The organism is Corynebacterium sp. KPL2825 (assembly GCF_037908445.1).
In the GTDB taxonomy this organism is placed as follows: Bacteria; Actinomycetota; Actinomycetes; order Mycobacteriales; family Mycobacteriaceae; genus Corynebacterium; species Corynebacterium kefirresidentii.
Genome location: NZ_JBBMGI010000001.1, coordinates 223,772 through 280,917, shown reverse-complemented (window position 1 = coordinate 280,917; position 57,146 = coordinate 223,772). Strand labels below are relative to the sequence as shown.

General features: G+C 58.9%; 54 protein-coding genes (2 of these 54 running past the window's edge). 19 read left to right on the top strand and 35 right to left on the bottom strand.

Annotation, left to right across the window (positions count from 1 at the left end; translation table 11 throughout):
• The 8 genes from WMQ00_RS01410 to WMQ00_RS01375 all read right to left on the bottom strand — a co-directional run.
• Window positions 1–1,959, bottom strand: the 5' portion of a protein-coding gene (locus tag WMQ00_RS01410) for an ATP-dependent DNA helicase UvrD2 (RefSeq protein ID WP_284835985.1). It extends 99 nt beyond the left edge of the window; only the first 1,959 of its 2,058 coding nucleotides appear in the window; the start codon lies at window positions 1,957–1,959; its stop codon lies beyond the left edge, outside the window.
• The gene (locus WMQ00_RS01405; RefSeq protein WP_023020801.1) at window positions 1,952–2,683 is read right to left on the bottom strand and encodes an NAD(+) diphosphatase; all 732 of its coding nucleotides are present in this window, start codon (window positions 2,681–2,683) and stop codon (window positions 1,952–1,954) included. Before WMQ00_RS01405 ends, WMQ00_RS01410 begins: the two co-directional genes overlap by 8 nt.
• Window positions 2,684–3,778 carry a potassium channel family protein gene (locus tag WMQ00_RS01400; RefSeq protein WP_034655803.1) on the bottom strand — a complete coding sequence of 365 codons (1,095 nt, stop codon included), beginning with the start codon at window positions 3,776–3,778 and terminating at the stop codon, window positions 2,684–2,686.
• 93 nt (window positions 3,779–3,871) lie between these two features.
• Complete coding sequence (locus tag WMQ00_RS01395) at window positions 3,872–7,051, bottom strand: ATP-dependent helicase (protein ID WP_316330655.1); 3,180 nt, start codon at window positions 7,049–7,051, stop codon at window positions 3,872–3,874.
• Entirely contained in the window at window positions 7,044–10,151 is a 3,108-nt protein-coding gene (locus WMQ00_RS01390; RefSeq protein ID WP_340440599.1) for an ATP-dependent helicase, read from the bottom strand. The genes WMQ00_RS01395 and WMQ00_RS01390 overlap by 8 nt, the downstream gene beginning before the upstream one ends.
• Window positions 10,152–10,183: 32 nt before the next feature.
• Window positions 10,184–10,969, bottom strand: a complete 786-nt coding sequence (locus tag WMQ00_RS01385; RefSeq protein WP_200288048.1) for a hypothetical protein — start codon at window positions 10,967–10,969, stop codon at window positions 10,184–10,186.
• 9 nt (window positions 10,970–10,978) lie between these two features.
• The gene (locus WMQ00_RS01380; RefSeq protein WP_200288050.1) at window positions 10,979–11,917 is read right to left on the bottom strand and encodes a DUF3152 domain-containing protein; all 939 of its coding nucleotides are present in this window, start codon (window positions 11,915–11,917) and stop codon (window positions 10,979–10,981) included.
• 61 nt (window positions 11,918–11,978) lie between these two features.
• Window positions 11,979–12,203 (bottom strand): DUF3107 domain-containing protein, encoded by a 225-nt coding sequence (locus WMQ00_RS01375; RefSeq protein WP_023020795.1) that lies wholly within the window; start codon window positions 12,201–12,203, stop codon window positions 11,979–11,981.
• A 71-nt stretch (window positions 12,204–12,274) separates the two neighbouring features.
• Between WMQ00_RS01375 and WMQ00_RS01370 the strand changes: the two genes are divergently transcribed.
• Together WMQ00_RS01370 and WMQ00_RS01365 are read left to right on the top strand one after the other, a co-directional pair.
• Window positions 12,275–13,600, top strand: coding sequence for a DEAD/DEAH box helicase (locus WMQ00_RS01370; protein WP_023020794.1), 1,326 nt, complete (start codon window positions 12,275–12,277; stop codon window positions 13,598–13,600).
• Window positions 13,597–14,835 (top strand): Rv3212 family protein, encoded by a 1,239-nt coding sequence (locus WMQ00_RS01365; RefSeq protein ID WP_200288054.1) that lies wholly within the window; start codon window positions 13,597–13,599, stop codon window positions 14,833–14,835. Before WMQ00_RS01370 ends, WMQ00_RS01365 begins: the two co-directional genes overlap by 4 nt.
• A gap of 75 nt (window positions 14,836–14,910) precedes the next feature.
• On the opposite strand, the gene WMQ00_RS01360 is transcribed toward WMQ00_RS01365, so the two are convergent.
• Complete coding sequence (locus tag WMQ00_RS01360; RefSeq protein ID WP_023020792.1) at window positions 14,911–15,399, bottom strand: hypothetical protein; 489 nt, start codon at window positions 15,397–15,399, stop codon at window positions 14,911–14,913.
• A gap of 495 nt (window positions 15,400–15,894) precedes the next feature.
• Between WMQ00_RS01360 and WMQ00_RS01355 the strand changes: the two genes are divergently transcribed.
• Both WMQ00_RS01355 and WMQ00_RS11995 read left to right on the top strand, forming a co-directional pair.
• Window positions 15,895–16,155, top strand: a complete 261-nt coding sequence (locus WMQ00_RS01355) for a WhiB family transcriptional regulator (RefSeq protein ID WP_005322377.1) — start codon at window positions 15,895–15,897, stop codon at window positions 16,153–16,155.
• Between the two features lie 83 nt (window positions 16,156–16,238).
• A complete protein-coding gene (locus WMQ00_RS11995; protein WP_100067784.1) occupies window positions 16,239–16,313 on the top strand; it encodes a 50S ribosomal protein bL37 in 75 nt (24 codons plus the stop codon).
• A 107-nt stretch (window positions 16,314–16,420) separates the two neighbouring features.
• On the opposite strand, the gene WMQ00_RS01350 is transcribed toward WMQ00_RS11995, so the two are convergent.
• Together WMQ00_RS01350 and WMQ00_RS01345 are read right to left on the bottom strand one after the other, a co-directional pair.
• Complete coding sequence (locus WMQ00_RS01350) at window positions 16,421–16,693, bottom strand: mycothiol system anti-sigma-R factor (protein WP_023020791.1); 273 nt, start codon at window positions 16,691–16,693, stop codon at window positions 16,421–16,423.
• Window positions 16,693–17,304, bottom strand: coding sequence for a sigma-70 family RNA polymerase sigma factor (locus WMQ00_RS01345; RefSeq protein WP_023020790.1), 612 nt, complete (start codon window positions 17,302–17,304; stop codon window positions 16,693–16,695). The genes WMQ00_RS01350 and WMQ00_RS01345 overlap by 1 nt, the downstream gene beginning before the upstream one ends.
• A gap of 28 nt (window positions 17,305–17,332) precedes the next feature.
• On the opposite strand from WMQ00_RS01345, the gene ybaK reads away from it, so the two are divergent.
• Window positions 17,333–17,836, top strand: coding sequence for a Cys-tRNA(Pro) deacylase (gene ybaK, locus WMQ00_RS01340; protein ID WP_023020789.1), 504 nt, complete (start codon window positions 17,333–17,335; stop codon window positions 17,834–17,836).
• On the opposite strand, the gene WMQ00_RS01335 is transcribed toward ybaK, so the two are convergent.
• Entirely contained in the window at window positions 17,822–18,469 is a 648-nt protein-coding gene (locus WMQ00_RS01335; protein ID WP_023020788.1) for an SOS response-associated peptidase, read from the bottom strand. The two genes, ybaK and WMQ00_RS01335, sit on opposite strands and share 15 nt — an antisense overlap.
• Between WMQ00_RS01335 and aroA the strand changes: the two genes are divergently transcribed.
• Window positions 18,468–19,769: a 3-phosphoshikimate 1-carboxyvinyltransferase gene (aroA, locus tag WMQ00_RS01330; RefSeq protein ID WP_239208513.1), complete on the top strand. Its 1,302-nt coding sequence runs from the start codon at window positions 18,468–18,470 to the stop codon at window positions 19,767–19,769. The genes WMQ00_RS01335 and aroA overlap by 2 nt on opposite strands.
• Window positions 19,762–20,787: a ribosome small subunit-dependent GTPase A gene (gene rsgA, locus WMQ00_RS01325; protein WP_023020786.1), complete on the top strand. Its 1,026-nt coding sequence runs from the start codon at window positions 19,762–19,764 to the stop codon at window positions 20,785–20,787. The genes aroA and rsgA overlap by 8 nt, the downstream gene beginning before the upstream one ends.
• Here the strand turns inward: rsgA and WMQ00_RS01320 are convergent.
• The 12 genes from WMQ00_RS01320 to WMQ00_RS01265 form a co-directional block, all read right to left on the bottom strand.
• Window positions 20,784–21,035 (bottom strand): hypothetical protein, encoded by a 252-nt coding sequence (locus WMQ00_RS01320; protein ID WP_023020785.1) that lies wholly within the window; start codon window positions 21,033–21,035, stop codon window positions 20,784–20,786. The genes rsgA and WMQ00_RS01320 overlap by 4 nt on opposite strands.
• Window positions 21,036–21,051: 16 nt before the next feature.
• Entirely contained in the window at window positions 21,052–21,567 is a 516-nt protein-coding gene (locus tag WMQ00_RS01315) for a DUF6912 family protein (protein WP_023020784.1), read from the bottom strand.
• A complete protein-coding gene (locus WMQ00_RS01310) occupies window positions 21,567–21,977 on the bottom strand; it encodes an HAD-IA family hydrolase (protein ID WP_023020783.1) in 411 nt (136 codons plus the stop codon). The genes WMQ00_RS01315 and WMQ00_RS01310 overlap by 1 nt, the downstream gene beginning before the upstream one ends.
• Window positions 21,978–22,562: 585 nt before the next feature.
• The gene (locus WMQ00_RS01305; RefSeq protein ID WP_200288058.1) at window positions 22,563–23,381 is read right to left on the bottom strand and encodes a hypothetical protein; all 819 of its coding nucleotides are present in this window, start codon (window positions 23,379–23,381) and stop codon (window positions 22,563–22,565) included.
• 140 nt (window positions 23,382–23,521) lie between these two features.
• Window positions 23,522–26,107, bottom strand: a complete 2,586-nt coding sequence (gene secA / locus WMQ00_RS01300) for a preprotein translocase subunit SecA (protein ID WP_316349448.1) — start codon at window positions 26,105–26,107, stop codon at window positions 23,522–23,524.
• 247 nt (window positions 26,108–26,354) lie between these two features.
• Window positions 26,355–26,999 carry a ribosome hibernation-promoting factor, HPF/YfiA family gene (gene hpf / locus WMQ00_RS01295; protein WP_023020779.1) on the bottom strand — a complete coding sequence of 215 codons (645 nt, stop codon included), beginning with the start codon at window positions 26,997–26,999 and terminating at the stop codon, window positions 26,355–26,357.
• A gap of 145 nt (window positions 27,000–27,144) precedes the next feature.
• A complete protein-coding gene (locus tag WMQ00_RS01290) occupies window positions 27,145–27,633 on the bottom strand; it encodes a ComF family protein (protein ID WP_232212580.1) in 489 nt (162 codons plus the stop codon).
• A 177-nt stretch (window positions 27,634–27,810) separates the two neighbouring features.
• Entirely contained in the window at window positions 27,811–29,544 is a 1,734-nt protein-coding gene (gene lpqB, locus WMQ00_RS01285) for an MtrAB system accessory lipoprotein LpqB (RefSeq protein WP_239205930.1), read from the bottom strand.
• Between the two features lie 2 nt (window positions 29,545–29,546).
• Window positions 29,547–31,337 carry an MtrAB system histidine kinase MtrB gene (gene mtrB, locus WMQ00_RS01280; protein ID WP_200288071.1) on the bottom strand — a complete coding sequence of 597 codons (1,791 nt, stop codon included), beginning with the start codon at window positions 31,335–31,337 and terminating at the stop codon, window positions 29,547–29,549.
• Between the two features lie 68 nt (window positions 31,338–31,405).
• Window positions 31,406–32,098, bottom strand: a complete 693-nt coding sequence (gene mtrA, locus WMQ00_RS01275) for an MtrAB system response regulator MtrA (protein WP_023027822.1) — start codon at window positions 32,096–32,098, stop codon at window positions 31,406–31,408.
• Window positions 32,099–32,101: 3 nt separating this feature from the next.
• Window positions 32,102–32,716 (bottom strand): dTMP kinase, encoded by a 615-nt coding sequence (locus WMQ00_RS01270; protein WP_023020774.1) that lies wholly within the window; start codon window positions 32,714–32,716, stop codon window positions 32,102–32,104.
• Window positions 32,717–32,783: 67 nt separating this feature from the next.
• Window positions 32,784–33,137, bottom strand: a complete 354-nt coding sequence (locus WMQ00_RS01265; RefSeq protein WP_023020773.1) for a DUF4259 domain-containing protein — start codon at window positions 33,135–33,137, stop codon at window positions 32,784–32,786.
• Window positions 33,138–33,385: 248 nt separating this feature from the next.
• Here WMQ00_RS01265 and WMQ00_RS01260 point away from each other — a divergent pair, with 248 nt between their 5' ends.
• Entirely contained in the window at window positions 33,386–34,183 is a 798-nt protein-coding gene (locus WMQ00_RS01260; RefSeq protein WP_200288073.1) for a hypothetical protein, read from the top strand.
• A 253-nt stretch (window positions 34,184–34,436) separates the two neighbouring features.
• On the opposite strand, the gene manA is transcribed toward WMQ00_RS01260, so the two are convergent.
• Both manA and WMQ00_RS01250 read right to left on the bottom strand, forming a co-directional pair.
• Window positions 34,437–35,666, bottom strand: coding sequence for a mannose-6-phosphate isomerase, class I (manA, locus tag WMQ00_RS01255; protein WP_200288075.1), 1,230 nt, complete (start codon window positions 35,664–35,666; stop codon window positions 34,437–34,439).
• Window positions 35,667–35,672: 6 nt separating this feature from the next.
• Entirely contained in the window at window positions 35,673–36,695 is a 1,023-nt protein-coding gene (locus WMQ00_RS01250) for an exopolyphosphatase (RefSeq protein WP_200288077.1), read from the bottom strand.
• Between the two features lie 41 nt (window positions 36,696–36,736).
• Between WMQ00_RS01250 and cobA the strand changes: the two genes are divergently transcribed.
• Window positions 36,737–37,474: a uroporphyrinogen-III C-methyltransferase gene (gene cobA, locus WMQ00_RS01245; protein WP_023020769.1), complete on the top strand. Its 738-nt coding sequence runs from the start codon at window positions 36,737–36,739 to the stop codon at window positions 37,472–37,474.
• Window positions 37,475–37,585: 111 nt separating this feature from the next.
• Here the strand turns inward: cobA and WMQ00_RS01240 are convergent, their stop codons facing one another.
• The 4 genes from WMQ00_RS01240 to WMQ00_RS01225 are packed head-to-tail and all read right to left on the bottom strand — an operon-like array spanning window position 37,586 to window position 41,249.
• A complete protein-coding gene (locus WMQ00_RS01240; RefSeq protein WP_023020768.1) occupies window positions 37,586–38,635 on the bottom strand; it encodes a sulfite exporter TauE/SafE family protein in 1,050 nt (349 codons plus the stop codon).
• Entirely contained in the window at window positions 38,629–39,315 is a 687-nt protein-coding gene (locus WMQ00_RS01235; RefSeq protein WP_200288079.1) for a sirohydrochlorin chelatase, read from the bottom strand. The genes WMQ00_RS01240 and WMQ00_RS01235 overlap by 7 nt, the downstream gene beginning before the upstream one ends.
• A gap of 9 nt (window positions 39,316–39,324) precedes the next feature.
• Window positions 39,325–39,576 (bottom strand): hypothetical protein, encoded by a 252-nt coding sequence (locus tag WMQ00_RS01230; protein ID WP_200288081.1) that lies wholly within the window; start codon window positions 39,574–39,576, stop codon window positions 39,325–39,327.
• Complete coding sequence (locus WMQ00_RS01225) at window positions 39,573–41,249, bottom strand: nitrite/sulfite reductase (protein ID WP_200288083.1); 1,677 nt, start codon at window positions 41,247–41,249, stop codon at window positions 39,573–39,575. The genes WMQ00_RS01230 and WMQ00_RS01225 overlap by 4 nt, the downstream gene beginning before the upstream one ends.
• Window positions 41,250–41,501: 252 nt before the next feature.
• Here WMQ00_RS01225 and WMQ00_RS01220 point away from each other — a divergent pair, with 252 nt between their 5' ends.
• Complete coding sequence (locus tag WMQ00_RS01220; RefSeq protein ID WP_340440593.1) at window positions 41,502–42,857, top strand: FAD-dependent oxidoreductase; 1,356 nt, start codon at window positions 41,502–41,504, stop codon at window positions 42,855–42,857.
• Here the strand turns inward: WMQ00_RS01220 and WMQ00_RS01215 are convergent.
• Both WMQ00_RS01215 and WMQ00_RS01210 read right to left on the bottom strand, forming a co-directional pair.
• Window positions 42,854–44,221 carry a phosphomannomutase/phosphoglucomutase gene (locus WMQ00_RS01215; protein WP_200288085.1) on the bottom strand — a complete coding sequence of 456 codons (1,368 nt, stop codon included), beginning with the start codon at window positions 44,219–44,221 and terminating at the stop codon, window positions 42,854–42,856. The two genes, WMQ00_RS01220 and WMQ00_RS01215, sit on opposite strands and share 4 nt — an antisense overlap.
• Window positions 44,222–44,275: 54 nt before the next feature.
• A complete protein-coding gene (locus WMQ00_RS01210; protein WP_023020762.1) occupies window positions 44,276–44,743 on the bottom strand; it encodes a DUF3499 domain-containing protein in 468 nt (155 codons plus the stop codon).
• A gap of 95 nt (window positions 44,744–44,838) precedes the next feature.
• Between WMQ00_RS01210 and WMQ00_RS01205 the strand changes: the two genes are divergently transcribed.
• Window positions 44,839–45,309, top strand: coding sequence for a metallopeptidase family protein (locus WMQ00_RS01205; protein WP_023020761.1), 471 nt, complete (start codon window positions 44,839–44,841; stop codon window positions 45,307–45,309).
• A gap of 80 nt (window positions 45,310–45,389) precedes the next feature.
• On the opposite strand, the gene WMQ00_RS01200 is transcribed toward WMQ00_RS01205, so the two are convergent.
• From WMQ00_RS01200 to WMQ00_RS01190, 3 genes are all read right to left on the bottom strand, one after another.
• Complete coding sequence (locus WMQ00_RS01200; protein WP_005528147.1) at window positions 45,390–45,638, bottom strand: WhiB family transcriptional regulator; 249 nt, start codon at window positions 45,636–45,638, stop codon at window positions 45,390–45,392.
• A 567-nt stretch (window positions 45,639–46,205) separates the two neighbouring features.
• The gene (locus WMQ00_RS01195; RefSeq protein WP_023020760.1) at window positions 46,206–47,300 is read right to left on the bottom strand and encodes a sugar phosphate nucleotidyltransferase; all 1,095 of its coding nucleotides are present in this window, start codon (window positions 47,298–47,300) and stop codon (window positions 46,206–46,208) included.
• Between the two features lie 100 nt (window positions 47,301–47,400).
• Complete coding sequence (locus WMQ00_RS01190) at window positions 47,401–48,300, bottom strand: glycosyltransferase family 2 protein (protein ID WP_023020759.1); 900 nt, start codon at window positions 48,298–48,300, stop codon at window positions 47,401–47,403.
• Window positions 48,301–48,424: 124 nt separating this feature from the next.
• Between WMQ00_RS01190 and WMQ00_RS01185 the strand changes: the two genes are divergently transcribed.
• The 8 genes from WMQ00_RS01185 to WMQ00_RS01150 all read left to right on the top strand — a co-directional run.
• A complete protein-coding gene (locus tag WMQ00_RS01185) occupies window positions 48,425–50,056 on the top strand; it encodes an LCP family protein (protein WP_340440592.1) in 1,632 nt (543 codons plus the stop codon).
• A gap of 25 nt (window positions 50,057–50,081) precedes the next feature.
• Window positions 50,082–50,747, top strand: a complete 666-nt coding sequence (locus WMQ00_RS01180) for a TIGR03089 family protein (protein WP_200288089.1) — start codon at window positions 50,082–50,084, stop codon at window positions 50,745–50,747.
• Window positions 50,748–50,790: 43 nt separating this feature from the next.
• Window positions 50,791–51,528, top strand: a complete 738-nt coding sequence (locus tag WMQ00_RS01175; RefSeq protein WP_049359436.1) for a sulfite exporter TauE/SafE family protein — start codon at window positions 50,791–50,793, stop codon at window positions 51,526–51,528.
• Between the two features lie 501 nt (window positions 51,529–52,029).
• Window positions 52,030–53,421 carry a hypothetical protein gene (locus tag WMQ00_RS01170; protein ID WP_200288091.1) on the top strand — a complete coding sequence of 464 codons (1,392 nt, stop codon included), beginning with the start codon at window positions 52,030–52,032 and terminating at the stop codon, window positions 53,419–53,421.
• A 215-nt stretch (window positions 53,422–53,636) separates the two neighbouring features.
• The gene (locus tag WMQ00_RS01165) at window positions 53,637–54,278 is read left to right on the top strand and encodes an ABC transporter permease (protein WP_200288093.1); all 642 of its coding nucleotides are present in this window, start codon (window positions 53,637–53,639) and stop codon (window positions 54,276–54,278) included.
• Window positions 54,275–55,477 carry an ABC transporter ATP-binding protein gene (locus WMQ00_RS01160; RefSeq protein ID WP_200288102.1) on the top strand — a complete coding sequence of 401 codons (1,203 nt, stop codon included), beginning with the start codon at window positions 54,275–54,277 and terminating at the stop codon, window positions 55,475–55,477. The genes WMQ00_RS01165 and WMQ00_RS01160 overlap by 4 nt, the downstream gene beginning before the upstream one ends.
• Window positions 55,464–56,216: an ABC transporter permease gene (locus WMQ00_RS01155; RefSeq protein WP_200288104.1), complete on the top strand. Its 753-nt coding sequence runs from the start codon at window positions 55,464–55,466 to the stop codon at window positions 56,214–56,216. Before WMQ00_RS01160 ends, WMQ00_RS01155 begins: the two co-directional genes overlap by 14 nt.
• Window positions 56,213–57,146 carry the 5' portion of a glycine betaine ABC transporter substrate-binding protein gene (locus WMQ00_RS01150; protein WP_200288106.1) on the top strand. It continues 23 nt past the right edge of the window, so 934 of the gene's 957 nt are visible here — the first part of the coding sequence; the start codon lies at window positions 56,213–56,215; its stop codon lies beyond the right edge, outside the window. The genes WMQ00_RS01155 and WMQ00_RS01150 overlap by 4 nt, the downstream gene beginning before the upstream one ends.

Genomic DNA, 57,146 nt, shown 5'->3' with positions numbered 1-57,146 from the left:
GGCAGGAAGCTCCTCCGACATGGACTGCAGGGTGGCATCGGAAAAAATAACATAGGCCGGCACCTTTTCCTCGCGCGCAACCTGGGAACGCCACGAGCGCAAGGCAGAAAAGACCTCTTCATCTCCGCCTCCCTCGCAGTCTTCGTGGCGGCCGATAACCTTTTCGGCCGGTGTTCCCAGCAGACCTGAACATACGCGGCAGCGTTTCGGGCGGCGCGAGCGAGTCCCCTTGCCAGAGGCGTCTTCGGCCGCCGGTACGATTCCATCGAGGAAGCGGGTACGCTCGCGCGAGGCTCGCGAACCAGTGGTCTTCGCCAACGCCCACGACAGTGCGAGGTGCGCGCGGGCGCGGGTAATGCCGACATAGAACAAACGACGTTCTTCCTCAATCTGCTCATCGCCCGCCTTGATAGCGTGGTTGATAGGCATGAGCTTTTCTGTCAGCCCCACGAGAAACACCGCATCCCATTCCAAGCCCTTGGCAGCGTGCACAGTAGCTAGCGTGACGCCTTCCATAGCTGGGGCCTGTTTATCGGTGGAGCGCCGGCGCAGTTCCCCCAACACCCCGTTGAGATCTATGCCAGGAGCCGATTCCACAATCTTCTCGATGAGCCCTACCAATGCGTTGAGGGATTGCCAGCGCTCGCGGGCCTGCGCGCCCTGCGGCTCGGTGGCGCTTAGCCCCAACTCGACAAAGGCTGCGCGAGCAATTGCCACCGGATCATCCGGCAAGTCCTCACGACGGGTCGCGGCGATGAGAACGCGAATGGCCTCTAGGATCTCCGGGCGGCGGAAGAAGCCCTCGCCGCCACGGACTTGGTAGACCACTCCGGCGTCAGCAAGCGCCTGCTCAAACTGCTCCGATTGAGCGTTAATGCGGTAGAGGATGGCAATCTCAGAGGCCGGCACGCCCTGATCCAGCAGTGTGAGAACCTGGCCGGCAACCTCCTGGGCCTCAGTCTCTTCAGACTCATAGGCCTTAAAGGTGGGCTCCGGACCAGGCTCGCGCATGCCCTGCAGCTCCAAGCGTGTGCCAGCTGCACGCCCTGTGGCCTTGCCAATGACCCGATTGGCCAAGTCCGTTACCTGCGGCGTCGAGCGGTAGTCACGCTGCAACTTGACCACGGTGCCATCCGGGTACGTGCGGGAGAAATTGAGCAGGTAGTCCGGGGAGGCGCCGTTGAAGGAATAGATGGTCTGATTTGCATCACCCACCACGGTGAGATCGTCACGCTCGCCCAACCAGGCATTGAGCACCCGCTGCTGCAGCGGGGTTACGTCCTGATACTCGTCTACCACAAAGGTGCGATACTGCTCCCGGAAGGTTTCTGCAATTGCCGGCACATTTTCAATGGCACCCGCGATGTGCATGAGCAGGTCATCGAAATCCAGGTGCATCATGTCCGGTGTGGCCTTGGACTGTTCGTAGCGGCGAAAGGCCTCTGCCACCTTGGCGGGATCAGCCGGAGCGCTGCGGTCCGTAGTGGCGATCACAGACTCATAATCCTCGGCGCTCACCAGCGCGGACTTAGCCCACTCGATCTCCGCTAGGACGTCACGGATCATATCCTTGGAATTATCCAACCCCACCGAACGCACCGCGCGAGCGACCAGCGGGAATTTATTATCCAGCAACTGCCACGGAAGGTCCCCCGCTACCTGGGGCCAGAAATACTTCAGCTGGCGACGCGCCGCGGCGTGGAAGGTCTGCGCTTGTACGCCGGCCACACCCATTGTGCGCAGACGATCGCGCATCTCTCCGGCTGCCCGCGCCGTGAAGGTCACCGCGAGCACGCGTTGCGGGCTCACAAACCCTTGGTCTACCAGGTTGGCGATGCGATAGGTAATAGTGCGGGTCTTGCCCGTACCCGCGCCAGCCAAGATGCACACGGGCCCGCGCGGTGCCGTGGCCGCGCGCAGCTGATCTTCATCCAGCAGGGACAAATCCGGCTTAGTCACCGTGATACCACTCCATAATCATCGTGTGTGCAATTGAACCCGGACGAGGAAGCGAAAGCCCAGACAGCTCGGAGCGCTCCACCCACCGGATCTCTTCCAGTTCCCCATCAGTATGGCAGGTGGGGTGGACATCAGCCGTTTGTGCACAAAAGCCCAGCATAAGCGAGCCGCTCGGTGGCCACGCCTGCGAGCCCCAATAACGAATATGGTCCACCCTACGCCCGGTTTCTTCGAGCGCTTCGCGTGCAAAGGCTGCCTCCGCAGTCTCGCCGGGTTCAACGTAACCAGCGATCAAAGAGAATAAGCTATTGCGGCGGCGATTACGCGCCAGCAAAATCCGGTCTGTACCGCTGAGGCGAATGAGCCCAATGACGGCGGGATCCAAGCGCGGGAAGACCAGCCGTTTCTCGTCGTGCGGATCGCGCCCAACGATTCCCGGCGCCGGGTAGTCCAGCTGGCGTCCGGTCCGCGGATCAAAGCGCTGTTCGCGTCGGTTGCGGATAAGCGCGATGGCTTGCAGGATAACCGGCTGGTCTGCAAAGAAGGTTGCACTTTCTAAACGGCCTAACTTCCCGGCGCTATCCTCCGAGACCAAGCATGCCTGCAAGGTGCCTAGGTCCACCACGACCTGCTTGCCGACGCCCCCGGGAACCTCTTTCACCAGCACAGGCTCCCCCACCGCCGTAACCGGTACGAGGCCACTAGGAGTTACTGGGAGGAACATTTAGTCCTCGTCATCATCGTCCATGACCTCAATGGGCTGTTCCATCTCGTGCTTGATATACAGCAATCGGTCTCCCGGCTTCAACGCGGAGGCGTCCGCGGTATCCACTCGGTGCAGCTCATTATTGCGCAGGACAGCAAGCACGATATCTGCCAGGTGGCGTGGGTTAGAACCAACCTCAAACTCGCGCACGGCACGCTCTGCCACGGAGAAGCCCTCATTAGGTGAAAGCAGGTCTTCCATCATCTCCACCACCGTCGGGGTCACGGTAGCTAGGCCCAGTAGTCGGCCGGCAGTCTCAGCGGAGGTGACCACGGAATCGGCACCAGATTGCAGCAGCAGGTGACGGTTCTCAGACTCGCGAACCGACGCCACAATCTTGGCCTTGGGTGCAAGCTCTCGCACGGAAAGGCAGCACAGCACCGCTGTATCGTCCGTAGATGGGGTTACAACAATAGAGCTTGCGTGCTCTACCCCAGCGATCTTCAATACGTCTTGCTTTGTGCCGGAGCCAAAAATGGTGACTAGGCCGTGGTGCTCTGCGTGAGCTAGGGAGGCACGGTTGGTATCAATGACCACGATCTGGGAGGACGGAACATCATCGGCCAGCAGCGCGGCCACCGCTCCGGCGCCCTTGGTGCCATACCCGATAACGACGGTGTGGTTACGCAATTGCTTTCTCCAGTTCTGGATTTGGAAAGTACGTCGGGCCTTATCCGTTAGCACGGACAAGGTCGCGCCAACCAATAAAACAAGGAAGATCAGGCGGGCAGGTGTAATAAGCGTTAAGTTAATGAACCTGGCCTGCGGGGACACAGGAACGATATCGCCGTAGCCCACTGTAGTTAGCGACACCGCAGCATAGTAGGCGGAATCCAAAAGCGACATGTCCTCGCTATATCCACCGCCGTCCAAATAGACCACGACTGTCACGAAGACAACAATGCCTAAAGCCCACAGCACACGCTTGCCCAACTGACGCCACGGGCTGGAATTTTCATCCCTCGGCACCGTAATGACGTCAATGAGCGCGTGGTCCGGCTGCGAGGACAGCTCAACCTGCGGCAAGAAGCGACTCTTAAAGTGCGACTTCATAGCTCGCGCACGATTTTTGCCCACTAGCCCCGCCTTTTCTGGTCTCGAATGATTGCTCAAGAGATTGCGTGCTTACGCAACCGCTCACATACCTTAGCCCTTTTGGTGCTCAACTGACGATTCAAGGAGTTTCTTTAGCTCTTCCCCACGTGGAAGGCGGGCTGGCTCAAAGGTATAACCATCGTGCACATAGTAGAAAGCAGCGCGAATCTTCTCTCCGCCATGGATACGCCGCCATGCCTCTGCATAAACCGCAAGCTGTATCTTGGCGGCGTCCATAGCCTCCCCTTGGGGTGGGCGGCCTGTCTTCCAGTCCACCACCATCCACGTGCCGTCGTCCAAGCGGAATACCGCGTCCATGCGCCCGCGCACCACGGCCTCACCGATGGTGATTTCAAAGGGCGCTTCTACGTATTCCGGTTGACGTTGTGCCCACTCCGAGCTCAAGAAAGCTTTTTTCAGCTTTTCCAAGTCATAGTCCGCCGCCTCATCAGTACCCGGCAGCTCTTCCTCGCTCAATAGTGCAGGGCTGCCAAAGCGGTCCTCCAACCACGCGTGGAAGGCGGTACCGCGCTTGGCATAAGCATTCGGCTTAAACGGCACTGGACGGCGTTGCCTGCGTGCGAACTGGAGTGGATCTGCCCGCAGCGCAACCATGTCAGAAGCAGTCAGCTCGCTGGGTAGCTCAACGTCTACCACCGGCTGTTGCAGAGCCCTGTATTCTTCAATAAGAGCGCCAGCTTCCTGCTCCCACAACTCAAAGGTTTCACCGTGGCTGAGGTCTGGAAGTTCTTCCATTGCCTCAAGCACCGCATCGGCACCGGCAACTGCCTCAGGGTTAGCCTTCAGCGCTGGGAACTGTGCGCTCTCACCAAAGTCCTCCTCGGACGGTTCATCTGGCACGGACCATTCCACCACGTACTGCGGGAATTGCTCTTTCAGGCGCTCTAGGTATTCATAGGGCGCCTTCTTGCTCTTCCCAGAAGCGTTATTGGTTCCCGAGCCAGTAACGGTCAGCGTGGATTCGGTACGGGTCAATGCAACATAAAAAAGGCGCGCAGATTCTTCCGCCTTTAGGGCACTATCTGCTTTCTTAAATTCTTCGCAGGCGTTTTGGAACTGCGAGCGCTTTTCGGCATCCTCTGGGACCTCAATATAGTCGTCCTCCCCCGGGACCTTGTCGATCCTGCTAAGGAAGGTCTCCGCTTGCGCGTTATAGCTAGAAGAATCAGCATGCACCACGCAGACATGCTCCCATTCCAGGCCCTTGGCCTTATGCGCAGTCATAATTTGCACACGGTCCGTTGCGGCAGGCACCTCACCCATGTCCAAACCGTCTTCCTTTTCGAGTGCAAGCGCAAAATAGTCCAAGAGTGCGTACAAGGAATCACCGTGGAAGCTAGCGACGATATCGGCAAATTTATCCAGGTGCGTCGCTCCCCCCGCGCTTCCGCGCGCCAAGACTTCGGTACGGATATTAAACAATGCCTCAATATCAGCGAAGATGTCCACCAGCGGCTTGGATAGCGAATAGGTGCGCAAGTGCCGCAGTTTGGCAGATACCTCTTCCATGCGGGCAAGGCCCTGTGGGGTATAGCGGTTCCTCTCCCCCAAGTCAGCCAGGGCGTCGGCAAGGCCAACGCGCTGATCCGGTTCTTCTGCGGTGACATCTTCCAACTGCGCTCGCAGGTAATCTTCCGGGTCCATTCCTGGTTCCCAACGCAAGCGCTCCTCCCTTGCTCCGGCGAGGTTTCGTTGACGCGAAGCGAGGGCTTGAATATCGCTAATCCCCAAACCGCACATAGGGCCAGCCAGTACCCGCACTGCTGCAGACAGATCTTCTGGGCGTACGAGCATCGTGGCAATCGCCACGAGATCCTGGATTTCTGGCTGCCACAACAAACCACCGAGACCGATGATTTCATTGGGTACGCCCGCCTTGTCTAAGGCCGCAGCGATTGGCGCGGACTGCCTATTTTTCCGCACCAAAACCGCTGCGCTGAAGGTGTCTCCCTCGCGTTTGTCCCACTGCTTTTTCAAATGCTCGGCGATAAATTCGCGCTCGCGATTTTCGCTTTCAAAGTAGGCCAGCTGGATTTCACCCTCGCCTTTATGTGGGGCGGCAGAAAGTTCATCCACGGGACGCTCAACGCCTTCAAATACCCTCTCCGCCACTGAGTTAGCCAAATCCAGCGCACCCGAAGGGTTGCGCCACGAGGTGGTCAATTGGTCCTTCGGAGCAGGTGTGCCCGGCGCGACTAGAAAATCCTCCACGAAGGCGGTGAGGTTTTCAGAGGTCGCGCCGCGCCAGCCGTAGATGGCCTGCATTGGATCGCCTACAGCCGTAACCGACAATTCATCTTTTTCGCCGCCGAAAAGGCTTCGAAGTAGAACGCGCTGGGCATAGGAGGTGTCTTGGTACTCATCCAACATGACAACCTTGTAGCGCTGGGATTGTTGCCTGCCCACAACAGGATAATCACGCGCTACTCGGGCGGCGACAGACATTTGCTCGCCAAAGGTGATGACTTGTCGCTCAGATTGTTCCTTTTTCAGGGCCTCCAGCAGCGGTACGTACTGCACGCGGCGTTCCTGTGTCTGGATATAGCCCAGCAGCTTTTGAGAGTATTCGGGGCCATTCTTCTTCGATTTGTCAAGGTTATCGATATCTGCGCGAAAATCGCGCGCATGCTCAGCGATATGGCTCGTGTCTTTGAGACCGTTATCAATATCCTGGCTGAGGCTCAGCAGGGTCTCGGTGATTGTGGCTAGGGTGCGATCGTCTTCTAGTTGGCCGGTGTAATTGCGCACCACATCGTAGGCTAAGGAATAGCGCTCGGCCTCAGTAATGATGCGCGCGGTGGGCTCAACCGGAACTAATAGGCCGTATTCACGAACGAGTTCTCCGGCGTAGGAGTCATAGGTGGATACCTTCGGCGCAATGTTTTCTAATGCTTCTGCCACATCGCTGCCTGGTGGGATGAGACCGGAATCGCGCAGTTGAATCAGCTGCTTGCGAATGCGTTGCTCCAGCTGTTGCGCGGCTTTGCGGGTAAAGGTCAGGCCAAGAACCTGTTCAGGTCGCACATAACCATTGGCCACCAAATACACCACGCGCGAGGCCATGGTTTCTGTCTTGCCAGCACCAGCGCCGGCAACCACGAGTTTAGGGCTAAATGGGCCTTCAATGACATGGGCTTGTTCGTCGGTAGGCGGGAAATCCTTGCCCAAGGCCGCAGCGATTTGCTGTGGGGAAAAGTTGCTCTTAGGCATCGGTGGTCATCCTTCCTTCTTCCTGCACGGGGCAGATGGAGCGAATTGGGCATTTGTCGCAGTCTTTATTGGTACGCGCAGTAATGCGCGGACCACGCATTTCCTCCACCAGCGGGGGCAGAAGCGCGGCGAATTCTTCGAGTGCTTCCGGAGATTTATCGCTTTGCCAAATCTCGCCAATCTTCTTAGTGGTTGCGCCTGGGTAAACCAGCACCCCTCCCTGGCGCGGCATTCCTTCACCGTCGTGGACCTGATGGCCGTCGAATGCACCGTGGGCAAGCGCGAGCTGATAGGTCATTAACTGCACATGGTCTTCGGCTTCTTTCTTGGCCGGTTGGTTTTTCCCGGTCTTGAGGTCCACGACCAAGTAGTTTCCTTCTTCATCGCGAAGGAGACGGTCCATATAGCCGCCGATGCGCACGCCTTCACCGACATGTACGCCCACAGGAATTTCCACGCCCACTAGTTCTTGATTGACCTCAGATTGGCGCGCCCATTCGCGGGCGCGGTCCAATAGCGCGGAAAACTCATCGAGTTTGAATCGCAATTGCCACTGCGGGACGTCCTGGATGCGCTCGAAAGCCTCCATCACCAAAAGCTTGGCCTTTTCCGCATCCATACCGCGGCCAATGGCTTCAAAGAAGGCGTGGGCCAACGTACCGCGGAGCAGGTGTTCCTCGGTACTTGGATCCTCAGCCACATTGCCCAGCACAGCCTTGAGCGGACAGTTGAGCAACGCTTCTACCCGGGAGGGCGACAAACTGCCGCTGGTATGCAACGGCAGTTCAGCCGCAACGGAACGCGCCGACCACCACTGCTCCGGGTGGGCGCCGGGGATCTCGGCCGCCGCTAACCGCGCGAGCTGGCGGGCAGCTTGCTTGCGTTCAACCTCACCAGATTCCGGATTGCTAACTACGCGGCGCAGCTGTGCGACAAAGGCCGGTACGGACAACACCGCAACATCGAGTGGATCAATCTCCAGACCATCGCGCAAAGAAACGGGTGCGGGTTCGGGCACATCGAGGCCCAATTCGCGCGGGAGTTGGGCGCGGCGCAGCGCCCGCTTTGCTTGGCGACGCGCAGCTTGACCGGGAACATCGACACCACGTCCGGCGAATTCGTCGATGAACCGAGAAGGCTCGGAGACCGTATCGCCCTCTGGATTCTCCACGGCAGTAATGAGCAAGCGCTTTCGGTGGCGGGTGGTAGCGACGTGGAAGAGACGACGCTCCTCTGCCAAGCGGGAGGCGATGTGGCTGACGGGAGTATCGGGATCAATATCGTGGTCGAGGAGATCGATAAGATCTTCTTGCCCGAAGATGGAGCCAGTCTCTCCTAGCGAAGGCCAGCTGCCTTTCTGGGCGCCGGCCACGATGACGGTATCCCATTCGCGGCCCACTGCACCGTGCGCGGTCAGGATTTCTACGGCCTGCGGAATGGCGGTACGGCGGTCACGCACGCCGGTGGGAAGTTCTTGTTCAGTGATATGGGTCAAAAACGCGCTCAGTGAAGAATCCGGGCGGCGTTCTACGTAGTCTCCAGCAGCGTCAAAAAGCGCCATCATTGCATCTAGGTCGCGGTCGGCCTGCGAGCCCGTTGCACCACCGCGCAAGGCCGAGGCCTGTAGACGGTTGTCCAGGTCGGTAGCACTCCACACAGCCCACAGAATCTCCTCCACCGAAGCGCCGGAAGTGAGCGCTTCCCGGCCGGCACTGAGCACTGCACGAACGCGTTCGAGGATCGAATATTCCCGTTCAGTGAGCTGTCCGTTGAAGTCTGGGAGCTCGCCGTAGAGAAGGCCCCGGAGGCTATCGATGCCCCGAGTGGTGGAATCCCAGCGGCGCAAGCCACGGATCAGTCGGCGCAGGGTGACAGGATCGGCGCCACCCACAGGTCCGGTGAGTAGTTCTTCCAACTCAGAGTTAGATAGTTCCTCCTCCAAGGCGCGCAGCGCAAGCAACACAGCGGAAACCAAACGCTGTTCGGCCAAGACAACGTCGGTGGGATTGATATGTACGGGCACACCGGCGGCTAGGAGGGTGCGGCGCATTTGGCCAATGTCACTAGTAGAGCGCACAATGACAGCGATGTCGCGCCAGGGCACGGCATCTTCCAAGTGGCGGCGGCGCACGGTATTAGCTACGACGTCGCGCAGCCGACCGTCCGAATCCACGATAGAGATGCACGCCGGTGTGGGCCTGCGGTAGGACTCGGTGAGCTCAATGTCATGCTCGGCTGGAAAGTCCTGCAAAAAGCGCGAGCTAGCACCACGAAAGGCAAAGACAGATTGGGCTGTATCTCCACCCACAACTACGAGGTTGGCCTGCGCAGCTAGCCCAAGAATGAGTTTTCCTGCGGTGGGGTCGAGCAGTTGAGCATCATCGACGACAATAGTGTGGAAGGGATGATCGCGCAGTAATTCAGGGCGTTGGAGAACCGCGGTAACCAACTCTGCAGCAGAGTATGAATGGGAACGGGAGAGGAGCTGCACGTGCTCATACTCGCGCAGAAATTCGCCCGCGGCGGACCACATAGGGCGGCCATATTCGTGGCCTAGGCGCTCCAGGTCTCCTGGGCCCAGACCTCGTTCAATGGAGCGCAAAAGGAAATCGCGCAACTGCCGCGCAAAGCCCACATATTCCAGCGCGGGGCGCATCTCTTCTGGCCAGGATCCGTGGCCGTCCTCTGCTTGACCGATAAGTAGCTCCCGAATGACGGCATCTTGTTCCGCACCGGTAATGAGCCGCAACTCTTCCTCGGCCGCCGTGCGCAGTAACGCAAAAGCCAAGGAGTGCACAGACCGCACCATTGAGGTCTGTGCGGCGTAATTCTCGAGGCGTTCAGAAAGTTCGCGGCGCAATCGGGCACCGGATTCCTTCGAGGGCGCAATAACGAGAATGCCGGAGGGATCCGCGCCAGTTTCCTGGGCTCTGTCCAGGGCATGAATGACGGTATCGATAAGGAAGCTCGACACGCCACTGCCTGCCGCACCGGTTACTTTCCAGGAACCGGATTCGGGCAGGTCAACCGGCCAGCTGCGGGCCGTGGCGGACGGGGTACGGGGAACGAGGCGCACTTGCGGGGACGGTGGGAGGACCACTCCCGCACGCGCGGTGGAATGGGGGTCGTAACTCACCGCTCCAGTATGGCAGATGCCCGCGACACCAGATATTGCTCCACCCGTTCAATGTGCGAACGCGTGTTTGAACGCGAAGCAGGATGCAGATCGTTGATATGACGACGATACGACACTGCACGCAAGAGCAGCTCCTGCATGCCCGGCACGTGGCTAAAGCGTTGGCAGATCTCATCATCAACCGCCTGAGCAATAAGCCCGTCGACGATGACTAGGGCGGCGCTCCAACCGGCTGGGCGCGGAAATTCGCTCGGCACAATGTCCACGATTCCCGGCGGGTTGGCGCCGTGATAGACCGTGGTGGTGAGAAGAGCGGTGTGGGCGGGGATAAGAGGGACGTCGGCAAGCAGAGCTGGGCGATAGGCTTCCCCCGTTTCTCCCCACGCGGCGCGCTCCGCGCGAGCAAAGACATCGTCACGCTGCCCGGTGGGAAGTGCCACCTCGGCCATAGCCGTATCAAGGCGCAGCGCCATCTGTGCGGTTTCATCAATGCGCCCCCGGACCTGCCCCGGAATAAACTGCGTGGCCTTCCAGCCAGCGGCCGTATGACGGCCATCGCTAGATAAAAATGGCCGGGAAACTCGGGCGCCTTGCACGCTTAGGCGCTCGCGCGTCTTGGCGGACCATGCAGCAAAAGGACCGGCCTGCGAATAGACCACGTCCCCCACCTTGATGCCGTTATCCCACACCGGGCCTAATTGATCGCCCTGAGCGCGGCGAGTACCGGTAGCACCAGTTTCCGCGTGAAAGGCGCTTAAAACATGCTCTGGGGGAAGCGGCATCCTTAACTCCTATTCGGGTTGGTGGGGATCCTTATTATCCGGGTTGGGGAAAGGCCACGGGTTAGCTGCACAGGTCACGTCCTCATCAGGATAGACCTCGCTGGGCTTGCGATCGTGCAATGCCTTGTTATTGAGATCCAAGGTCTGCTGCATCATGATCGGAGCTAACTTGCCCTGCCCACCACACGGCTGGTGGGCCGCATAGCCAATGGCGTGGCCCAGCTCGTGGTTAATAACGTACTGGCGGTAGTTACCCATATCGCCTTCAAACGGCGTCGCACCGCGCACCCAGCGAGCCTCATTAATAACCGTGGTGGACTCGCCAGTAATGGTGGTATGGCAGGAAGTTTCCGTTTCAATTTTCTCCCCGCACCGCTCCGCGGCGGTACCCAAGGAGGTCAGCTGGATACGGGTATCTGGATCCGCATCAGAGGCCACGTGCTCGAACTCGAAGTCCTTGTGCGCGGTCCAGCCGCGCGGATCAGAAAGGGTGGCCTCCACCATGGCTGCAAAAGAATCATCGCCGCCATACGGTGCGGTATTGAGGCCATCTTCCACCTCGATGGAATAGCGCACCTTCTGCGCGCCACCCTTACCGGCTACGGCGCCGGGCTCGCCCACCTCATGGAAAGTGCCCCTTCCCTGCTTGGTAAACGCCCCACCGGGCGGCATCTCACTAATTTCCCGTTTGACCGCTTCCGCATCAGCCGGATCAGGCCCGATTTTCTCGGCACTCGTCGGGGCAGCTGTGGTAGTTTCTTCCGCCCCTTCTTCAGAGGAGGAAGCGGTGGCGATATCGACAATGAACCAGATGGTCAAGGCGATCATCAAAGGGATAGCCACCACGCGCCACCAGCCATATTGACGCGCAAACCGGACCACCGCATTAGGGTGGTCCGGCGAATGGCCCTGGCTCCGGTGAGCGTGGCGAGTCTCCCTGTCTTCCATGGGGCCTTAGGTTACCCGTTTATTTTTAAAAATCTGAATCAGCAGACCGGTGCGCTCGTCTTTAGGCGCCGGCGAATCCCACGGCGTGCTTCTTCGCAATGCCCACCTCAACGTAGACCACGCGGTCAGTGCGCACGAGGTACTTGCGGCCCTTGTCATCTTCCAGTTCCAAGGTGGAGTTATCCGCCAGGGCGCTATTGATCTTCTGCGTCAGGTCAGCCTGGTCACCTGCAGCGCTAATGACCAGCTCGCGAGCGGTGTCTGCGAAGCCAAACTTGATATCCATGAGGGTTCCTCCTCTAACTAGAGTTTTATTGTCAATGGCCCCACTATAACCATCCCGGCTACTATCAAGGTGTGTCTGACATAAAATCCCAGCCACCGAGCTTCGCGGAACTCGGCGTTGCGGCCGAAATCTGCGATGGACTCGCCACCCGTGGCATCACGCGTACTTTTGCAATCCAGGAATTAACCCTGCCCATCGCTTTGTCCGGTCAGGATTTGATTGGCCAAGCGCGCACCGGCATGGGCAAAACCTACGGCTTTGGCGTGCCGCTTTTGGATCGTGTCTTTGATGATGCCGATATCGAAGAGCTCGATGGCACCCCGCGCGCCCTCGTGGTGGTCCCCACCCGTGAGCTTGCCCAGCAGGTCACCAAAGACCTGCAGGTAGCCGCCGCTGACATACCGGTGCGTTTGGTTTCCATCTACGGAGGCCGGCCCTACGAGGAACAGATCACAAAGCTCAATAAGGGCGCCGATGTCATCATCGGTACACCTGGCCGCCTGATCGATCTCCACGAGCGCGGCAATCTGCAACTAGACCGCGTGGCCATCTTGGTACTCGATGAAGCCGACGAGATGCTAGATTTGGGCTTTTTACCCTCGGTGGAGGCCATCCTGCAGGCTCTGGATGGCAATGCGCACCAGACCATGCTCTTTTCCGCTACGATGCCGGGCGCGATTTTAACGCTGGCCCGCCGTTTTATGGATAAGCCCATCCATATCCGCGCCGAATCGGGCGAGCAGGATTTCACTCATTCCTCCACCCGCAAGGTCACCTTCCAAGCTCACCGCATGGATAAGGTTGCCATCGTCGCGCACGCCCTGCAGGCTGCCGACCGCGGGCGCACCATCATCTTCGCCCGTACCAAGCGAGCGGCCGCCCATTTGGCCGATGATCTCGCCCGGCGCGGCTTCCGCGTGGGAGCCGTCCACGGCGACCTTGGGCAAAAGTCCCGCGAGAAATCCCTGCAGGCCTTCCGCTCCGGCCAGGTAGACATCCTGGTCGCCACCGATATTGCTGCCCGCGGTATCGACGTCGATGATGTCACTCACGTCATCAACTACCAGGTACCAGATGATCCAATGACCTTTGTCCACCGTATTGGTCGCACGGGTCGCGCCGGGCATACCGGTACCGCCATCACCTTGGTGGGCTACGATGAGCTGGGCAAATGGCAAGTCATTAACGATGAGCTGGATTTGGGAGAGCCGGAGCCGCCACAATGGTTTTCTACTTCCCCAGAGCTGGCCCAAGCGCTAGACATCCCCGCGGATGCTGAGGAGACCGTAGGCCCCGAGACCAAGGTTGTAGGCCAGGTTTCAGTCCGCGAGAAATCCCCCACCCGTACCACTGCGCGCCGCGGCAGCTCCCGGCGCCGACGAGGAGGCCGCCGATGACTAAGGCTCCCATTTTGCGTTCCACGCTCTCTGATTGGAAGGCCACCGGCATCATTGCCGTGGTCTGCGCCATCGCGGTAGGCGGTGCAGCCGTCACTGCCAATATCAATCAGGCACATTTGAGCCAGGCGGCCGTTCCTGGGGAAAAGGATGCACCCGCACTTTCCACAGTTCCGACTAACCTCCACGAGTCCTTCAGCCTCCCCAATGAACCGGTGCCTGGCCAATACCGGGCGGTTTCGGCGCACGGCCTGACCATCACGCATGCGGATCACACGCTCACGGCTACCAATCCGGACGGTTCCGAAGCATGGACCTATGAGCGCACTGACGCCGAACTGTGCTCACTGTCTGCTGCATGGGGCAAGATAGTAGCTACTTATAAGACCGGTGTGGGCTGCGGAGATACCGTGGCGATTGATGCCGCGACTGGTGAGTATGACAGCACCCGTAGTGCCATAAATTCGGACGAGGTAGTACCCATATCCTCCAATGACCGGGTAGGAACGGCCTCCACCGACCGCATCGATCTGTGGCGCTCGGATATGGTGCGTACCGTGGAATACGGTGACGTGGAGGCAAAACAAGAACCGGACAAGCAACCGCATGAGGATTGCACGCTCAGCTCGGCCCTTACCCGTACCGAGAACTTAGCCCTGACCGAGTCCTGCCCCGATAAGCCGAATACCACCTGGTTGCGCTTCCAAGACACCACCCCCGATGATTCCCGTCAACCGGACATCGCCGCCGATGTGGACATTGCTACCGATGGCGCCCGCCTTGTCGCCGTAGGCCAAAAGGCCGCCGCCGTATACCGGCCAGGACCACACCCCTCCATCGAGTCATATAACAATGAAGGTAAAAAGCTCGACTCTTCCCCAGCAGAGCCTTCTCCGGCTATAGACACCGGCGACTCCCCCTTCGCGCCGGCAACTGCGGACTTGCCGCACCATATGACCTGGTTTGATGGCTCCCGGCTTTACCTCTTTAAGCCGAGCGACCTCTCGGTTGATCGCATCGTGGAAGAGGCCATCGGCACCCCCATCGCTGTCAACGAGCAGATGCTGGTGCCTACCAAAGAAGGAATTGCAGTCATGGACTGGTCCACTGGCAAGACCCTGCGAACCATCCCGGTTGACCGCGGCGCCTACCACGGTGCCGTTTATCTCACTTTAGCGGGCGAGACCATTGTGGAAGCCCGCGGCGATAAGGTAGTGGGCCTTAGCGCCGATTAGTACCCCACCATCGCATAAAAAGGCCGCGCATTCCGGGTTTTCCCGGGCGCGGCCTTTTTACACGTGAAGATGACTTTAGAAGTTTGCTGCCGCCCACTCAGTGGAGGCGCGTACGAACATCAGCAAGAAGATGACCACTGCGGCGCTCAGCAATGTCACCGCGCCCAGTAGCGGCGATCCACCGCTAAACATTTGGAAGGAGCTAGCCGCCAAGATTAGCTCCACCAAAATAATGGCTCCCCTACCCCAGCGCTTTCCCTTGACCATGGCCCAAGCGCCAATGATGACAAAACCAAACACGATAAAGATAAAGAGTGCGGTGCCTAGCCCCACAAAGCTTCCAGAGCCCGAATCCGACACCATGGAGCCGTTTTCCGCACCGGTCAATTCGCGCACGATCAGGAAGATGCCAAAACAGATTACGGCGATGGACTGAATCACGGCGAGTGCTGCGGCCACGAGGACTGGTTGCGGCGCCCCGTGCTGGGTCTTTTTTTCCCCACTAATCGACCGCGTGGAGGCAGCATTTTGCTTTGTGTTTACCTTCTTGTTTTGTTTGGACACAAGCCCACAGTCTACTCACGGGCAACGCCATTTTCTTGTGCGCCACTCAGGTTTCGCGGGGGCAAGGGCTAACCGGACAGATTTGACGCTTCTCCAGTCACCACACTCAAGCAGTTTCAGTCAATGCGCCAGTTCAGCGCGTTTCTCACAGGCTTCTTTCAACTCCAGCGTCTATCTAAATGACCCCCACATCACTTTCCATTCAGTGATGTTTACCACATTTTCGCCTCTACCCCTAGCGGAGCCTGAGTAAACATGTCATGATTCTTGGGTAGCAAAAAGAAAGAGGACGTAAACCTCTTCTTAACTTGAAGGAAACTTCAAGTAACCACAATGTGGACCATTGGCGGCGGCGACGCTGGCCCGACCTCGAGACCGGGCCCCACTGCGCGCAGACCAGTTCACACAACCACCCACCCATGGCATTGGTTGCTTTTCATTTATGAAAAGTGCTTGTGCTTTCTGCTGTCGAATTTTTGTTAGGAGATATCAATCATGGATTGGCGCCACGAAGCTGTTTGCCGCGACGAAGACCCCGAGCTGTTCTTCCCAGTAGGCAATTCTGGTCCTGCACTTACCCAAATCGCTAAGGCCAAGTTGGTCTGCAACCGTTGTCCCGTTGCCTCTTCCTGCCTGAAGTGGGCACTGGAGTCCGGCTTGGACGCCGGCGTCTGGGGCGGTCTATCTGAAGAGGAGCGCCGCGCCCTCAAGCGCCGCCGTAACCGCGGCCGTGGACGCGCCCGCGTTTCCGCTTAATCATCGGCCCCCAATTTTCGTTTCGGCGCCCTTAGCCGCTAAAGTTGAATAAAGTTCAGTTACCCTCAACGAAGGAGTGCGCAATGAGCAAGCGTGGTCGCAAGCGCAAGGATCGCCGCAAGAAGTCCGCTAATCACGGCAAGCGTCCTGGCGCATAACGCACAGCACATAAGCCCGGCCCTCGGTCATCACAGACCGTAGGAGCCGGGCTTTTGCTTTGCCGAATCGGCGCAGGCCGCTTAGCAGCCCGTGCCGTATGTCCGCACTACCAGGTGGTCTCGATGCGGGTGATTTCAACCGAGATGCGGCGGCGTAACGCCTGCGGCGCCTTGGCCTGTCCGTTACAACAGTTGCGCACCAGCGAACGAATAATCTCCTCGCTCTCGAGGCGCTTTTGACAAAAATCACACTGGGCGATGTGCTCGCGGATGGCGAGCGCGCGGGCATAGGTGGTGGATTCATCGAGAAGCTCGCACAGGAGGGCCTGTACCTCTGGGGAGCTACACGCACCACAGTTGTGTTCCGTTGCGCGTTCCATTACTTCTCCTCCATGTCTGGGTGTTCTAATCCAATACCTTGTTCTCGTGCCACGTCTTTCAACGCTTTTCGGAGTAGTTTTCTTCCCCGGTGCAACCGAGACATCACTGTGCCCAAAGGAGTGTCCATGATTTCCGCAATTTCTTTATATGCCAAGCCCTCCACATCCGCGTAGTAAACCACCATGCGGTAATCATCGGGCAGGTCATTCATGGCCTCTGAAATGGTGGAATCCGGCATGTCCTTGAGCGCGGCTACCTCGGCGGATTCCAGACCGGTGGAATCATGTCCGGCGGTGGTATAGAGCTGAAAATCACTCAAGTCATCAGCCGAGGACTCCGTTGGCCGGCGCTTCGCCTTGCGGTAGGAGTTGATGTAGTTATTGGTCATGATGCGATAAAGCCATGCCTTGAGATTCGTACCCGGAGTAAAGGAATGGAAGGACTTATAGGCCTTGAGGTAGGTCTCCTGCACTAGGTCTTCAGCGTCTTGGGGATTGCGCGTCATGCGCAAGGCACCACCGTAGAGCTGATCTAGCAAGGGCAGCGCTTCCGCTTCAAAGCGGCGCTGCAGCTCCTTTTCGCTGATTGTTTCTTTAGCCACAATTTCCATACTAACGCCTAGCGTTAGAATCCCAGTCATGTCTAAAAAGTCCCCGCACGCAGCCACCCCAGCGCTCAAAGTTGTAGAAGACGCCGGTATCGAGCACCACGTATACACCTTTGAAGCGGGCACCGATCACTTCGGTGATCACGCCGCCGCAGCTCTAGACGTAGAGCCGGAGCGCGTGCTCAAAACCCTGGTCATCGATTTAACCGCGGGCAAGGGACCAAAGCGCAAATTGGCGGTGTGCGTTATCCCTACTACCCACCACCTGAGCTTGAAAAAAGCCGCAGTCGCACACAATGTTTCCAAAGCCGCCATGGCCGATCCGCACGACGCCTCTAAGTCATCCGGATATATTCCCGGCGGCATCTCCCCGCTCGGGCAGAAGAATCCACTGCCCACCATTATCGAGGAAACCGCCATCCTTTTCGATACCGTCTTCATCTCTGGCGGGCGCCGCGGGCTAGATATCGAACTCAATGCGGAGGACCTCGCGCAGCTGTGTGACGCCAGCTTTGCCGATCTACTCGCCGAGTAGCTCTGGATAGTCGTTGGATACAGTGCCCACGGCCTTGTCGGCGGGGTGGGTGTGGAAGCCCCGCAGGGGCGTCGGCAAGAGCAGCTCGGCGGCCTCCTCGGGGCTGCCCTCTAGCCAGGTGCGCATTTCCTCGGCCGCCAAAAAGCGCGGCAGGCGGTGGTGCAGCCACTCCATTTCTTCCGTGGCTGCAGTGGTAATGATCGTGGCGGACAGGCGGTCTAAGCCGGTGTCCCAGAGGCCTGCGGCCCACAACAGGCCTTCCTCCGCGCGCACGAAGTAGGGCTGTTTGCCGCCCTTTTCCTGGCGCCACTCGTAGTAACCATTCATCGGGATGAGGCAGCGCTGCCCCTTAAAAGCGTGCCGGAAAGAAGGCTTGGAGGCCACGGTCTCCGCCCGCGCATTAAACAGCGGCGGGCCCTCAAGATCTTTCTTCCAGTGCGGCAATAGCGCCCACCGCGCAGGATCGACTTGAGCAAGGCTTTCGCGCACGCGCACGATGGCCACCGGCTGGGTAGGCGCAATATTGTAGCGGGGCCCTGGGGTTCCTTGCGGGGCATGTACCTCGGTGACTCCGGGCAGCTCTCCCACCTCATCAAGGAGGGACTCGGTAAAAAGAACGAATCTTCCGCACATGCCCTCTATTATGGACGATATGTCTCAACCATGGTCCGCCCCGCAAGCGGCAGGCCCCATTACGTGGGCCCAGCACGTGCCGGGCTCGAAGTCTATTACCAACCGCGCCTTCATCTTGGCCGCGTTGGCCGATGGCCCCTCTACCCTGCGCGCTCCGCTGGTCTCGCGGGATTCGCAGCTGATGGAAAAGGCGTTGGAGTCTATGGGCGTGCGCTTCGAGCACGACGGCGAGGACATCCACGTCACCCCAGGCCCGCTCAAGGGCGCAACGGTAGATTGCGGCCTAGCAGGCACGGTGATGCGCTTTATCCCGCCGGTTGCGGCCTTGGCTGATGGTGCCGTGCTTGTCGACGGCGACGAGCAGGCCTACGCCCGGCCCATGTCCACCACCCTCGATGCGCTGCGCCAGCTTGGCGTAGAGGTGGACGGCGATAGCCTGCCCTTTACCGTGCGCTCGCACGGGGTGCCAGAAGGCGGCGAGGTCACCATCGATGCCTCTGGGTCATCGCAGTTCGTCTCCGGACTGCTGCTAGCCGGCGCACGTTTTAATGAGGGCATCACCCTAACCCATGAGGGCGCTCCGTTGCCCTCTTTGCCGCACGTGGAAATGACCGTGGGCATGCTACGGCAAGCCGGCGTGCGCGTAGATTCCGGCGAGAATACGTGGACCGTGCACCCTGGCCCGATCGCCGGCCGGGAGTGGGCCATCGAGCCGGATTTGTCCAATGCCACGCCTTTCCTTGCCGCCGCTGCTGTCACCGGCGGCCGCGTGACCATTAAGCGCTGGCCCGCCAATACCACCCAGCCGGGTGACGCTATTCGCCATATCTTGGTGGATATGGGTGTTATGGTCACCCAAGAGCCGGGCTTCGTCACCGCAAAGGGCGCCAAGGGCGGCGCGCTGCAGGGCATCGAGCGCAACATGGGTGACATTGGTGAGCTCACCCCTACCGTCGCGGCGCTGTGTGCCCTGGCAGAAACCCCCTCCACGCTCACCGGCATTGCCCACCTGCGCGGCCACGAGACCGACCGCCTCAAGGCGCTGGCAACCAATATCAACGCCCTGGGTGGCAAGGTCACCGAGCTTGCCGACGGCCTGCGCATCGACCCCGCCCCTCTCCACGGCGGCGAGTGGCCGTGCTATGCGGACCACCGCATGGCCACCGCTGGTGCCATCCTCGGTCTGAAGGTGCCGGGCATAGAGATCGAAGATATTTCTACCACGGCGAAGACCCTTCCCGGCTTCGACCGCATGTGGGAGACGATGCTGGACCCCGAACAACAGGAGAGCAATGGCTAGGCGTTTCGGTTCCTTTGATGAATCCGACGTGCGCGTGCGCCCTGGCAAGGGTTCGCGGCCGCGCACCAAGGATCGTCCCAAACATAAAAATGCCAAGTTCGGCATGGTCATCACCAAAGACCGTGGGCGCTGGGGCGTCGCGCTAGATGACGGCCCACGGGTCACCGCCATGCGCGCCCGCGAACTCGGCCGCACCGCCATCGAGGTGGGCGACCGCGTAGGTGTCGTGGGCGATACTTCCGGCAAGAAGGACACCTTAGCGCGCATAGTGAAGCTGGAAGAGCGCACCTCCGTCCTTCGGCGCACCGCCGATGACACCGACCCCTATGAGCGCATCGTGGTGGCGAATGCGGACCAGATGCTCATCGTCACCGCCGTGGCCGATCCACCACCGCGTTCCGGGTTTGTCGAGCGGGCCCTCATCGCCGCCTTCGTGGGCAATATCCACCCGATCTTGTGCCTGACTAAAACAGATCTCACGGATCCTGAGCCGTTCGCGGCCGAGTTTGCTGATCTTGATGTCACGGTGGTGAAAGCCGGCGTCGAAGACGGCCTCGAGTCCGTGCGCCAGCACATCGATGGCCACGTCACCGCGCTCATCGGCCACTCCGGCGTGGGCAAATCCACCCTGGTCAACCGCCTGGTTCCGGATGCGGATAGGGAGACGGGGGAAGTATCGGGCGTAGGCAAAGGCAGGCATACCTCTACCCAATCGGTAGCGCTTCCCCTCCCCGCCGATGATGCATACTCTGCCGGCTGGATTATCGATACCCCCGGCATTCGTTCCTTCGGCCTCGCACACGTGGATGCTGATGACGTGCTCGGTGTCTTTGAAGATCTTGCGGCCGCCGTCGAGGATTGCCCCCGTGGTTGTACGCATATGGGCCCGCCTGCGGACCCAGAATGCGGGCTGGATGACCCTGCGCTTATCCCCCCGGATACCGCCAGTGCGCGGCGGCGCGACGCGGTGCGCGGCCTGCTCGAGGCCCTGCGCACCAACGTGGACTGGGAAAATTAAAGGTGGAAGCCAGTATCGGCCATCACGCCTAGCAGGACATCTACGATGCCAAAGACCACATCCAGGATCTGGCCCCAAGTGCCCTGGGACGAGGTCTCTAGCAGCGCTAGCCACGGGGTGGTGGGCACGGCATCGGCAGCGGCATCTGCGGCCGGGGTGGTATCGGCCGCCAGAGCGGCTGGCGCGGAAATGAGGGCTACGCCTGCGGTAACGGTAGCTGCAGCCAGGTTCTTGAAACGCTGAGTCATGTTTTCTCCTTCAGTTTTAGAGCAATTCTACGAGGAAAGGCAGTTCGCTGGGGTGATAAAAGGCCATAAACTTATCCAGCGCATCTCCCACGGCCAGCTCCGCGTCCTCATCGCCAAGGTCCGCGGTGTCAATAGCCTCGATGGCCTTCGCGGTGGTTTCTTCGGATTCCGCAATATCCACGTGGATGGCCGCTAGATCGTCTTTGCTGAATTGCGCCGGCTGGAGTTCTACCACCGGCTCGCCCATATCCGGTCGCGGGGTGATGACAGAATCATCCAAGTCCACGGAGATGACCACGCGGCGATGCGGGAACTTTTCTTCATCGCCGATGGCCAGAAGGCGCATAGAGGCCATAGATGCCTCGAGGAATGCCGAGTAGGCAATCTCTTCTTCATCGCCCTCGGTATAGAAATCCTGCAGCGCTGGTGTCACCATGAAACCCCAGCCGGAGCGCGCAGAAAGGGAACCGGTTTCTTCCAATTCCGCCAGCATGGCGTAGGTTGCGGGAATGTAGACGCGGGCTTTAGCCACTAAAACTCACCTTCAATATCGAAGACAGCCTGGATTTCTACGGAAACGCGATCAAAGCTGGTGTACAAAAAGCCCACCATGCCGGTTTCCACGGCGGCGCGGACGTTGAGAATAGAATCATCAACCATGACGCAATCATTGAGCGGAAGCTCTAGGGCATCTGCGGCCGCCTGAAATGCAGCGACCTCTGGCTTTTCCGCCCCAACCTCACCAGAGAGAATAACTGCATCTACGTTTCCGCGGTACTCCCACTCGCGAATGTGCTCCGCGCCTGGACCGCCCGGGTCATTGGAGAGGATGGCGGTTGCCGCGCCATTTGCCTTGGCGGCGGCCAGCAGCGCCTTCCAGCGACGGTTATCTTCTTCGGTGCCGTCGAGGACGCCGACATAGTCAACGATCAGACCACGCATGTACTTAAATCCTTTGGTTACGATTTTCTCTTTAACTCCCCGAGAGTATAGCGAACCGCGCGCGCATTCGCGGCCACCCCTTTCAGGAAACCCTCAGAAATGGCGGCCGCGAGCCGGGCATGAGACAATTATCACGCGTCCGCCTCCTGCCCTTATTCAGGAGCACTACTTCCCCATCATGTACGAGCCCATCCCTGGCTACTCACACCTCAAACTCTTCCTCGCGCCTCATCGCGTGCGCTACGGCCGCTTGCCGACGTCCGCGGAGGTCGCCGCCCAACACCGCATCCAAGGCTGGGTAATCTTCGCACTCGAGGTTGCTGCCGGCTATCGGCCGCTAGCTCACCTCAATTCCGCGCGCTATTCGGACGCAATCCGGCTGCATATTGGCTCGTGGGTGCGCCAACGCTCCAGCCCCTACACCACGGACAGATTGCAATTGACAAGCCTGCACGCGCGCTCAAACGGAGAGTATTTCGGCTCTGTTTATATAGGTCAACAGCAGCATGCTTTTACAGGATCAGCCAGTCACACGGGATTAACCTCGTTCCGCTTGCTCTAAGCTATGCGAACGGACCTCACCGCCTAGGAAATGAACTGGCCGAGTTGAGAAAGAATATCGGACCAGTTCAGTGCGGACCATCCAATTCCGGCAGCGCTTGCTAGCGCCGCAATACCGGTAGTCAGCAGACCACCTTCCAGGACGGATAGCCCGGAATTGTCATCAGCAGTGCCATCCGCGAGTACGGTATTCACACCACGGTGGGTTGCTGCGGCCTTTTCCAAAGGAGCATTGACCTGCTTGGTGATAGTGACGATATCGCGCAGCGCTGACGCGTAATCCGAGAACTCATCCGGGAAGGCGGAGCCTGTATCCCCGGTGGCGGGCCTCTGTGGCCGCGGAGAAGACTCTGCATTGCCTGCAGTGGACTGCGGCAGATCCTTAGTGAATTCACCCAGCTCGGCGCGAATCACCGCCTGGGCATAGTTGGCACCCAGCACGTCAAGGTAATCCAGCACGGCAGCTTCGGTGAACTGCTTACCTTCTCGCGATTGTGGACGCGCGTCGGGCTCCCACGGGAAATCGAGCGGTGTGGCATAGATATTGCCATCGGCGCGCGCAGTATTGAGCCGGGATGCGCCAAAATAATGGTCAAAGGCAGCATCCGCTTTCTCCTGCGACAAAATTCCATCTGCCACCAACGCTTCCTTACGCTGGGTAGCGATAGCCAAAATGGCCGCTGCCGCGTTGTCCTGTTCTAGTTTTTCGCCCGAGTCCAAGATGATGCGCAGAGAAGACGCAGAGTCGCGCTGCATCTCATACGCCACGGCTGGGGTGGCGCCACCAAGCAAGGTAGCAGACAGAAGCGTCGTAATTCCTAGACGCAAAGAACGGCGACGCATCGTCAGTGGAGTTCCTCACAGGAAAAAAGCAGATTGGACAAGATTCTTATATTCTACTCATTTTTCCCTAAAAAGAAACCCGCCCCGCTCCCACTTTTAAGAGTGGGTGCGGGGCGGAGTTTGAGAAAGAACACCGGGTTTTAGGCCTCTACGGTATCCCCACCGTTGTTGTTCGCAGCGGTCGAAGACTCACCGGCCTGTTCCTCTTCCTGCTGCTTGAACTGCTTGCGCAGCATAAAGAGCTGGCGGACGGTCTCTTCCTTGACGCCTTCGTTCATCGCATTGAACATCTCGCCGCCCTCCTTCTGGTACTCCACCAGCGGATCGCGCTGCGCCATCGCGCGCAGGCCAATGCCCTCCTTGAGGTAGTCCATCTCATAGAGGTGCTCACGCCACTTTTGGTCAATAATCGGCAGGATGACCATGCGCTCGGTATTGCGCATCTGCTGCTCGCCGCCAATTGCGGTTACAGATTCCTCGAGCTTGTCATATTCGTTATTGGCGTCTTCTACCAAAGCGTCGCGAAGCTGCTCAGCGGAAAGCTCGCCTGGGGAACCATACTCGGAGCCTTCGACCAGTTCCTCGTGGGGAATGGTGGGACCGTACAGGGAATCCAATGCGTTCCACAGCGCATCTAGGTCCCAATCCTCCACGTAGCCGGTGGCGGTAGCGCCGGCGACATAAGCGGAAACGGTGTCATCAATCATGCCGCGGATATTGTCCTGAATATCGCCGGCATCGAGGATATCGTGGCGGGTAGCGTAGACCACCTTGCGCTGCTCGTTAAGCACCTCGTCGTACTTGAGAACGTTCTTACGCATCTCAAAGTTCTGGTTCTCCACCTGCGCCTGGGCGCCCTTAATGGAGTTGGAGACCATCTTGGCTTCGATTGGAACATCGTCCGGCACATTGAGGCGATTCATCATGTTCTCCATGGACTGTCCCACGAAGCGCACCATCAACTCATCGCGCATGGACAGGTAGAAGCGGGTCTCACCCGGGTCACCCTGGCGGCCAGTACGACCACGCAGCTGGTTATCAATGCGGCGCGACTCGTGGCGCTCAGTACCCAGCACGTAGAGTCCACCGGCCTCGCGGACCTGGTCACCCAACTTCTTGGAGTGTTCCTTTTCGGCATCGATCTCTGCCTCCCAGGCCTCCTGGTACTTTTCCTCATCCTCGAATGGATCTAGGCCGCGCTCACGCAGCTTCTCATCGAGGATGACCTCGGGGTTACCACCAAGCACGATATCCGTACCACGGCCGGCCATGTTGGTAGCCACGGTTACGGTGCCAGGACGGCCGGCACGGGCGATGATCTGGCCCTCTTCCTCGTGGTGCTTAGCGTTGAGCACGTTGTGCTTGATTCCCCGCTTGGATAGCAGCTGAGACAGGTACTCGGAGCGCTCCACAGAGGTGGTACCTACCAATACTGGCTGACCGGCCTCGACGTGCTCAGCAATATCGTCCACCACGGCGGCGAACTTGGCTTCCTGCGTCTTGTAAATGCGGTCAGAGTGGTCCGCACGCTGATTTGGCTTATTGGTAGGAATCGGCACTACGTCCAGGCCATAGATGGAATGCAGCTCGGCGGCTTCGGTCTCTGCCGTACCGGTCATGCCGGAGATCTTCTCATAGAGGCGGAAGTAGTTTTGCAGGGTAACGGTAGCCAGCGTCTGGTTCTCGTTCTTGATCTCTACCTGCTCCTTGGCCTCGATGGCCTGGTGCATGCCTTCGTTGTAGCGGCGGCCGGCCAGCACGCGGCCGGTGAAGCTGTCGACGATCATGACTTCACCATTGCGGACGATATAGTCCTTATCGCGGGTGAAAAGCTCCTTGGCCTTCAAGGCGTTGTTCAGGTAGGACACCAGCTGGGAGTGCTCCGGGGCGTAGAGGTTATCGATGCCGAGCTGTTCCTCTACGTATTCCACGCCCTCTTCCAGCACACCGATGGTGCGCTTTTTGTGGTCTACCTCGTAGTGGATGCCTTCGCGCATGCGCGGTGTCAGCTGGGCGAAGACACTGTAGAACTGGGAGGAACCGTCTACTGGGCCGGAGATGATAAGCGGGGTTCGGGCTTCATCGATAAGAATCGAGTCAACCTCATCCACGATGCAGAAGTTGTGACCGCGCTGCACCACTTCATTGAGGGAGCGCACCATGTTATCGCGCAGGTAGTCAAAACCTAGCTCGTTATTGGTGCCGTAAGTAATGTCGCAATCGTAGGCAGCCTTGCGCTCTGGTGGGCGCATCTCAGACAGGATGACGCCTACGGACAGGCCGAGCCAGCGGTGGACACGGCCCATCATCTCCGCGTCGCGCTTTGCCAAGTAATCATTGACGGTCACGATGTGGACGCCCTTGCCCTCAAGCGCATTAAGGTAGGCAGGCAGGAGTGAGGTCAGGGTCTTGCCCTCACCGGTGCGCATCTCGGCAACGTTGCCGAAGTGCAGGGCCGCGCCACCCATGATCTGCACGCGGTAGTGCTTTTGATCGAGGACGCGCCAGGCAGCCTCGCGGACGGTGGCAAATGCCTCGAGCAAGATGTCATTCATCTCTTCGCCGTCTTTAAGACGAGTCTTGAACTCATCGGTCTTTGCCTTAAGTTCTTCGTCCGAAAGCTCCGCGTACTTATCCTCAAGGGCAATTACGTCGTCTGCCATTTTGCCCAGGCGCTTGACCGTACGGCCCTCGCCCGCGCGCAGCAGCTTGGAAAGTCCAAACACGGTTAGTTAGTCCTTCTAGTCGCGACAATAAAGTTAACTCGTCGCTATTGTACTCACTCGCATTCACAAAGCACCTTCCGCCTAGCGCATAGGACATGCGCGCAACCTTCATCTGGCATATCTAAGCCTTTAAAGCCGCTTGCCGACGTCGAACCTCCCCCCCACCAAGACACCATTTCCCTTGATACGAATTCGACCCCGCTGCAGTTATGCAGCGGGGTCATTACCTCAGGAAAGTGCGAGCGCTTTAGGCCTCCGCGTCTTCAGCCAGGGAGATAAGGCCATAGTCGAAGGCGTGGCGGCGATAAACCACGGAGGGCTTATTATTCTCCTCGTTAACGAAGAGGAAGAAGTCGTGGCCAACCAGCTCCATCTCGCTCAAGGCATCATCCACGCTCATCGGGGTAGCCGGGTGCTCCTTGGTGCGCACAATCTGGCCGGGACGAACATCCTCGACGGTCTCAGCATAAGGGTCAACGTAGCGCTCTTCCTTGGCGCGCTGTGCCTCAGCCTGTGCCACCATCTCAGCGGCAATCTCTCCGGTGCCCTTTTGCGCGCGGTGACCGCTCTTGACGTTTTCGCGGCGCACCTTCACCTTGCGCAGGGAGCGCTCCATCTTGCCCAAGGCGGTCTCGAGCGCAGCGTAGAAAGAATCTTCCTTTGCTTCGGCACGGGCGATGTGTCCCTTACCCGTAGCGGTGATCTGGATGCGATCCGCTTCAGAATCGCGGCGCGGGTTCGGCTCGTGCTGCAGCTCCACGTGGAAGAAGGTCAGGGTGGGGTCAAGGCGTTCAATCTTGGCCAGCTTGTCATTGACTCGCTCTTGAAAGTGATCAGGGACCTCGACATTACGGCCCGTAATCGTTACCTGAGCTTTGTTTGGCTGGGACATTGAAATGCCTCCCTTGAGTAGTGGGGACTGGATTCAATCACAGTAGCTATCTCTCTGTGACACTCCTCATGGTATCACTGGTTATGACCTGACAGGGCGAAATTTTTTCCCGCTCCCCTACCTCGAGGGTAGATCCCGCCTTTATCTAGGCATCCGCAAAGACCAATGCTCCACATACTTCTACGCCCGCGGCCTGCAGGGCAGCAATGCTCGCGGCTAGGGTGGCGCCGGTGGTAACGACGTCGTCGGCAAGCAACGCAGGGGCGCGAGCAATGGGAGCATGAACGCGGACTCGCCCCTGCAGGTTAGCCCACCTATCCTGCGCGTTAAGCTCGGACTGATCCGCGGTGGACTGCCCCATGGAAAGAGCCGCGCACACGCCCACGCGCTGCAGCTGCGCCGCTGTATGGCACACAGCGGCCACAGGGTCTCCCCCGCGCGCCCGCGCCGAGCGCGGACGGGTAGGCGCAGGAACAAGGGTGAACTCGCGCGGTATATCACCACGGGCACTCAGATAGGCCAGCCCAGCTGCAAAGACGGCCCCGACATACTCGCGAACCGGCTGGTTGCCGCGCTCCTTCATGCCAATGATGATGCGGCGGCGAATATCGGAATAAGAGCCAAGGGCATACACGGGCGCTCCCAGCAGCCGGGGCCGTGCTACCAGGTAGGGCGGGTGCCGCAAGTGCTCGCGGCAGTGTTCACACAACACCTCGCCCGGCGCGCCGCATCCAGCACACGCGCGCGGAAAAATAAGCTCCCCCAAGCTCATCGTGTTGCCTCCCCCCTAGCCACACAAGCCTTCCGACGGCTAGTTAGAAACGATAGGGGAAGAACGCCGGCCCTGCAGCCCAGAGACCTCACGCCAGTTGGTCTCATCCATCACGGTGGAAGGTAGCTCAAGCATGGCGTGAGAATCAGTGATGAAAAGCTTGGTGGGCGAGGAAGCTACAGCCACCACGGGGGCGGTGATATTACCGGTAGGCATGGTCGAAGCCGAGGAACCATCCTGCTCGATGCGCCAGACGGGTGACTGGCTCGAGGAGGTACCAACGATGAGCGAGCCATCCATATTCCAGTCCAACGATAGCGCCGAACCGGAAACTTCTGGGCCGACCTCGCGGGCGTTGACGATGCGCTTATCCCCACTGCTGGATTGGGCAACCGCCGCGATATACACGTGCCCATCGATAACCATGGCCACGCGGGCACCGCTATGGGACAAGCGGATGACGGAGATTTCGCCCTCAATATCGTCAATGCTGCGGGCATCCACCTCGGATTTGGAGATGCGGCCCGTGGTCTTGGAGCGCACCACGCGCACGATGCGATCTCCGTCAACCACAGTCCACGCGGCTTGCCCGTTGTATTCAAAGGTCGGCCGTGCCAGCGTGGGACCATCCACCGCATCCTGCAGCTGGCCATCGAGCTCGCCTATCTGCAGGGAGAAATCATTATTGGATTTGCGGCGCACGGCCGCAACGAGGCCGCTATCGGCCACATCCACGGACTGCACGTCTCCGCTACTGCCCAAGGTGGATTGAACGGGCTCGGCCACGCCATCGTCTACCTCCAGCAGGTTGCCCTCATTAAGGGCGTAGAGCTTAGACAACGCGGTGCTGCTTTCTTCCGGGTTATAGTCCGCAAAGTCATCCACGCTCAAGCTATCCATACCTTCCACCAGGTCACCGCCATCGGCCTTGACCTTAAAGGGACCGGTATGGCCGGCTTTGCTAAGCGTCCACACCAGTTGGGCGGCAAAGAGAGTGCGGTCGTGGGCGTCCAAGTCCACTAGGCCTTCGAATTGGTAGCCTTGCTCGCGGTCATAGCCGGCATAGGTAACATTCTCCCCCGCCGCACGGCGGGTGGCAGGGGCAATGCTGGCCGAAGGCCCCTCCATCAACAACGTGATAAGCGTCGACTCCGATTCTTCGCCCCCCTTATACAACCAGCGACGATCCGGAACCAGCACATCGTTACTCTGCTTATAGAAGTACAGCGATTGCGGGGCGTAGTGGTTGCGCATTTCATTGCGCTCCATCACCACTCCGGCCGGCAGGCCATCGACGCGCCACCTATCGTCTTGCATCTTCATGTAGATGACTGCCTCATAGCCCTCATTTTCCGGGACATACGCGCCACCGGATTTCAGGCGGCCGATAATAGTGCCACGTACTGTAAAGGCGCGTTCATTATCTTTCGAGCTTTGTTTATTGGCGGGCGCGGTAACGATATCCAGGCTATCGACCACCATCACATCGCCGCTGGCGTCCCATGCACCACGGGCAGTATCCGTAAGAAAACCACGGGCGACTTCGTGATCATTTCCGGGCACGGCCGAAGCCTGATAGAAATCTCGCAACGTCAGATCCGGGTCATCGCCCGGTTGCGGTGCAATAACTTCCCCAGGGCTGTCTTCCTGTCGCTGGTAGGTCCCTACCACCTGCGGCCCGGTGTCACTCGGCAGAGTGGAACAACCGCTGACAAAAAGCACGACCGCTGCGGTACTAAAGACCGCGGTTTTGCAATAGTTGCTGCTGAACACGCTCACTTCCTCCTCCCCTCAAAGTCCGGGGCCTTATAGGCGCGCCTATCTGGGGCGGCCGCACCACGGTTGAGCTCTCGTTCCGAGGGCCATAGGATGCCATCCCCCTCCGCCTGGCCAGTGGTAGTCTTATCGCTCTTTTCGGCGCGCGGTGAGCTCATCCCGGATGCAATGGCAGGCGTAGCAGAGGCGGGTTCGACACCCGGATTACCGGTGCTAGAGTCCTGCGCTTCTGGAAGTTCAACTCCGGCATCTGGGGTCGATTCCGGCAACGAGCCGCCTTCCGCAGGGTTGTTTACGGGTGCGCCAGGGATCTCCACAGAGATGGGTTCTTCTCCCACCTCGGCATTCGGGGTGCGCGGGATAATGAGGCGGAAGCGCGAGCCAAAGCCCTCGTAGCCGGTGGCATCCAGCGTGCCGCCGTGCAGGACGGCGTCCTCGCGGGCGATAGCCAGCCCCAGGCCGGTGCCACCGGAGTGGCGCTTGCGGGAGGAATCCGCGCGCCAAAAGCGGTTAAATACCAGCTCTTCCTGGCCCGGTTTCAAGCCCACGCCATGGTCTGTAACGGTAACGCCCACCGCGGTTTCCGTGGTGGCGACATCCACCGCTACCGGATTGCCTTCCGAATGGTCGATGGCATTGGCCAAAAGATTGCGCAAGATGCGCTCAAGGCGGCGTGAATCGGCTTCGACGGCGATGCGCTCATCCGGCAGGTTGAGCTGGACCTCTACGTTGAGCTCGCGAGCCAAATGTTCGACTTGCTCATAGGCGGACTCCACGCAGGAGCGCAGATCAATGGCGGCGGTAGACAGGTCCGCCACGCCGGCATCGTGGCGAGAAATCTCTAGCAGGTCCGCGAGCAATTCCTCGAAACGATCGAGCTCGCTTGACATCAGGCGGGAAGCTCGCTGGGCGCCGTGCGGCAAGCTATCGCTTTCGGCCTCAATCATGTCCGCGGCCATGCGCACGGTGGTCAATGGGGTACGCAGCTCATGGGAGACGTCGGAAGTAAACTGCCGCTGCAAATCGCCGTATTCCTCCAGCTGCGCAATCTGGGAAGAAAGCTTATCGGCCATGTTATTGAAGGACGCGGCCAGGCGGCCCATCTCATCGTCACTATCGACGGCCATGCGTTCCTTCAAATGACCAGCCGCCAAGCGCTGTGCAATGCGCGAAGCCGAACGAATCGGCGTAATAACCTGCTGGGTGGCCAGCCAGGCAATGCCCACCAACAGCACCACGACGACCACACCGGCCGCCGAAAGCAGGCCTCGCATCAATGCCATGGTGGATTCTTCCGACTCCATGGACAGTGCCAAGTAGACCTGAGTATGCGGGATATCGGTATCGGTAGGTGTTCCTACCAGCAGGGCGTTGTAATACTCACCGTTTTCCCGCGGAGCCGGGAAATACTGCTGCGCAATCTGACCTTGATCCACCATCTCCCGCAACTGATCCGGCACGGGGAAACCTTCTGGCGAGGTAATAACCGAGCCATCCTGGTTTTCCACCACGATGACCGGTTCATAAACCGCCTGGGCATCGCCCTGCTGGGCAGAGAGCTGGCCCAGTGCCGCACGTGCAGAATTGATGCGTACCTGCACCGAATTGGCGGAACTGGTGGCATCAATCTGCTGTTCCACGGCCGTGCGGGCACGCTCCAGCTCCTGCTGCGCCACGTCTTCCTTTTGGCTAACCAAGCGCTGAGTCAGCACAGAAACCAACGCGTAGGCCAAGATGATCATGACCACCGAGGAGGCGACCAAAATCATGCCAATGACGCGCGCCTGCAAAGAGGTACGCCACGTTGTAATGAAGGCGTCTCGAATACGCCTTAAACGCTCAATGATGCCGATGGTTCTTACTCCCCGGCGCCGGGCTTACCGGTCTTATACCCCACGCCACGCACGGTCAGCACAATCTGCGGATCCTCCGGATCATGCTCGATCTTGGCGCGTAGGCGCTGCACGTGGACATTAACCAAGCGCGTATCAGAGGCATTGCGGTAGCCCCATACGGACTCCAGCAGCGACTCACGCGTATGCACTTGGCCAGGGCGGCGCGCCATCTCCAGCAGCAGGTCAAATTCCAAAGGAGTCAAGTTCAGTTCGGTACCATCCGTGCGGCGCACGGTATGCTCCGGCACGTCAATGATGAGGTCCGCCACCTCCAAGATTTCAGACTCCGCGGAATCGGTGCGGCGCAAGCGCGCGCGAATGCGGGCGATGAGTTCCTTGGGTTTAAATGGCTTGGTGATGTAATCATCCGCGCCGGATTCAAGGCCTAGTACCACATCGACCGTATCCGTCTTGGCGGTCAGCATAACGATGGGTACGGAGGATTCACGGCGAATGGCGCGGCAGATATCCACGCCGTTCATGCCCGGCAGCATAAGGTCCAGCAGAATGAGGTCCGGCTCGTGTTGCTCAAAGGCGGGCACGGCGTCATTGCCGTCCATGACCGGAATGGGCTTAAGTCCCTCAGACTCGAGCACAATGGTCAGCATCTCCGAGATAGCCGGATCGTCATCGACTACCAAAATCTTGGGCGCCACGTTTTATTCTCCTACAAGGTCTTTTATCGCTGAAATTATAGTATCCGCATCGGCGGTGACAATCCAGCGTCCACCCCAGCCCGCATCTGCTAGGCGCTGGTAGGCCGCGGCGGTGCGTTCCTGCAATCCGCCATCGCGCTCGTAGCGGTCACGCTCCCGGTTGGCATCTGCTTGGGCTCTTGCCTGCGCTCTTTCCGACGCCACTTCTACCGCAGTATCCAGATAAACCTGCAGATCCGCTTGCGGCAGGCCTAAAGTGCCAAATTCCAGATCATGCACCCAGTCCATGACGGCATCGTCTTCGAGTCGCGCCGCCGAATATGCCGCATTGGAAGCCACATACCGATCCAATAGCACCACGGCGTCCGTACCCTTAGCTCGCTGCAATTGGTCTTTTACGCCGTAACGATCCAAGGCAAAAAGAGTTGCCATGGCATATGCCGAATCTGTCAGGTCACCCATTTTTCCGTAGAGCGCCTTTTGGGCGAGCTGGGCGTGAATCGATTCTGCATAGCGCGGGAAGGCGATGACCTCCACGGGTCGATCCAACGACTCCCTGATTGTGGAGACCAGCGTATTCTTACCGGCACCGTCGATGCCTTCGATGCTGATAAGCATAGGTGTGGGGTACCTTCCCTTCTATTTTGTCTGGCATGAGGCCACTGCTGCGGGCAGTAGGTATGGCTTAGGACAGGGCCTCTATAAACGCTTCGAGGTCATATTCTTCCTCGACATTTTCTAGTACCTCGAGGGCATTTTCCGTCAAGGTTTCGCTGCCAGACCCCACCAGCTCCCTAATATAGGGGTAGTCTTCAACAACCTCGCCCGCACTGAAGGGCGCGCCAGCCCAAATGGCAGCGATGGTGGCTGCTGCTTGCGCGTTCTGTTCCTCTTCTTCACTGAGCTGCGGCTTGCTATGTGCTACTTCGCAGGCATCCTCAACGGCGCGAATTACCCCTTCTTCATCGAGGTTTGCCATTTCTTCCAAGAAATCGACGTTGAGGTCCGTGCTGAAAATATCTTCGTCCCAAGTACTCACTTTTTGACTCCTTCGGTGCTTTCAGCGCCATTTATACACGCTTTCCCAGCTAAAGAAAGCACGCAATGAAAAGGTTTGCAGGGCATCCTACATCCGCGAACTGGCGTTTTGTTGGCATATCACAGAATCACAACGCCGTAGCAATGTTTCCTAAACATGATAGTCTCGTTACCAACTTGTTACCGGGGTGCTATACCGCCACCTCCTATGGGGTTAAATCAGCCCACCTCACAGAAAGGACAGCCACGATGAAGCCAGATTCGCGCCGCGTCTACGTGTTCATTGTGGCCGGACTGATAGCCGCGGCCGTCGTCGGATTCACAGTCTGGCGCATGAGCTCGCCGAGCGCTAACTATTCCAATGCCGCGGATCAGTCCGGGACCACCTCCGTCTCCCCGACGCACACTGCGGCCGAGGAGACCACCACTTCTCCCACGGACCATTCGCCTTCAAACAAGCGCTCTGCACATGCGACAAGCTCTACAGCTTCGTCCGGCGATTCGAAGCACCACCAGCCGCATAACAGTGATCCGTATCTAGCCCCCAATGCGGTCATGCACCCGCAGGCGGCTACCCAGCCCACCAAGGTTTATCGTCCGGAGAATATTTCCCCACAAGGAGCCTCCTCGCAGGGTATGGGCAGCATCCAGGGTGAACAAGACACCGGCCAAGGCGTTCTGCGCCCGACGCCTGATTACCCAAGCAATCAAAACGGCTCGCAGGCTACCGGTTCCCCACAGGGCAACCAGGGCAACAACGGCGGCAATGGCGGCACCGCTCCGCAAACCACCACTGCCCCGTCCGCTCCGCAGCCTTCCCCGACGCAGCCTTCGGAGCAAAATGGGACGGGCACAACCACTGGTGAGAACAAGCCCAACCCGGACCGGGGACAACTAACCGAAAACAAGCAGCAAGAGGTCGCAGAGGCAGAAGTACCACGCGACGATCAAGCCGCCGCAGAGCAGCCTTCTGCCGAGCAGAACCAAGAGCCGACCGATTTCGTGCCGACCAAGCAGGCGCCGCGCAAGGCAGCCCCTTCACGCTAATCCACAGCCCACTGCTCTATTAGCTGAATACAAAAAGCACGTTTCCTCGATTCTGAACGCGAATTTCGAGGAAACGTGCTTTTGTATACGCCGGACCATTAGAGCTGTAAAAGAAACAGCCATGTGAGGCACTCGCGCAGCGACGAAAGCTGCGGCAGCGCGCCTGAAATGAAGCTCCACGCCTCGCCTGAGCCCCGGCGGAGAGGGGTTCGGCAAAGCGCGCTGGTGCGCAGGCGAGCCAAGCGCAGGCGGGCTAAGCGCGGGCGACGAAGAGGTCGGCGGCGTCGGATGCCGCAGTGGCGGTGACTCGCCCCTCAGAGGCAGGCAACCAGACGGCTTGGCCGGGGGTCACGGTGAGGGTCTTGCCGGCGGCATCAGTAAAGGTAACGGAGCCTGCGGTACACAGGGCGATGGTCGGGCCATCGTAATCAAAATCCACAGAAGATGCTCCGCTAAGCTCTACACGGTCTAGCAGGAATTCTTCAATCGGGACCGGGTAAGACCATGCGGCGGCGTCGTGCACATTATTCTGAGCGGACTTATCCTGCTGTTGAACACGCGGTTCATCGGCAGCCGCGTAGGTGAGAACCTTGACTAGTTCGGGAACGTCAACGAACTTGGGGGTAAGGCCGCCGCGCAAAACGTTATCGGAGTTGGCCATAATCTCTACGCCAAGGCCGGAGACATAGGCGTGCAGCTGGCCCGCATCTAGGTAGACGGCCTCGCCGGGAGAAAGTTCGATGTGGTTAAGCAACAGTGCACCCAATACACCGATATCGCCCGGGTAACGCTGGTTGAGTTCCAGCACCGTGGACATTACACGGGACTTCCAATCGGCCGGGTCCGCGGCAATAAGGCGCTCACCAGCGGAGACTATGGCGGCGATGAGTTCCTTGCGCTTGGCGGACGGGATGGTAATCCACGTGGTAAAGAGAACGCGAAGGTTGGCGGACTCGGTGGTTACCGAGGGGTCCTCGTCCAGCATGGCAACGTAATGATCCAGCTCGGGGCACTCCAAGGCAGCAAAAAGCTCGCGAGTGCGCGCCAGCGGGCGGAAGCCAGCCATGGCATAGAAATCCGTGAGCGCAACGATAAGCTCGGGCTTGTGGTTATCGTCCTTGTAGTTGCGGTTGGGTGCGGTGAGTTCAATCCCAGCGGCATTCTCGCGGGCAAAACCTTCCTCTGCCTGCTCCTTCGACGGGTGCGCCTGTAGGGATAGCGGCTCCTCGGCCGCTAGCACCTTGAGGAGGAAAGGCAGGCGCTCACCGTACTCGACGGAAACGCGGCTGCCTAGCTGCCCTGCTGGATCCTCCGCAATGACCTCATTGAGAAGGCGGTCATCCACCGTAGACGGGTCTCCGGGGTGGGCGCCGAACCACAGCTCTGCGACGGGCTTTTCTGAATCGGGCTGACCCTGCAGGTGTGGGATGAGGGTACGCGAGCCCCAGGAATAGTTGCGGGTGGCGCTGTGCAACAGCTGCATGTGTTTCTATCCTTTAGAAATCTCGTAGGCGGTCGCGGAGAAACTCCGCGTAATAAGCTGCAGTGAGCGGGCAAGATGCCCGAGGCCCGGTTCCGGGTCAATGCTGCGGACTGCAAGCGAGTTGGGCAGGTTCGCCTCTTCCTGCCCCCAGAAAATCACCTTCAAGGGTACCAAAGCATCCGTAGTGCCATCGCCATCAATGAAGGGGTCAAAGAAGAGATCATTTGCTCGGGAGCTATCGGAATCTCGGTCGAGTGCGCGTCGCAATTCCGCAGGGTCCACGAAAGCGCTCGGCAGGCCATGCACCGCCCAGATGGTCGCAGCCATACGAGCGACGAGGGCGTCGATCTGCACGTGCTCACGCCGCTCAGAAAAGGAATAAGGGTCGAGCACGCAGGAGTGGATGATGCGGGCGCCTTCGATAAATTCGCGCAGTTGGCGGCCCGGATTGGTAGTGGCATCGCGCTCAGGGGAAAGCTGCGCGAGTTCGCGGTCCACGGCTGCAGCAAGATCCTCCAGGATCTCTTTCACCGCGGTCGGGTCCTGGTAGAGCAGGCAGCACAGAGCATGCAGTGCGGCGATGTTGCGGGCAGGCGAACTGCCCTCTGCCGTAGGTAGGCAGGGGGCGATGAGGGTATCGTCCGGGCAGTCCTCCACGAGCGGGCCCTTGGCCGGGCCAATCAAAACGGTGGTGGCGCCGCGCTGGCTGGCGGCAATTAATGCGCACGAAGCCCAATCGCATTCGCCGGTCTCGCCTACGACAACAACCACGTCCAATGCTCCCACGTAACGCGGGAGCGATTCGGTGACGACGAGCGGGATTCGCAGCGGCTCTGCAAGGCCGACACCCAAGTGGGCGGCTTCCCTGGCAATCGCATCGGTGGGGATTATGACCAGCGAGCGAGGATTAAGCCCGCGGAGCGCCTCGCTCCAAAGCTCCACTTCTCCGGCCAATAGGCGGATTTGAGCGCCTTCGTGCGCGACATCAAAAAAGCGCACGGTTTCGGCATCATAATTACCGGTATCCATGTGGCTTAAGCATAGTCGGGCACCCACTAAGATGGAGTCCCATGACTTCCGCACAGATCCATCCCGTGACCCTCATTGGCGGCGGCCCCGGCGCGTGGGACCTCATTACTGTACGCGGCATGCGCGCCTTGCAGGATGCAGAGGTTATTCTCGCCGATCACCTGGGACCTACAGCGCAGCTCGATAGGCTGTGTGATATTTCTTCCAAAGAGCTCATTGACGTCTCTAAACTCCCCTATAAGAAGTCAATCTCGCAGGAAAAGATCAACGAGTTACTCATCACTCATGCCCGCTCTGGCCGCAAGGTAGCCCGCCTTAAGGGAGGCGATCCCTTCGTCTTTGGGCGCGGATTTGAGGAAGTTCAAGCGCTGGCGGAAGCTTCGATTCCCACCACGGTCATACCGGGCGTAACTTCAGCTATTTCCGTTCCCGCAGCCGTTGGCGTTCCGGTAACTCAGCGCGGCATCGTCCACGGCTTCACGGTGGTTTCCGGGCATCTACCACCCGGCCACGAGAAATCCTTGGTGGACTGGGAAGCTCTCGCCCGTTCTGGCGCCACGCTGGCGGTCATTATGGGGGTTAAGAATGCACCGGCGATTGCTAGCACGCTTATTGCAGCCTCCCTCTCCCCTTCCACCCCCTGCGCCATCATCCAAGAAGGCACGCTTTCTACCGAGCGCGCTTACCGCTGCACCTTGGCCACACTGGCGCAGACGATAACAGAGCACGATATCTCCTCGCCGGCGGTCTATGTCATCGGCGAGGTGGCCGGCCTCTAGCGGGTTCAGGGTAGCAAGACTCGCATAAGCCCTAACCCCACTTTCGGCCGCGTTCCGCCTACTGCAGCCAAACCTTGGTCTATTGCCTGGCCAAAGGCCGCAGTCGATGCGCTACATTCGGTCCGAGGCGGGGCTTTCGGGCGCCTTATCCTGCACGATGGTGACACCTGACCTGCGCGAACCGTGGAAGTGATGGGCGGCGGCGACACGCTCTGGGTAATCCGGGGCATGAAAGTCCGCGTGGGCGGCTTCCTCAGCGTTTTCTGCTTCCAATTCCGCTGCACGGGCACGCGTAGTGCGCAGCGTGCCACGAACTGTTGCGGCCGCACCAGCAGCGACCACGACGGCGATGACTATCGAGGTAACTGCTGATGGCACTGACCAGCCAAAGTAGGTCTCGGCGCCACCGATAACCTTGCTGATATTAAGCCCTACGATGGCCGTGCCCACCAATCCACCAAGCAGGACTGGGTTGATACGGGAGATGAGCCACGCAGCGATCGGAGCAGTGATGGCGCCGCCGATGAGAAGCGCGATAACGGCGGCAAGGTTGCCGACGATGTCGTGCCAGAGGCCAACGATAAAGCCCGCGGTGGCACCCAAGGTCACGAGGAATTCGGCGGCGTTGACCGTGCCCACAATGCGGCGCGGCTGCTCCCGACCAATGGCCATAAGCGTGGAGGTCGACACGGGACCCCAGCCACCGCCACCGGTAGAATCGACAAATCCGCCCACCAGGCCAAGGCCGGCGAGAAACGGAGTGGAATGCGAGCGCTTGTAGGCGGAACCGCGGCGGCGCGGTTGGGAGAACCGCCAGATGAGGTTAGCACCAATGCCTACCAGGATGAGTGCGGTCACCGGTGCAGCAGCGGCAGTGGAAATATTCGAAAGCAACGTGGCCCCCACAAACGCGGCAATACCGCCGGGGACGCCAAGGCGGACCACCGTCTTCCAGTCCACGTTGCCGAAGCGTGCGTGGCTCAAACCGGAAATGGCAGTGGTGCCAAGCTCAGCGGTGTGCACGACGGCAGAGGCCTGCGCGGGACCTAGGCCGGCAAGGAGCAGCATCGTGGTAGACGTGACGCCGAACCCCATGCCGATGCCACCGTCCACGAGGTTGGCGGCCGCACCGGCGAGGGCGATGAGAATGAGAGTTAGCATGGCGCGAATACCTCCTTTGCACCGCGGCGTGCATGATGAAAACGGTCTGCGACGAGGCCTGAAATATCAGTGCCGAGCGGGTGCTCAACGGTCGCGGGAACACCCGCCAAGCGGTCTAGGAGCAGCCCCTCGGTGACAAAGAGCGGTATGACGCGCACCCGCTTAGGGTCCGCATGCTCGCGGCACAGGCGCACGATCCCCTCGCGGCCACCGCGGGTAGCAAATTCCACCGTCACGGGTACGCCGGTGAGCGCGAAGGTGCGGTGGGCGAGCTCACGGATGGCATCATTCGCCGCTGAATCGGAGGAACCAACGGAATAGATGACCACGTGGGCGTCGCCAGGCCGGGTACGTGAGGCGAGCACATGGGCGAGGTCCTCGCCAGTGCCGAGGCCTGCGGCGAGGTAGAGGGACAAGTGTGAGGCCTGGGAGGCTGCGGCAAGCGCGCGCGGAACATCAACGCGCTGGTGATACCCCTGGGTGAAAAGCAGGGGAACCACAATTGCCTCGGTTTCCCCCACCTGGGCAAGCTCGAGCGCGGCCGCGGTGAGGTCAGGCTCGTTGAATTCCAGGTGCGCCGCGCGAGCTGGACGCAGGCCCGTGGCCTGGGTCAAACGCTCAATTCCGGCCGCAGCACCCGGATGCCGTGAACCGTGAGACAGGGTAATGAGTGCGGGCATGGGGCATCCTTAAGCCTTTAGCGCCGTGGTATGGCCGCGGCGGGCAAGCGAGCGCTTCAGTGCTTCGTTGGAGGACACGGCCGGTGCAGGGACTACCGGGGCATCGTCCTGGCCGTGGAAACGCACGGAGAAAATCCGCAAGCATTCCTGGCATTTCCAGGCAAAGTCGTCTTCCTCATCCGGAAAGAGGTCGGTTCCGGCGCAATATGGGCAGAAGCTGGGATGGTTGCGGTTGGGATTGGGCTGGCGGCGAAAATTCACTGCAAGTCCTCCTCAGCTGCGCGCAAAACCCAGTGGCGGAACTGCTCACCTTCCTCGCGCTGCTCCTTGTATTTGTTGACCAAGCGGATGACGTACTCGGGCACCTCATCGGCCACGACCTTGTGGCCACGCAGCTTGCGGCCCCAGTCCGGAGACAGGCCAAGGGCGCCGCCTAGATGGACCTGGAAACCCTCGACGCGGTTGCCCTCGGAATCAGTGACGATCTGCCCCTTCAGGCCAATGTCTGCTACCTGTGAACGCGCACAGGCGTTGGGGCAGCCGTTAAGCGCGATGGAAATCGGCACATCCAGATCACCCAGGGTGTCTTCCAGGATGTCCACCAACTCGATGGCGCGGGCCTTGGTGGTCACGTGCGCGAGCTTGCAAAACTCCAGCCCGGTGCAGGAAATGACGCCACGGCGAAACTCGGATGGCTGGGAATACAGTCCGGTCTCGTCGAGCGCACGGGATAGGCTCGGGATGTCCTCTTCATCGACGTCGAGGAAAAGCAGCTCTTTCATCGGGGTAGTGCGAATACGGCTAATCCCAAATTTCTCAGCCACGTCTGCGATAGCGATGAGCTGTTCGCCGGTGGCATGGCCCACGGTAGGCTTCACGCCCACGTAGAACTTGCCGTCCTTTTGGCGGTGCACGCCAAGATGATCGCGAGAGCCGGGCTCGACTTCCAACGGGACGCCATCCAGCAGCGGCTCATCTAGGTATTCCTCTTCCAACACCTGGCGGAACTTTTCAATGCCCCACTTAGCCACCAAGAACTTCAGGCGGGCTCGGTTTCGATTACGGCGGAAGCCGTAGTCACGGAAGATGCCGACCACACCGGCCCACACCTCAGGCACGCGTTCTAGGGGAACCCAGGCGCCGAGGGACTGCGAGAGCATCGGGTTAGTAGAAAGGCCTCCGCCAACAAAGCAATCGAATCCAGGGCCGTACTCTGGATGGTTCACGCCTACGAAGGCGACGTCTTGTATCTCGTGTGTGACGTCCTGACGGGAGTTGCCAGAGATGGCGGTTTTGAATTTGCGCGGTAGGTTATGGAACTCCTCACGCGGCAGATAGTTATTTTTGATCTCTTCAATGGCCGGGGTGGCGTCAATAATTTCATCTTCTGCCACGCCCGCGACAGGCGAGCCCAGGATAACGCGGGGCACGTCGCCGCACCCCATAAGCGTGCTCAGCCCCACCGACTCAAGCTTGTCCCAGATGGTGGGCACATCCTCGATACGAATCCAATGCAGCTGGATATTTTGGCGGTCCGTGAAGTCCGCGGTAGAGCGGGCATAATCACGCGAGATCTCACCCACAGCGCGCAGCTTGGCGGGATCGGCGCGGCCACCATCGAAGCGCACGCGCATCATGAAGTACTCATCCTGCAGCTCAGCGTTAGAAAGCTTAGCGGTCATCTCACCGCCCAAGTTTTGGTTGCGCTGGGTATAAAGGCCCAACCACTTGAACCGAGGAGCTAGGTCATCAGAAGGGATCGAGGAAAATCCTTGCTTGGAATAGATATCGATGACGCGCTGCTTGGCAGAAAGCCCACCATCCTCCTGCTTAATTACCTCATCGTTATTGAGGGGCTTGGTACCGTCAATCTTCCATTGGCCTTCGGGCTTCTTGGCGCGGGGAGTGCGCTTGGTATTAGTCGCGGTGGTCATGGTGTAGATCTCAACCTGCCTTTCCTAAGTATTGAAAGACAACCTACCCGTCTAAATCAGACAGACAAAGCGGTCTTTTTTATTTTCAAGTAAAAAATCGCCATAACCTGCGCAAAAGTCAGAATAATTTTAGAAACTAATTCTTAGCCTTGCCGCAATCTAGACCAGACGGTTCAATTGCCAGAAAGATAAAGCTAAGAAAATGAACCCAGCGGTCTAGCCCCGCGAGAAAGAGAAAGGCCTTCGCACAACATGAATCAGCCCTTAAAAGTAGCCGTGATCGGTGCCGGTCCAGCCGGCATCTATGCCTCCGACATCTTGGTAAAAAAGACCGGTGGTGAGGTACAGATTGACCTCATTGAGCAGATGCCCGCCCCCTTTGGCCTCATCCGTTACGGCGTAGCACCGGACCATCCGCGCATTAAAGGCATCATTAAATCCCTCCACCGCGTACTCGATACGGAGCAGATTCGCCTGCTGACCAACGTGCACATCGGCCGGGATATCACCGTCGATGAGCTGCAGCAGCATTATGATGCCGTGGTCTTTGCCACCGGCGCCGTGGGCGACCGCCACCGCGATATCCCCGGCGCGGACCTCGACTGCGTGCATGGTGCCGGCGAGTTCGTGGGCTTCTACGATGGCAACCCGCGCTTCGAGCGCAATTGGGATCTTTCCGCCACAGAGGTCGCAGTCATCGGCGTGGGTAACGTGGGCCTTGATGTCTCCCGCATCCTGGCCAAGACTGGTGACGAGCTCAAGGTGACCGAAATCCCCGATAATGTCTACGATTCCCTGGCCCAGAACCAGGCCGAGACCGTGCGCGTCTTCGGCCGCCGCGGCCCGGCGCAGGCCAAGTTCACCCCGCAGGAGCTCAAGGAGCTGGACCATTCCGAGTCCATTAATGTCGTGGTTTCCCCGGAGGACATTGACTATGACGAGGCTTCGCTGGCCGCGCGCCAAGAAAGCAAGTCCACTGACTTGGTGTGCCAGGTGCTCGAGCAGTACGCCATTCGAGATCCGAAAAAGGCACCGCACACCCTGCAGATTCACCTTTTTGAGCAGCCGGTGGAGATCATGGGTAAGGACGGCAAAGTCAGCGGGATTAAGACCGAGCGCACCGCCCTTAATGGGGATGGCAGCGTGCACGGTACCGGGAAGTTCACCGAATGGCCGGCGCAGGCGGTCTATTTCGCCACCGGCTACCGCTCCGATGCGGTCGATGGCGTGCCCTTCAACCAGGACAAAAACGTCATCAATAACGATGGTGGCCATGTCATCGATGCGGCCGGCAAGGTAGTTCCGGGCCTGTACACCACCGGATGGATTAAGCGCGGGCCAGTGGGGCTCATTGGCAATACCAAGTCCGATGCCACGGAAACGATTGGCATGCTGCTTGCCGACGCCGCCTCCGGCACCCTCCCCTCCCCTTCCAGCGACGCAGATATCACCGAGGTCCTTAGCGAGCGGGGAATCGAATACTTGACGTGGCAAGACTGGCAGCGTTTAGACGCGGCCGAGCGCGCACTGGGCGAACGCGAGGGCCGCGAACGCAAGAAGTTCGTGGAGTGGGAGGACATGGTCTCCCACTCGCGCGCCGAGGTTTAACGGCGGATGATGGCGAGGACTTCGTCGACGATGGCCTGAACTTCGTCGGCGGTCTTTGCCTCTACGTTGAGGCGTAGCAGCGGTTCCGTATTGGAGGCGCGTACGTTAAACCATGCCTCGGTTCCCTTGAGCTCGACGGTCACACCATCCAGCTCATCGACGGACTCAATTTTATCCGCCAGCTCATCCAGCACTGCCTGGGTAGCGGCTTTCTGATCCTCCACGGTGGAATTGATCTCACCAGAGGCTTCATAGCGGGAGTATTCTGCCATGAGCTCGCTTAGCGGCTTATCGGACTGTCCGAGCGTTGCCAGCACGTGCATAGCGGCAAGCATGCCGGAATCAGCATTCCAGAACTCCTGGAAGTAATAGTGCGCGGAGTGCTCACCGCCGAAGGCGGCCTTGTGCTCAGCCATCTGCGCCTTAATGAAGGAGTGACCCACGCGGGTGCGCACTGGGGTGCCGCCCTTTTCCTTGATGAGCTCCGGCACGGTCTTAGAGGTAATCAAGTTGTGGATGATGGTAGCGCCGGGGAACTTATCCAAGTAGCGTCCTGCCACCAACGCGCAAATGGCAGACGGGGAAACAGGCTGGCCTTTTTCATCCACGACGAAGCAGCGGTCCGCATCACCATCAAAAGCCAAGCCAATATCGGCTTTCTGCTCCACGGTGAACTTCTGCAGATCCACCAGGTTCTTCGGGTCCAGCGGATTAGCCTCGTGGTTCGGGAAGGTACCGTCAAGTTCGAAGTACAAATCACGAACCTCGAAAGGCAGGCCATCGAAGACAGCCGGCACGGTGTGGCCACCCATACCATTGGCGGCATCTACAGCCACGACGAGAGGCTTGGAATCCTCCAACGGCACCAGCTTGCGTAGGAAGTCCGCATAGCCAGCCAGAATCTCCTGCTCTGCAATCGCACCTTCAGTGCCGGTGTACTCAGGGGTGCCTTCAATAAGCATCTGCTTAATCTTCCCCAAACCAGTCTCCTGGCCCACAGGCACTGCGCCGGCACGACAGAGCTTAATTCCGTTGTACTTGGCTGGGTTGTGGGAGGCGGTAAACATAGCGCCCGCGCACTCCAGGGAACCAGCGGCGTAGTAAAGCTCGTCGGTAGAGGTCAGCCCCAACAGGGTCACATTGAGGCCCTGCGAGGTCACACCCTCAGCGAAGGCGCGCGCCAAAGACGGTGAGGAGGGACGCATATCGTGGCCGACGGCCACGGTATTTTCGCCTTCCTCACGCAAGATGGCGGCAAACGCAGCGCCCGTATCGCGCACGAAGTGTTCATCGATGTCTTCGCCCACCACGCCACGGACGTCATAGGCCTTAATTACTGCATCAAGCTGCTCACGAGTTCGCATACCCAGCAATAGTACTCTCGCCCGCAGGGAAACTACTGCACTGCGGGGTCCGTGTCAGTCCAGTTCCGATTCCGCCGGCGTTATTTCATCGGGTACAACCGAAAGGTGGGCACGGCGGGCCTTTTTGGCATAAGCCACGCGACGGGTACGAAAGACCGGGTGATTCGAATTAGCTGGGTCAGCGCCATCAAAGGTCGCGGAATAGTCGATAGGGTCTGCCCCCGAACCGGCGCTACCGTCATCGACCAAGCCGGTGGTCACGCGGCCGTCTTCCTTGACCGCTTCTGCCAGGGCCATCAGATCGTCTTCCTCATCCAGCTCGATGCGATCGACGCGCACCAGCTCCCAGCCCACCGGAGCCGAGATGCGATCGCGGTGCGTGGCGCACAGGTCCCAACTGTGCGGGTTCTCTTCTTCCGCCAGCGGGCCGACCACGGCCGTCTGGTCCGCGTACGCATAGGTCAATGTCGCCACGGCGGGGCGGCCGCAGCCTGGGCGGGAGCAATGGCGAGAAATAGTCACAGCGCATAAGTCTAAACCCTTAGTTGAGATTTAGATAGTCTTCGCCCCGGCGTGGCTCCGCTAAATCCAGACCACCTGCGCCTTAGAATCAGGGCATGACCGCCGCTCGCCCGCACATCCGCCCCGCCCGCGACCGACACGGCCACGGCATGCGCGGACCCCTCCTCCCCCAGCAGACTCCGCGCTACCGCAGCGCGCGCGAGCACTTCGACATGGCCGTCTTGGAGGCCTATGCCCCCATCCAAAACTCCTTCGCCCCGCAATTGCGTGGCCTCGACCTAGCCGTAGACACCATTCCGCGCATGCGGCTCTCACCCGATATGACCGTGCTCCCGGATGAGATTATCGCCGATGGGCCGGTCCCCCTCGGGCGCGTGGTTCCTGCCGGCGTAGACTCCGCCGGCCACCCCACGCGCGCCCGGTTGGTCATTTTCCGCATGCCCATCGAGCAGCGCGCTTCCACCCCGTCCGAGCGTTCCGAGCTTCTAGGTACGGTTATTACCGCGCTCGTGGCGAATTATCTCAACTTGGACCCGGAGGAAGTGGATCCACGCTATAGCTGGTAGCCACCTTCACGATATGACCCAGCAGAAAGGCCCTGGGCCGCACGTCATGTGCTTGCCCGGGGCCTTTCTGGACACCTTAATTATCCAATCTCGCGCTTGAGGCGGCGGCGCTCACGGTCCGATAGCCCGCCCCAAATACCGAAGCGCTCGTCGTGCTCCAACGCGTACTCCAAGCATTCATCACGCACCGCGCAGGCCTGGCAAATGCGCTTAGCCTCACGGGTAGAACCTCCCTTTTCAGGGAAGAATGCTTCAGGGTCCGTCTGCGCGCACAGCGCTTGGTCCTGCCACTCCTGCTCGACGGCACCGAAGAGTTCATCGAGTGACATCTCTGCAGCAGCACCGCCACGGAGAATGGCGTTGTTATTAGCCATTTTGTCCACGCCTTTTCCTTTCTCCGAGGTTGGGTAATTCTAATCAGTGCAACCGACCGTACACCACATTCCCTTTGGGTAACCCCGCTGGGCCGGTGTGGAAGTAACGGCGTCGGCCGCTGTTTCTTTCACTGATGTAATTTCACACCGGATCACTAAATATCGTCAACCCGAATTAGCGGCTTCTTCGCACTTTTCGGCAAAAACGCAGCACACGATCCCCACGCGTCACATCTGTAACAACTACTCCCCACCGGGGGTATAGGTAGGGGGTACTACATGTAGTGGCACCCCGTTTTTCTGTCAACAATTTTCAGAAAATTCCGGCGTGTCGCGCGCACAATCTCTCAAAGAAGGGATCTACGTACTCAGCAACGCTGCACAGATTTCGCATTATGGTGGCAACCTCAGAAGGACGGACTGAGTAATTCCGCATGAAAAAGGCCGAACCAAAGACGCATTTTCCTCAGTTCGGCCTGTCCTGGTTGGACTTATCGCAGTTCCTAGCCCACGGCAGGAGCGTTAAGCATCGGAGCTAAAACGCACTCCAGCGTCCGGGATGGAAACGCCGGGGAAGACACGCATGCCGTCGAGAAGCTCGCAGCGCGCTCCAATGTGGGCGCCCTCGCCAATGACGCAGTTTTCAATGACCGCGTTGGCGCCAATATGTGCGCCGGAGGCAATAATGGAGTTATGAATGATGGCACCTGGCTCAATGCGTACGCCATCGAAGACGACGGTGCCCTCGAGGCGAGATCCGGCGCCTACCTCGGAACCACGGCCCACGGCAGTACCGGACAGCAGCAGCACGCCACCAGCGATGCCGGCCGAAGGATCCACCAAGGACTCGCCGGTCTTGCCTTCAATCAGCGGGGAAGGCGCAATGCCGCGCACCAAGTCCGACGATCCGCGAGTGAAGTCATCTGGGCGGCCCATGTCGCGCCAGTAGGAGTTGTCCACGTGACCGACAACGAGGCGACCCTCTGCCAGCAGTCCCGGGAAAGTCTCGCGCTCGACAGAGACGACACGATCGGCCGGAATAGACTCGATGACCGAACGCTTGAATACGTAGCAGCCGGCGTTGATCTGGTTGGTCGGCGGGTCCTCAGTCTTTTCCAAGAAGGCGGTTACCCGACCATTGGAATCGGTAGGCACGCAGCCGAAGGCACGAGGATCAGCCACGTTGAGCAGATGCATGGTGACATCGGCGTCCTTGTCATGGTGCGTGGTGAGGATTCCCTCCAGGTCCATGCCGGACAGCACATCGCCGTTGAAGACCATGACGGTGTCATTGCGCAGCTTGTCGTAGACATTGCGGATACCGCCGCCGGTACCGAGTGCGGTCTCTTCCACCACGTACTCGATCTCCAGGCCTAGGTCCGAACCGTCGCCGAAGTACTCCTCAAAGACCTCAGCCTTATATGAGGTAGACATGACCACGTGCTCGATGCCGGCGGCCTTGATGCGGGCGAGAAGATGCTGCAGGAACGGATAGTTGGCCGTCGGCAGCATCGGCTTCGGTGTACCGATGGTTAGTGGACGCAGGCGGGTACCGCGACCGCCAACGAGAATCACTGCATCCGTGCTGGCACCGTGGGTGGTGACTGCTTCAGTCATAGTCTTCCTTATGTATGCAGACAGTTTTATTCGGTGATTTTCTGAGGGACAGTGTAGAGCTTAAAAGCGCAATCTAGGTCAACGGCACGCGCACCGCGGCCTAAGAACCTGCCGATGCCGAGGCAATTAACCCACGCACCCGCAGCCCCAGCCACAGTGCACCACGCAATGGGGCCTGCCACCAGGCGGGGTGGCGGTCTGCTTGGAAGCGGTAGGCGGAGTCATGGTGCGCGCGTAGCATGGCGCCGGCGTGTGCTTGTGTGGAATGCCCCTTGGCGTGACTGATGACTGCTTCTGGGCAGAAAATGTTTTGGTAGCCGGCGCGCGCGAAGCGATCGCCTAGATCTACGTCTTCGAGGTACATGAAGTAACGCTCATCAAATCCGCCGATGGCTTCAAAAGCCTCCCAACGCACAAGAAGGCAGGAACCAGATAACCAACCAGCCGGCCGCTGCGTAGTCATATCGGTTTCATTGCGATAAGCGCGCGACCACGGATTAGAGGGCCAGATCGAGGAAAAGAGGGCGTGCCCAATGCCGGTGGCGACGGTAGGCACGGCACGGGCAGAGGGGTAATTGGTGCCGTCCGGCTCTACTATGCGCGGGCCCACGGCCGCAGCGTCCGGCCATTTGCGGGCACACTCGATGAGCCGATCGATAGATCCCGGTCTAAAGGCAACGTCCGGGTTGGAAATCAGGAAAAATTCCTCATCTACTCCGCCGCGCTCGCGGGCGAAGCGGGCACCGGCGTTCATGCCAGCGCCATAGCCGATATTCCCGCCGGTATCGAGGAAATCTACCCCGGCGCGCTCGCGGGCGGCAGCCTCGGGAACACCGTCGGTAGAGCCATTATCCGCAAGCACCACCTTGGTGCCGCGGGCGTACGCACTCGGCAGGGAGTCTAAAAAACTACCGAGGTATTGTCCGGGACTATAAGTCACGGTGATCACGGCCAGTGGGAGTTGAGTTGGAGTAGTCACAATGGCCACGAGCTTAGTCACAAGCACTCCTCGCGCTGGGCAGGGACACTGCCCGAACACGCGAAATCGGACGCGGATCACTAAGTTTTTAACGTTCTGCCCTAAACTGTCTCCAGATCCCCACCAATCTAGAAAGCCTCCACTTGTGACTTCTGAGAACACTCGCCGGGCGCGCACCATTCAGCCGGCGCCCTCTGCCGCTAGTGCGGTAAAGCAAAAAGGTTCCACGGCCATAAAGACGATCGTAGCCCTGCTATCCGCCCTGATCCTGGTGGTATCTGGCGTGGGTTATGCCACCGTCGGCCGGCTTGATAATGGTATGTCTTCTGCCAAGGACTTGTCCTTAGGCGGCAAGGGACTTTCCGGTGACTCGCTCGATGGCGCGGTGGATATCTTGCTGGTGGGCAAGGATTCGCGCACCGATGCTAAGGGCGATCCCCTCTCCGATAAGGAACTAGCAGACCTGCACGCCGGCGTGGCCGATGGTGAGGAAAATACCGACACCATGATGCTCATCCGCGTTCCGGAGGATGGTTCCCGTGCTACCGCCGTGTCCATTCCGCGCGATACCTATGTTAAGGATCCGGAGTACGGCAATATGAAGATGAATGCTGTCTTCGCCTCTCACAAGAACGCCAAGGTGGACGAGCTCAAGCAGGAAAACGCAGAGGCAGAAGCAAAGGGCAAAAAGAAGCCGCACTCGGATAAGGACATCGAAAAGCAGGGCGTCGAGGCCGGCCGCGAAGGGTTATTGGCCATCGTGCGGTCCTTGACCGGTGTGTCCATCGACCACTACGCGGAGGTGGGCCTGCTGGGCTTTACCCTGCTTACCGACGCCGTCGATGGTGTCGAAGTCTGCCTCAATGATGACGTCAATGACGATATGTCTGGCGCTAAGTTCAGCAAGGGCAAGCAGACCCTCGATGGCGCCAAGGCCCTAGCCTTTGTGCGCCAGCGCTACAACCTGCCGCGCGGCGACCTCGACCGCATCGTGCGCCAGCAGGCTTTTATGGCTTCCCTGGTCAATAAGATCTTGGACAATGACACCCTGGCTAATCCCTCCAAGCTTTCCAAGATTGCCAAGGCGGTGGAACGCTCCGTAGTCATCGATGAGGGCTGGGACATTATGGGCTTTGTTACCCAGCTTGCCGGCCTGGCAGGCGGCAATGTCACCTTCACCACCATCCCTGTTACCTCCATCGACGGCCAGGGCGATTATGGCGAATCTATCGTCACTATCGACGCCGCCGAGGTTCACCGTTTCATGGACGATTTGGCTAAGTCCCACGATGAAGCCACCGATGAGGCCAAGGCCGAGGATAAGGACAAGCAGAAAAAGGCGGACAAGGACAAGGACGTCGATCCTAATATCAATATCCACGTCCTCAACGCCGGCAATATTGACGGCCTAGCTTCCGGCATCGGCTCTTGGCTTGAGGGCAAGGGCTATACGGTAGAGCGCTCCGCTAACGCGCAACCGGGCATCTACAGTGAGTCGCAAGTGGTAGCCGCTGATCCGACGAGCAAGGAGGCGAAAGCCCTAGCCAAGAAACTGGGTGGCCTGCCGGTGGCAGAGAACCCGCAGCTCGATAATGACACCCTCATCGTCGTGGCTACCGATGACTACCAGGGCCCCTCCGATAAGGAGGCCAGCGCCCAAGAGCCGGAGGAAGACAAGTCCAGCCAGCCGGTAGGCACCCCGGGCGATGACTTCGGTACCGCCAAGGTTTCCCCAGAAATCGACGCCGGTGGCGATGGCCCGCGCTGCGTGAACTAGCACTTCTCCCCTACGATGGGCGAGTATGGAACTACTCGCCCATCTTTTGCATGCCGATGCCGCCTCTCCGCGCCTTACCGTATATAACGAGACCACCGGCGCACGCATGGATTTTTCCGGGCAAACGCTCGACAATTGGGTAGCGAAGATCGCCAATATGCTGGAAGAAGAGCTCGACCTGGAGGCAGATTCCACCATTGCCATCGATCTGCCCTCCTCGTGGCAAGCGGCCGTTGTGGCCTTGGGTGCGCTCGCCTCCGGCCCTTCCTATAGCTTTGGCGAGTCTGCCGCGCTTGCCGACGTCGTCTTTACCTCCCCCTCCCGCTACCCCGCCGCCCATGATCGTCAACCCCAAGCCGATATCGTGCTCATCAGCGAGGACCCCTTTGGCCGCGGCGTCGTAGAATCCGGCGGCGATCTACCCACTGGCGCTATTGATTTCGGCCCTACCGTGCGCTTCTACGGCGATCAGTACTTTGGTGAAACCCAGCCACTGCCGCAACTCGTCAATACTCCTGCGAGCGCCGAGCGCCTGCTATCTACCGGCTGGTCTGATAATGAGTCTTTTTCCCGCGCCGTGCTCGAGCCCCTCGCCGCGGGAGGTTCCGCCGTCATCGTTGCCGGCGTGTGCCCAGCAGAGCGGTTGGAGGAAATCGCCTCCAATGAGAAAGTGACAGCTCGCCTTTCCTAGGTTTAGTCGGCAGGATTGAGCCCAGATACACTTAGCACTCGTTATGTTTCTGGGAATCTCCGCGGACGCATGGTCCTATATCTTCATCGGCCTCCTCATCCTTGCCGGCACCATCACTCAGGGCGCCATCGGTTTTGGTTTAGGGACCATTGCCACGCCCATCATCGCGCTCATTCGACCTGAGCTGCTACCCACGCTCATTCTGCTGCTCGCGTTGTGCATTTCTAGCTATACGCTATCGCGCTCCTACCGCGAGACTTCTTGGCGCGTGGTGGGAATCTCTTCTCTTGCCCGCATCCCCGGTTCCTTAATAGGCGCTTGGGCAATCGCGAGTCTGTCCCCTGATGGATTATCCATCTTCATCGGTTGCGCCGTACTCTTTGCCATGACCCTATCCAGTTTGGGATGGAGCCCGCGGCCGACCACCCTCAATACGCTCATCGCCGGCGTAGCCTCCGGCATCCTGGGCACCTCCACTTCCATAGGCGGCCCGCCCATGGCGTTGATTATGAAGCGTTTTGATCCGAACCGTACCCGCGGCACTTTGGCGGGCACCTTCGTCCTCGGAACCTTAATTTCTCTTATAATTTTGACCCTCAATGGACAGATCAGCAGCACCCAAGTAACCGCTGCGGCGGCCTATTTCCCCCTTATTGTCATTGGACTTATCGCAGCGAACTACCTCAACCGATTTATAGATAGGAAACTGCTCAACCGCATCGTCATCATTGTGGCCATCTCTGCAGCCCTCATGCTGATCGTCGAATCCGCCCTCTTCTAGCCCTGCACCCCACCCTCTTCGGAACATCCTGGACAGTTCCGGTTGCGAAAAGCACCAACCTCTGCCATGTAAACGCCTATAACTTATGACATGTAACATTCACGCGCAGGCATTTTATAACCACCTTTCACCCGCTTAAATGCAGCGTACGACGCATATAGTGGTACGCCCGTAATTTCCCTACAAGACTCGTACGTCACTTTTGGGAGAGGCAGAATACCCCCACACGGGGGTATTCCAATTCGCTCCAAATAGGAATTGTATAGACATCTATCCATCAATAATTTTTGACGCACTATCGACCACTTAGCAGGAACAAGACCTAATAAACAGCTTGGTCTATATGAAGTATATCGCTCCTTCTGGAGGCAAAATATATAGACATCTAAGAGATGACGTAACTTTAAGCGTGTTTTAGCGTTTTCTTAGCGCAACGTCGAGAGTTGCTGGATTTCATTCATAAGTTCATTCATTTTCTACCTGCATTAGGAGAAGTTCTAGATGTCGATTCGTCGTCGCATGACCGGCTTGACCGCCGGCCTCATCGTCGCCGGCACCGCATTCGCGGCACCGCTGGCTGGCGCCACCACCCAGACCGAGTCCTACCCGGAAACCCCGGCGCTGAACCCGGATCTGCCCATCATCCACACCACCCACGGTTCCGACCACATGAAGGCGAACGTTCTGAACCCTCGCCCGGTATGTAACCCGTGGGAGGACCACCGCACCGTGGTCTACAAGGTTTCCGATCGCTTCCTGCCGGCCGGCACCATCTCCACCACCAACCAGACCAAGAAGGACATCCCGCTGCAGCAGGATCTGTCCAAGTCCCAGTCCATCTCCGTTTCCGTCAACGGTGACCGCACCGAGACCACGTCCATGAACCTGGGCGGCAAGGGCTCCGGCAAGAATGCTGAAGGCTCCGCAGGCATCTCCCACGAGATCGCAACCAAGATTGGTGCTAGCGCCTCCTACTCCCTGTCTTGGGAGGCTGGCCAGTCCATCGGACCTTACGACGTTCCGCCAAACCACACCGGTGAAGCTACCTACGGCTTCCGCGTGCTGAACATGACCGGTACCCAGCAGTACTGCAAGCCAAACGGCACCTGGTCCACCCCGACCGCTTGGAATGCAATGCAGCCGGTTAAGAACGAAGTTCGCGTCAAGCTGTACGACAAGCTGTCTGATTCCTACGCTCCTAACAAGGATGCCCAGAACACCACCGACGTCAACGACCCGAAGGTTGTGCAAGAGGACAAGAACCTCGAGGCTGACGCAGAGGTAATCAAGGACACCGAGGGCACCGCCAAGGAAGATGCCGAGAAGGTTTCTGAGGCAGAGGGCAAGAACGAAGAGGCTGCTGACAAGAAGAAGCAGGAAGAGGTTGATGCCAAGGAGGACAAGAAGGACTCCAAGCACAAGCTCGACCTCGAGCCTTACATGACCGTTTCCGGCGCTAAGCACGCTGGCTTCGCAGGCACCGTTGCAGTCCGCGCCAAGAACGTTGGCTCCGAGCGCTACTACGGCGAGTTCCCAGCTACCCAGTTCCGCGTTGATGTGAAGACCGCCAAGGGCCCGAAGGGCGTTGACCGCCTCATCACTCCGCGTTCCTCCAAAGGCGCTCACATCCGTGACCTGGGCTTCAACGAGAAGACCTCCACCCGCTCCTTCGAGGTAACCCTGGCTAACCCGATTAACGCTGGCGAGGAGGCTCGCATTGCGAACCTGGACTTCGGCGATGGCAAGACCAAGGAAGGCCGCCTCATCAATAACATCGAGGTAACCCAGACCTCCCGCATCAAGGGTGATGACTCCAAGTACAACGACCAGAACGTTGATTCCCGCGAGCACACCTTGAATGACTTTGGCAAGAAGGCTGAGGGCCTGTTCTAAGAACACCTCACTTCTGCCCTAGGAATATAGTTTCCTAGCCCGTCTCAAACAGAAGGCCGCCGCACCTCCCATGGTGCGGCGGCCTTCTTCTTGTCCATTGGCCGACCCACCTCCAACTTTGTATCCTTGACCGGTACGTCATGCCTTCTCGAAGGGAGTTTTATAGAGACTAAAACACCAATCCCACCCTCTCCTTCTTTCTTTAAGGTGATGAAATGACAGATTTTATTGCTGCGCGTTGGCAGGACATCCTCTTCCGCAGCTATCAGCACACCAGCTTGGTCATCCAATCCGTGGCCGTAGCACTAATAATCGCTCTCGTGATAGCTATTTTTGCGGCTCAACGCCCACGCGGAGCGGCCCTAGCCAATGCCCTATCCTCCATTGGCCTAACGCTTCCCTCACTCGCCCTTCTCGGCCTCGCCATTCCCCTCTTTGGAATCGGCACAGTGCCCTCCGTAGTTCTCGTAGTCTTTTATGCAGTTTTGCCAATTCTGCGCAACGCGATTGTCGGGCTGCATACGGTGGACCCCAGCATTATTGAATCTGCTCGCGGACAAGGCATGAGCAAAGCGGCGATTCTTTTTCGCATCCGCTTGCCACTGGCATGGCCCATCATCATGACTGGCATCCGAGTGGCAACCCAGATGTCTATGGGCGTGGCCGCCATCGCGGCCTATGCACTTGGACCAGGCCTCGGCGGCTATATCTATTCCGGCCTTAGCCAAATTGGCGGCACCAACGCGCTGAATTACACGCTAGTCGGCACATTCGGCGTCGTGGTAATCGCTCTCATCGTGGATGCAATTCTTGCCGGCATCCAGAAACTGACCACCCCGAAAGGCATTTCCGCATGACACAAAACAAGCAATCAAGTCCGGTTTCAGCTAGCGAGACCAGCGGTGCTGAAATCGTCTTTGACCACGTGACCAAGTCTTACCCAGGACAGAAATCACCTGCGGTAAAAGAGTTGTCTTTCCGCATCCCCGCCGGAGAGCTCGTGGCATTTGTGGGACCTTCCGGCTGTGGTAAGACCACTTCGCTTAAAATGATTAACCGCCTGGTCGAACCCACCAGCGGCGAAATCCGGATTAACGGTGAAGACGTAACCAAGAAGAATTCCACCCAGCTGCGCCGAGACATCGGATATGTTATTCAAGGCGGCGGCCTCATTCCCCACATGTCCGTCGCAGACAATATTGCACTCGTGCCAAAGCTCAAGAAATGGAATAACAACAAAATCTCACAGCGCACCGATGAGCTCTTGGACATGGTGGGCTTGGATCCCTCGATCTACCGGGACCGCTTCCCCCGAGAACTTTCGGGCGGACAACAGCAGCGTGTGGGTGTAGCGCGTGGTCTCGCGGCCGATCCCCCAGTGGTGCTCATGGATGAGCCTTTCGGCGCAGTGGACCCGATTACGCGCACGCACCTGCAGGATGAACTGGTAAACATCCAATCGGAGCTAAAGAAGACCGTTGTGTGCGTAACGCACGATATCGATGAGGCGATCAAGCTGGGCCACCGTATCCTCATTTTTGAACCCGGCGCGCAGATTAGCCAGTACGATACGCCGGAAAATATTCTGGCCGCACCAGCGAATGATTTTGTGGAAGACTTCATCGGTTCGGGCTCTGCCCTCAAGCAGCTAAATTTGCGGCGCGCGGATGAACTTGAGCTTTGGTCGCCACCCATAGGGCGCATCGGCGAGAAGACTGCAGACGTTCTCGAGCGTTTAGATACCGCCGGAGAAGGGACTGTCGTTATCCTGGACGAGCACGATCACCCGCGCGAATGGATCACCAAACGCCAGCTCAGCCGCTTTGAGTTCATTCCTGATCCGACTATAGAGTTGTCCTCTGTGGTGGAAGCTCGTTCTACGCTTAGCGACGCCATGTCGGCCATGCTTGCTTCCTCCCACGGCGGCGCCATGGTTACCCGCCGCGGAAAATTCCAAGGCGTGCTCCTTTATGACACGGTCAATGACTACATCCGTCAGATCAACTCCGATGCCCACTCTCCTCGCGGTGAAGGAGGTAGCAGTGGAAAAGCTTAAACGCCTCGGAGGAGAGAACCGGCTCCTCATTTTCGGTATTCCAGTTCTAGTCATCGCGGCAGTTGTCGGATGGCTCATTTGGCACGCCACCGCGGATCTTGATGAAATTGAGGCTCGCACCTTGGAGCTCAATTCCGTCGCGGCTTTGGCGTGGGAGCACCTCGTGCTCGTGCTTATTTCCGCACTCTTGGTTATCGCTGCCGCAATCCCCTTAGGGATTCTGCTCACGAGACAGTCCACGCAATTTCTTGCCCCCGTGGTCACGGGTATCGCCAATATTGGTCAGGCAGCTCCGGTCGTTGGCGTCATTGTACTCCTGGCCATTTGGCTCGGCTTCGGCACTCCGGTTGCCATCCTCGGGTTGTGGTTTTATGCCTTCTTGCCGGTGCTGGCCAATGTCATTGCAGGTTTAAGGGGCGTCGACAAGCAGCTCATTGAGGCAGCGCACGGGCTAAGCATGTCCCCCATGCAGGTTCTCGCCAAGGTAGAGCTTCCGCTTGCGCTGCCGGTCATCATGACCGGTGTCCGCACGTCTTTGGTGCTTCTCGTAGGCGCAGGTGCGTTTGCCACGTTTATCGATGCCGGTGGGCTTGGCGGACTCATCACCTCTGGAATCAACCTTTATCGCACGCCGATCCTTGTTTCGGGCGCGGTACTTATCGCAGCCTTAGCGCTCACCGTGGAATGGGTGGGCCGACTATTGGAACTCGCTTTTACGCCGAAGGGGATGATCAAATGAAACGCCTGATGGCAACACTCACCGCGGTAGGCACCCTTTTTCTGGCGGGCTGTGGCCTTGGTACTGCAGGTGGTTTGATTCCCCGCGGCGAACTGCAAGGCGATCTCGCCGGCATTGATCTGAGAGGCGAGACCATTTCCATCGGGTCAAAGAACTTCACCGAGCAGATCATTTTGGGAAAAATTGGAGCCATTTTGCTGCAGTCAGCGGGTGCCAACGTCAAGGATCTCACCAATATTCCGGGATCTACTTCGGCCCGCCAAGCCCTCCAAGTAGGCGATATGGACACGATGTTTGAGTACACCGGTACCGCATGGATTACCTATTTGGGCCATGATGATCCCGTTCCTGGTTCACGGGAACAATACGCAGCCGTGGAAAAGGCTGATAAGGAAAATGGCTTAACGTGGCTGCCGCCAGCGCCAATGAACAATACCTACGCCTTGGCTACAAGTGAGAAGACGCACCAAGAATCGGACGTAGAGACGCTCGCGGATATTAAGGAGCTTCCTCCCGAGCAGCAAACCTTCTGCACCGATGCCGAATTCCTCGCCCGCAATGATGGACTCCTTCCCATGCTCAAGAGTTATGGGGTGAAAGAGCCTCCACGCAGCCGCATTAAGGAAATGGATTCCGGCGCGGTCTATGCCGCCTTAGACAAGGGAGAATGCACCTTTGGCTCCGTTTTCGCCACCGATGGCCGCATTAAAGCCCTCCAACTGCAGGTGTTGACGGACCCTGATCTGTTCTTCCCTAAGTACAACCTTGCCCCGGTTATCCGCACCGAGGTTTTAGATGAACACCCAGAAATTAAAGAGCTCTTCGCTCCCCTGTCACAGCTGCTTACCGACGAAAAGATGCAGGAACTCAATGCCCGCGTCGACGTCGACGGTGAGGACTACACCACCGTGGCACTCGATTTTTTGAAGG

Excerpts from the sequence above, each read along its gene's own strand:
- WMQ00_RS01405 (WP_023020801.1), bottom strand. The coding sequence starts at position 2,683 with ATGTTCCTCCCAGTAACTCCTAGTGGCCTCGTACCGGTTACGGCGGTG.
- WMQ00_RS01400 (WP_034655803.1), bottom strand. The coding sequence starts at position 3,778 with ATGAAGTCGCACTTTAAGAGTCGCTTCTTGCCGCAGGTTGAGCTGTCC.
- WMQ00_RS01395 (WP_316330655.1), bottom strand. The coding sequence starts at position 7,051 with ATGCCTAAGAGCAACTTTTCCCCACAGCAAATCGCTGCGGCCTTGGGC.
- WMQ00_RS01385 (WP_200288048.1), bottom strand. The coding sequence starts at position 10,969 with ATGCCGCTTCCCCCAGAGCATGTTTTAAGCGCCTTTCACGCGGAAACT.
- WMQ00_RS01380 (WP_200288050.1), bottom strand. The coding sequence starts at position 11,917 with ATGGAAGACAGGGAGACTCGCCACGCTCACCGGAGCCAGGGCCATTCG.
- WMQ00_RS01375 (WP_023020795.1), bottom strand. The coding sequence starts at position 12,203 with ATGGATATCAAGTTTGGCTTCGCAGACACCGCTCGCGAGCTGGTCATT.
- WMQ00_RS01365 (WP_200288054.1), top strand. The coding sequence starts at position 13,597 with ATGACTAAGGCTCCCATTTTGCGTTCCACGCTCTCTGATTGGAAGGCC.
- WMQ00_RS01355 (WP_005322377.1), top strand. The coding sequence starts at position 15,895 with ATGGATTGGCGCCACGAAGCTGTTTGCCGCGACGAAGACCCCGAGCTG.
- WMQ00_RS01350 (WP_023020791.1), bottom strand. The coding sequence starts at position 16,693 with ATGGAACGCGCAACGGAACACAACTGTGGTGCGTGTAGCTCCCCAGAG.
- WMQ00_RS01345 (WP_023020790.1), bottom strand. The coding sequence starts at position 17,304 with ATGGAAATTGTGGCTAAAGAAACAATCAGCGAAAAGGAGCTGCAGCGC.
- ybaK (WP_023020789.1), top strand. The coding sequence starts at position 17,333 with ATGTCTAAAAAGTCCCCGCACGCAGCCACCCCAGCGCTCAAAGTTGTA.
- aroA (WP_239208513.1), top strand. The coding sequence starts at position 18,468 with ATGCCCTCTATTATGGACGATATGTCTCAACCATGGTCCGCCCCGCAA.
- WMQ00_RS01335 (WP_023020788.1), bottom strand. The coding sequence starts at position 18,469 with ATGTGCGGAAGATTCGTTCTTTTTACCGAGTCCCTCCTTGATGAGGTG.
- rsgA (WP_023020786.1), top strand. The coding sequence starts at position 19,762 with ATGGCTAGGCGTTTCGGTTCCTTTGATGAATCCGACGTGCGCGTGCGC.
- WMQ00_RS01320 (WP_023020785.1), bottom strand. The coding sequence starts at position 21,035 with ATGACTCAGCGTTTCAAGAACCTGGCTGCAGCTACCGTTACCGCAGGC.
- WMQ00_RS01310 (WP_023020783.1), bottom strand. The coding sequence starts at position 21,977 with ATGCGTGGTCTGATCGTTGACTATGTCGGCGTCCTCGACGGCACCGAA.
- WMQ00_RS01305 (WP_200288058.1), bottom strand. The coding sequence starts at position 23,381 with ATGCGTCGCCGTTCTTTGCGTCTAGGAATTACGACGCTTCTGTCTGCT.
- hpf (WP_023020779.1), bottom strand. The coding sequence starts at position 26,999 with ATGTCCCAGCCAAACAAAGCTCAGGTAACGATTACGGGCCGTAATGTC.
- WMQ00_RS01270 (WP_023020774.1), bottom strand. The coding sequence starts at position 32,716 with ATGCTTATCAGCATCGAAGGCATCGACGGTGCCGGTAAGAATACGCTG.
- WMQ00_RS01260 (WP_200288073.1), top strand. The coding sequence starts at position 33,386 with ATGAAGCCAGATTCGCGCCGCGTCTACGTGTTCATTGTGGCCGGACTG.
- manA (WP_200288075.1), bottom strand. The coding sequence starts at position 35,666 with ATGCAGCTGTTGCACAGCGCCACCCGCAACTATTCCTGGGGCTCGCGT.
- WMQ00_RS01250 (WP_200288077.1), bottom strand. The coding sequence starts at position 36,695 with ATGGATACCGGTAATTATGATGCCGAAACCGTGCGCTTTTTTGATGTC.
- cobA (WP_023020769.1), top strand. The coding sequence starts at position 36,737 with ATGACTTCCGCACAGATCCATCCCGTGACCCTCATTGGCGGCGGCCCC.
- WMQ00_RS01240 (WP_023020768.1), bottom strand. The coding sequence starts at position 38,635 with ATGCTAACTCTCATTCTCATCGCCCTCGCCGGTGCGGCCGCCAACCTC.
- WMQ00_RS01235 (WP_200288079.1), bottom strand. The coding sequence starts at position 39,315 with ATGCCCGCACTCATTACCCTGTCTCACGGTTCACGGCATCCGGGTGCT.
- WMQ00_RS01225 (WP_200288083.1), bottom strand. The coding sequence starts at position 41,249 with ATGACCACCGCGACTAATACCAAGCGCACTCCCCGCGCCAAGAAGCCC.
- WMQ00_RS01220 (WP_340440593.1), top strand. The coding sequence starts at position 41,502 with ATGAATCAGCCCTTAAAAGTAGCCGTGATCGGTGCCGGTCCAGCCGGC.
- WMQ00_RS01215 (WP_200288085.1), bottom strand. The coding sequence starts at position 44,221 with ATGCGAACTCGTGAGCAGCTTGATGCAGTAATTAAGGCCTATGACGTC.
- WMQ00_RS01205 (WP_023020761.1), top strand. The coding sequence starts at position 44,839 with ATGACCGCCGCTCGCCCGCACATCCGCCCCGCCCGCGACCGACACGGC.
- WMQ00_RS01200 (WP_005528147.1), bottom strand. The coding sequence starts at position 45,638 with ATGTCACTCGATGAACTCTTCGGTGCCGTCGAGCAGGAGTGGCAGGAC.
- WMQ00_RS01195 (WP_023020760.1), bottom strand. The coding sequence starts at position 47,300 with ATGACTGAAGCAGTCACCACCCACGGTGCCAGCACGGATGCAGTGATT.
- WMQ00_RS01180 (WP_200288089.1), top strand. The coding sequence starts at position 50,082 with ATGGAACTACTCGCCCATCTTTTGCATGCCGATGCCGCCTCTCCGCGC.
- WMQ00_RS01175 (WP_049359436.1), top strand. The coding sequence starts at position 50,791 with ATGTTTCTGGGAATCTCCGCGGACGCATGGTCCTATATCTTCATCGGC.
- WMQ00_RS01170 (WP_200288091.1), top strand. The coding sequence starts at position 52,030 with ATGTCGATTCGTCGTCGCATGACCGGCTTGACCGCCGGCCTCATCGTC.
- WMQ00_RS01165 (WP_200288093.1), top strand. The coding sequence starts at position 53,637 with ATGACAGATTTTATTGCTGCGCGTTGGCAGGACATCCTCTTCCGCAGC.
- WMQ00_RS01160 (WP_200288102.1), top strand. The coding sequence starts at position 54,275 with ATGACACAAAACAAGCAATCAAGTCCGGTTTCAGCTAGCGAGACCAGC.